The sequence below is a fragment of the Pseudomonadota bacterium genome, from assembly GCA_011049115.1.
Taxonomy (GTDB): Bacteria; Desulfobacterota; Anaeroferrophillalia; order Anaeroferrophillales; family Tharpellaceae; genus DSCM01.
The window spans coordinates 1-57,671 of sequence record DSCM01000080.1 but is presented as its reverse complement, the minus strand read 5'-3'; the positions used below and the strand labels follow the sequence as shown (position 1 = coordinate 57,671).

The window sequence follows — 57,671 nt, the reverse complement described above, 5'->3', positions numbered from 1 at the left end:
TCCTTCTTACCCGCAGCCAACGGCATCATTCAGTCACGCCCGCCTTCGGCGCCCCCGTAACAATATCCCGAAGACTCGCCGCACGGGGATTACGTTGACACTTCAAATACATGTCAATTTCAGGCAAGGGTAACGGCGCCAGGGAAGCAAGCGTGGATTTGCGCAGCAAAATTGCGGGATGATTTTCGTAAACATGAAAGCCATTTTCAAAAAGACCCATACGAACCGCGGTTGCCGTCGAATAAGTGGTCAACAGCAAATCCGGACTGGCCACGCGCCGGAGAGCGGAAAAATATTCCCTGGTCCAGAGAGAAGGATTGTGAACCGGACTGAAAGGGTCGTGAAAAACAACATCCACTTGCCCCGCAAAGTGCTCCAGGAAAACGCGGGCATCGCTTGCAATGACCTCCAAAGACAAACCCGGTCCGCTAAAACCCCCTTTCTCAACTACGGACTGAATAACCGGTGCCAGATCGGAAAATTCTGCAGGATAGACAAAAGAGCCCAACCCCGATAACAAAGCGGTATCGAGTTCAGGAGATAAAATTCGCAGCTTTCCCTGATAGCCCTGAGACTTCAGAAACCAGAGCAGGGTAAAAGTATTATAACCGAGACCGAAACAAACATCTAAAACGGTTATCCGGCGGCGACCCGATATGCGGTATTTCCAGGCCGGTAAAACAAATTTGTGGAGCGCCTCACTAAAAGCACCATCCTTGGTCGAGTGATAATGTTCCCCGGTTTTTCGGCAAAACATGGTCAGACTACCGTCACCGGTAAGTACCGGTAAATTTTTCACAGCCACAAGCTCTCCTTAAGAATACAGGTTAAAATCAATTATCATGTCATTTTGGCGGTTTATCGTTGCTTTGCAGGATGATTTCTGAGATACTCATTTTTATCTGGAAAACAATCTCGCTACCCACAGACCAAGAATCCCGAGCATATCAAAATTAACTCAATGTGGTAAATTTTAACGGGCGGCGTCAAGTCGGCATGAAGTCCACAGCCATACCAGACAAGCTCGCCTCCGGATCAAGCAACAACGAAAACAAACTAGTTCCTGGCATTATTTTTGTAAGTCCTCTCTCCATCAAGACATTAATCGATTAAGCCAAAGCAACAGGAAGGCAAGCTTACGTCTAATGCGGGAATAAGCCCCGCAACCCAAGGGGCCTCGTCGGCCCGCAAATAAGTGCTCTCATCAGTTCATGTTCTTGTTTTTTCAAACCGAAAATGAACGGTGAGGTACTAATATCAAGGAGAAAAACAAATGAAATTAAAACAGATCTCAATCTTTCTGGAAAATTCCCCCGGAAGGCTTTATGAAACCACCCGGGCCCTGGGGGACGCGGGAATTAATCTGCGCGCCCTCACCCTAAGTGACTCCGCGGATTACGGAGTGCTCAGGCTACTGGTCTCAAACCTCGGCAAAGCCAGACAAATCATGATGGAAAAACAATTTCCCGCCCGCGTTGACGAAGTGGTCGCGGTGGAAATTAAGGACCAGGCCGGAAGTCTGGCCGAAACCCTGCAACCTCTGATGGAGGAAAATATCAGTGTCCGCTACATGTATGCGTTCAGCGGCTTTGCTGATAATCGGGCGATTATGATCTTCAGCTTTTCCGATGTTGATCAAGCCATCGAAATCCTGCGCCAAAACGGTCAGAACCTGATTTCGGCGCAGGCTTTCGGCATGCTCGACAGCAATGACTAATAATCCGCCTGACCAAACTCGATAAAGGAGCCCAGCATATGAGTGAAAAAAAAGAATTCAAAAAATTTGCGGTTATCGGCGCCGGCCCCGTAGGTTGTATCGTCGCCGCGTATCTTGCCCGCGGCGGCTATGAAGTAACCCTCTGCGATGTCGTTCCGGAACTGGTCAGGGCCGCCGTTGATCCCGGCATCAGGATCGAAGGCACCGAGGAACTGGAGCAAAAAGTCAAACGCGGCATCACGCAGATTGATGAACTCGCCAATGATCCTCCGGATGTAATCATTATAACGGTCAAAGCCACGGTTCTGCATCTGATTGCCTCGGCCATCGAAGGTTTTTTTCACAAAGATATGTATATTGTGAGCTGGCAGAACGGTATCGATACGGAGTCGGTCATTGCCGAAACCCTGAGCCGCGGCAATATTATCCGCGCGGTGGTCAACTACGGCTGCGGCCTGGTCAAGCCCGGGCATGTCCATCTCGCTTTCCATCATCCCCCTCATCTTCTCCAGGAACTCGAGCCGAGCGGCAAAACCGCTGCCCTCGCAATTGCCCAGGCTCTAAGCGACAGCGGCCTGCCGACGGAAAGAACCGAAACCATCGTCGACATGGTCTGGCGCAAATCAATCATGAATGCCTGCATGAATCCGGTTTGCGCCGCAACCGGCCTGACCATGGCCGAGGTTATCCGCGACCCGATTGTTTTCCAGATAGTTGACAACTTGGTCAAAGAGAGTGTACAAGTAGCGCGGGCCAATGAGATTTCACTGGGCTGGGATTATTATCCTTACGCCATTGATTACATGAAGCATGCCGGCGACCATAAGCCATCGATGCTGGTTGATATTGAGAATAAACGTCACACCGAAGTCGATTTCATCAACGGCAAGATCGTTGAATACGGCCGGCAAGCCGGCATAGAAACCCCTTATAATCTGATGATTCGGGCTCTGGTCAAGGCTTTGGAGCCCAAATAGCTTAAACACACGCAAAAGGCAGAGGCCCGGAGCAATCCGGGCGTCCCCCCCATGTTATGAATCGCGAGTTTTATCTGAAATTTATTGACGCCTGCACCCGGGAACAGGATCATCTCACAACCCTGCAGAGCATCATTGAAAGCCACCTCAAGAGTCCGGTCGAAATCATGGTCCGGGTCAAAGAAGGCTGCGAGCTGCCGTTGATTACTGCACGCCTGCAGAAGGAAAGCGGCCTCATCCGCCCACAGGGCGGCCTGGCGACGATTCCGGCCTCCTTCGAGGATCAGGAGCTGCGCTTGGTGCCGGTTTTTATTCACGAAACTGAAAAAATTGAGATGCGTTATCTCGATTACGAAGCGGTCCATATTGAAGCGCTGCTGGATCGGACCGGCGAATACGCCAATTACCGAAAATATTTTCTCAATCCTCCTCAGACCAAAACCTCGGATGAAGAGAAACTCGATTATCTGAAGCACATTGCCCGGCGTATTTTAACCCACGATCAGATTGCTTTCCCGCATCTGCATCCCGGCAAAGAGAAAAAAACCATTCGTTCCCTGCTGCTCTATCAGCTCGGCGAACGCCTCGCCTGGTATATCGGCAAGCTTGAAATCGATGAAGATCTCGCGGTAGCCGAACTCAGCCGGACCCTGGATGACTTCGCGGCCCAAGACCCTTTCTACGAAGACTTCGATATCAGCGGCTATTTCAAGCAGACCCTGGTCGCCCTGACCCTGTTTAAATGAAGCACCACCCGTTGATCTCAATCATCGGCGGCGGACTGTCCGGCTGTGAGGCCGCCTGGCAGCTGGCCAGCCGTAATCTTCCGGTAACCCTTTACGAGATGAAACCGGAACGCTATTCTCCGGCCCATAAAAATCCGGATCTGGCCGAACTTGTCTGCTCCAATTCCCTGCGCGCGGAAAGGACCAGCAACGCCGCCGGCCTGCTCAAGGAAGAAATGCGCCGAATCGGCTCATTGATTATGAATGTGGCCGAAAAAACCCGGGTCCCGGCAGGCAATGCCCTGGCCGTCGACCGGGACGCCTTTTCGCGTGCCGTAACCTCAGAGATCGAATCCCACCCTTTAATCGAAATCGTCCGGAAAGAAGTTACCCAGTTACCGGAGAAAGGCATTATCATCATTGCCGGCGGCCCACTGAGCTCCGCCGCCTTGATTGAGGCCTTGACCCCATATGTCGGGGAAAAACTTTTTTTCTATGACGCCACCGCTCCGATTATCGCGGCCGAGAGCATCGATTACGAGCTGGCTTTTTTCGCCAATCGCTATGCCGATGAAGAAGAGGACGGGGATTATCTGAATTGCCCTCTGAATCAGGAGCAATATGAACAGTTGATTGCAACTATCGCGGAAGGAGACCAGGTAGTTTGTCGGGATTTTGAAGATCTCAAGGTTTTCGAGGGCTGCATGCCGATTGAAGCGATGGTCGCCAGAGGGCCTCTGACCCTGGCTTTCGGCCCGCTGAAACCCAAAGGCCTGAAAGATCCCCACACCGGCCGCGAAGCCTATGCCGTGGTTCAGCTGCGCCGGGAAAACCAGGCCGCGACCATGTACAACCTGGTCGGCTTTCAGACCCGTTTAACTTTCCCCTGGCAAGAAAAAGTTATTCGCTTGATCCCCGCTCTGCAAAAGGCGGAAATCCTGCGTTTCGGAACCATGCATCGCAATACATTTATCGACGCCCCCCGGATTATCAACCAATTTTTTCAGCACCGGCAGGAGGAGCGCCTCTTTTTCGCCGGCCAGATCAGCGGAGTAGAGGGCTACCCTGAATCAGTGGCTTCCGGCCTGATTGTCGGCCTTGAAGTCGCTGCCCTGCTTAATGATCTGGGTCTTTTCCGTTTTCCGCCCACCACGGCCCTGGGGGCCCTGAGCCGCCATATCAGCAATGACCAGAGCCCCGATTTTCAGCCGATGAATGTCAACTTCGGGCTTTTTCCTCCCCTCGAAGGAAAAAAATTGCGTAAACGGGAACGCCTTCAGGCCTACGCCGAGCGAGCTCTTCAGGATCTAGACATAACCTTTCAGGAATATCCTGAGCTCTTGGCAAAAGCCAGCCCATCAACCTGATTCAGCGGCAACCGCAGAGCGCCCTGCGCTCAGCAAAGCAAGCAGCCGTTTAAGTTCGGCTTCCGATTTAAACTCAAATTCAAGTCGGCCACGGCCGCCTCCAAGACGGCGAATACGCGTGGCCACGGCATAATCATTCTGCAGGCGCGACACATGCGCCTGATCCTGGCATCGCACCTTTTCCTGCAGCTGCACGTTTTCAGGGTTTTTTCCGGAAGCGTTTTCCTTCTCATCCTTATTTTTGAGTTTTCGGACCAGTCTTTCCAGCTCCCGAACCGATAGTTTTTTGGCCAAGGTTTCATCCAGGGCCCGATTCTGCAGCTCCCCCTCAGGCAGCGCCAGTAAAGCCCGTCCGTGCCCCATGGAAAGGGTTTCGTCGGCAAGACAATCTAAAGCCCTTGCGGGCAAATTCAGCAGGCGCAAGACATTGCTGACCGCGGCTCGACTCTTGCCCAGGAGACGGGCGATCTCGGCATGGGTCAGGGCAAACTCCTGCGCCAGGCGAGAATAACCCTGAGCTTCTTCAAGCGGGTTAAGATCCTCACGTTGCAGATTTTCAATCAAGGAAACCTGCAGACCCCGATTTTCATCCAGGGCCATGACAATCACTGGTACTTCATTTAAGCCAGCCCTCGCGGCGGCCCGCCAGCGGCGTTCTCCGGCAATCAGGATAAAATGGCCCGGCCGTTCCCCGGGACGCACCAGCAAGGGTTGCAAAACTCCATGCTCCCGAATGGAATCCGCCAGTTCTGCAAGGTTGTCGTCGACAAAGCGCTTGCGCGGTTGCTTGTCGTCGGGTTCGATCAGATCCAGACGACAATGCCGCAGCTGGCCTTTATCCACCGCCGCGACCTCCGGTAGTAAAGCTCCCAGACCACGACCAAGACCGCGTTTCAACAATGCTCCTTTTTTTATCTGATCATTCATAGCCACTCTAACGCCTCTGCCGAGCAAAAAATTCTTCAGTCAGACTGAAATAAGCCTGAGCTCCCTTGGAAGTGACATCGTACAGAGCGATCGGACGCCCGTGACTGGGGGCCTCACTAAGCCTGACATTACGCGGGATAACGGTTTGATAGACAATTTCGGGGAAATGAGCGCGGGCTTCAGCCTCGACTTGATGGGCCAACGTGGTACGACTGTCAACCATTGTCAGGAGAATTCCCTCCAGCTCAAGATTGGGATTTAGACCGTTTTTAACCCGCTCAATCGTACTGAGAAGCTGACCCAGCCCTTCGAGCGCGAAATATTCACTCTGCAAAGGAATAATAACCGAATCGGCGGCCGTCAATGCATTGATGGTCAATAGTCCCAAAGATGGAGAGCAGTCAATTATTATATAATTGTATTCGGAGATCAGCGGAGCAAGGCGGTGGGCAAGAAAAAACTCACGTTCAGCGCAGGCTAAAAGTTCAACCTCGGCCCCGATCAGATCAGGTGTCGCGGGCAGCAGAAACAGATACTCAAGACTTGTCGGCACAAGCGCTGCCTGCGCCTGACATTCCCCTAAAAGCCAACGGTAAACATCTGCATTATCCGCCGCGATACAACCGACTCCGCTGCTGGCGTTAGCCTGGGGGTCGAGATCGATGAGCAAGGTTTTCTTTTCCGCAATAGCCAGTGAAGCCGCCAGGTTAACCGCGGTCGTGGTCTTTCCGACCCCGCCTTTCTGATTCGCGATGGTAACTATCTTGCCCATAAACCTGAAAGTTTTCCTGAAATCATAAGCCGGCGGTCTTACGAGTATGCGGAACGTTTACGACGGTATAAATTGCGCCATAGATTATTCTTTTTATTCTTTTCGGATGGCTCCCAGAAACAAACTGGGGGCGCGGCCCGAGATCTGGGTGGGCGCCAAGCCCTCAAGCACAAGATCAGGCCAGTTTTTGAGTTCCAGCTCAAGTTCTTGACGATCCGGATGGGCATCAGTAAAAATCAACCGGCCACCGGAAACCAATAAAACTGAAGCCAACGGAATCAGTTCACGCCTAACCTTTACCGCCCGACTCACCAGAGCGGTAAAGCCCCGCGGAAATATCTCTCTAGCATTTCTCTGATCTAAATGCAAATGAAGGATCTCAACGTTTTTCAACCCCAGAAGACGGCTGACAACGGTAAGAAAAAGCGTCTTTTTTTGCCGGGCGTCAACCAGGACAAAGTTCTTTTCCGGAAAAATCAACGCCAGCGGCAAACCGGGAAAACCAGCTCCGCTACCCAGGTCCATAACCCTTGCAGCTGCCCCCAGAGCCGGTCCATAATTAAGAGAATCCAGAAAATGACACTTGACAATTTCATCAACCGCCGTGATTGTGGTTAAATTATAGCTTCGGTTCCAGCGTTGCAGCTCTTCCAGATAAACCGCAAATTGCTCCACCTGCGCATCATTTAAAAATATTCCTAGTTGAGACGCCTCACTTCTAAAACACTCCCGCCACATATCAACAAGCTCTCATTTACCGATACAGAATTGGGAAAAAACCAGCTCGAGCAGATCTTCCGACGCGCTCTCCACGTTTCGACCGGTTAAAGCCAGAAGCTGGGAACGAATCAAGTGTAATTCCTCCGCCAGCATATCCAACAACAATGGTTCACCGTCTTTAAATAAAGCTAAAGCCCGGTCAAGAGCCTGAGCGGCTTTGTTTAGATAATCAAAATGACGTTGCTGGGAGATCAACAACATATCTCCCGCGACATCCACCCGGGACTTGATAAAGTTACCTATCCCTTCAATAACCGCCTTGACATCAACGCGTCCACGGGCCGCGATACAACTCAGGAGAGGACCATTATATGAAAAATGACGGCACAAACCGGCAGAACTCAAGGCCGGGTTAAGATCCTGTTTGTTAAGTACAATCAAGTGCGGACGACCCTTGATCAGGCCATAAATCTCCTCGTCCTTGTCGTTTAAAGGCCGACTTTGATCCAGAATCAGCAGAATCAAGGCCGCCTGTTCAAGGCATTTACGGGTGCGTTCCATGCCCATCATCTCCAGCTCATCACGAGGTTGATCCAGACCGGCAGTGTCTGAGATTTCAACCTTTATCCCAGCGATTTCAAGCGGGGCGCTGATCACATCCCGGGTGGTGCCGGCAAATTCACTTACCAGAACGCGATCTTCATTCAGCAAGGCATTGAGCACACTTGACTTACCGACATTGGGACGACCTACGAGGGCTATTTTAAAAGAACTCTGCAGCAGGCGACCACGCTGATAGGAAGACAGAAGATCGGTGAGTTTAGTATGAAATTTCATGAGGGGGGGGAGCACAACCCCAGCATTCTTATAGTTAGCCCCTTCTTCGGAGGGAAAATCGATTTCGACCTCAAGCGCAGCCAGGAGCTGATTAACCAGATCAAGCTGCTCGTTGACAAAATCCGATAGCCCACCAGCCAGTTGTGAGGCGGCGGCTTTCATTGCCGCCTCACTTTCAGAGCTGATCAAGGCCGCAACGGCTTCGGCCTGAACCAGATCAAGACGACCGCTAAGATAGGCTTTTCTAGTAAATTCACCGGGCTGGGCTGGAAGTGCCCCCAAAGAAAAGAGCAGGGTAAGAATCTTGCGACTAATGTAAACCCCACCATGACAATGAATCTCCCCCATGTCCTCGCCGGTGTAGGAACGGCCGGAAGGCATCAGGGTGATCAGAACCTGGTCAAGACGCTGCCCGGTAACCGGATCACAGAGATATCCTAGATAGAGATGAAAATATTGAAGCTGAGCGGGCCAGGGATGAAAAAGGCGACGCAGCATTGCGTGCGCCGCTGGTCCGCTGACCCGGAGTATGGCAATCCCGCCGGATCCAGGCGGGGTTGAGAGAGCGGCGATGGTATCCGGCCGGCTTTCAACCATTTTAATTCCGTCTTGATTAGATGGCTTCAGCCGCCGCAGACTTGGCGCGCGGCCGACGACGCTGGCCGTTAGGATAAATTACGACTTTCTTAAATTCACCTTCACCTTTACTGCGCGACCGTAATTCCAGATCATTCTGCAAGGCCATATGCACCAGGCGACGATCATGCGCATTCAAAGAATTAATGGTAACCGGCTTTTGCAGACGTTTGGCTTTCTCCCCCAGGCGCAGGGCGAGACCGGCAATATCTTCTTCATGACGACTCCGGAAACCATTACAGTCAACAAATATCCGACATCCTTTAAGACCATGAATTTTATTGATGACAAACTGCAGGGCATCAAGAACCGCACCGCGTTTATTCGTCAGCAGCTCAAGATCATGGCCTTCAATCTTCAGATAAAGTTCCCTGTCCCGCTGTTCACCGTGAATACCGTTATGACTGATTCCCATCAGTTCGAGAATTCGGGATAAAGAAGCACTTATTGTGTCCTCTTCAAATAAGCGCGCCGGGACCTCCTCCCCAAGTTCGCCACATTCGCCTACCGGCGTTTTTTTTTCAGCAATTTTTCGCTCTTTAGGTAATAAATCGCTTGGGGGAGAACTCTTAACCCTTTCGTCAGTCAGCTCTTCATAGCTTGTGGAAAAGGTGGATTTAACTATATCCCGAACCAGTTGTTTACCGCTGGAATTATTTTTTATGACCCGGATCAGGGCGTTTTTACCCCCAATAAAACCAAAGAGTTTTTTGCTCGCCTGGCGAATAATTTCATATTTCAGATCAGCCTTATTCACCTGGTGGGCAAAACAGGCTTTTTCAATGGCTTCGCTGATATCTTTTCCTTCAAATTCAAGTTCTGTGGACATTTACCGTCACCTCTTCCTTACGATGCCGCCGACTGCCGCATCACCATGTACTGCTGTCCGATCGACAGCACGTTATTGACCAACCAGTAGAGAACCAGGCCTGAGGGGAAATTAAGAAACATGAAGGTAAAAATGACAGGCATAAAAAGCATCATTCGAGCCTGCATTGCATCTCCGGTTGTCGGGGTCATTTTTTGCTGTAAAAACATTGTCGCTCCCATAATCAAGGGGGTGACATAGTAAGGATCCTTCGCAGAAAGATCCATTATCCAGCCCAGAAATGGAGCATGTCGCAATTCTATTGCTACCATTAAAGCGCGATAAAGGGCAAAAAAGACAGGAATCTGTACTACTACCGGCAGGCAACCACTGAATGGATTGACTTTATGGGTACGGTAAAGATCCATCATCTCTTTATTGAGACGAGCTTTATCATCCTTGAACTTTTCCTTGAGTTTCGCCAGCTTGGGTTGAACTTCTTTCATTTTTCCCATTGACTTGTAACTCTTCTGGGAAAGAGGGTAAAAAGCCAGTTTGATCAGAATGGTCAGAATAATAATCGCCAGCCCGTAGTTATGGACATACTTATTAAAAAAGTGAAGCAGTTCCACCAATGGGCGGGCAATGACTCCGAACCAACCGTATTCAATCGAATCTTCTAGATTTAAGCCCTGCGCCTGCAGCAAAGTACCTTTCTTCGGCCCGAGATAGGCCTTAATTCGATCCGTCTGATTAACCTGCAGTCCGGCATTAACTTGACGGACATCAGCTCTTTCAATCACGCCGGTAGCCTGAGCGGCGGCCTCTGGTTGAGGCACCAGCAACGCGCAGATAAAATATTTACTCGTATAACCCAACCAGCTGACCGGTCCCATGAGTTCTTGGCGACTGATTTTATTTTCCTTTTTCGAGGGCTTGTAAAGTTCGCCCTCAATATATCCGAGCACCCCATTATAAACATATTCTTTTTTCTCTTGCGCAGCATTGGTATGCGACCAGAAGAGTCTGACTCCATCTATTGATCCGCGGTTTCCAGATTCATCGACAATCTCATACACAATTTCGATCAAGTAACTATTCGGAATGAAATTAAAGTTCTTAATCAAGGTCCAGCCATTAACCAGGGGGGCCTGCAACCGTAAAGTAGACCCGGATCCGGAAACCGTAATCCTATCGCCGTCATCCGGAGTCTCAAACAGCCGCTGTCGATCTTCGTACCACTGCCCCTTGATATTAACCGCACCGGAAAGGGGGTAAAGATTTGAGCCATTTACCGTCACCAGATTAAGATCAGGACTGTCAGCCGTGATATCTTCTCTGTATTCCTTGAGATAAAAAGCTTTCAGCTGTCCGCCTGCGGTATTGATTTCAGCCCGGTAGAGGGAACTCTGAACAACCAGAATTCGGCCTTCTGAAAACACGGCACCGGCCAAGGTTGTTGCTGCCGTCGTTGGGTCATCATCTTTCTCTGCAGCCTTTTCCGTCACTGGATTTCCTGAACTCTTTTCCGATCCTGCAACCGAAGTCGCATGAGGAGACGTAACCGTCTTTGGCTGAGGGATTTCGGAAACCGTTGGAAATAGATATTGAAAACCAAGCAGAACCGCCACAGAGAGGGCGATTGCCAGAATTGTTCTTTTTTCCATCACTAAAAACCTTTGTTGACTTTAAAAATAGTCGAATAAGCCTGGTCTGGTTGTCGAAGCCTCTGACCACTTGGAAGATGTAATCGTCAGAATAAAATGAGCCTGAATAATTTCCAGACCGATGAAGATAAGACCTTATTCATCCCTCTTTCCTGAATAAGATGGTCTTGCCAGAGAGCTGCCAGCCGGCAGAAACGTCAAGATTCAATGGATAAATCAAGCTTAAACCGCCTTTAAGCCGGATCATAGCCACCCGGAGATAAAGGACTGCAACGCATGATCCGCCAGAGACCTTTAAGAATCCCGCGCCGTAAACCATATTTTTCCAGAGCATCAAGCATGTATTGTGAACAGGAGGGGTAAAAACGACAGGAATGACCGAAATAGGGAGCCAGGAAAAACTGATATAGTTTAACTATTAATATGCAGATTTTTTTCAGCATTGGCCGAAACGACGACTACCTTTTTCGAGAAGAAGAGCCAGTTGGTCCTCGGCTTCTTCTCTTGATAAGCGACCGAAACTCTCCTTCACAACCAGCGAATAATTTATTCCCGTTGCAAAAACATTCTTATGCCGGCGATAATATTCTCTGATCAATCGTTTGACCCGGTTTCTGACTACCGCGCCGCCTACCCTTCGGCTAGCGGTAATACCTAATTTGGCTTGTTGCCCGCCATTAGCTCCGGTAAAAAGAATGAGATGCCTGGCATTGACTTTCTTGCCCCGATTAAACAGATCAAGATATTCTCGCCTTTTTTTCAATCTTTCACTTGGGGGCAGATTCTGTGAAACCACGGCTGATTCTACCCGTCGATCAGGCCGAGAGACGTTTTCTTCCTTTTTGTCTCCGTCTGTTCAATATCAGACGACCGGCGGCGCTGCTGCTACGGGCACGAAAACCATGTTTTCTTTTCATTTTCAAATTACTGGGCTGAAATGTTCTTTTCATAAGTCTTTCACTTGTACCAATTTAATTATAAGAATTTTATTTCCCCAACCCCAAGCATGGTAGTCCCAACGGGACTCGAACCCGTGTCTTCGCCGTGAGAGGGCGATATCCTAGGCCACTAGACGATGGGACCTTATAGTAAAAGGTCAGTACTTACGAGAAAACGTTGGCTGGCGCTAACCAAGCCAACAAAACTATAACCATAATGGCTGGGAGACCAGGATTCGAACCTGGATTGACGGAGTCAGAGTCCGTAGTCCTGCCGTTGGACGATCTCCCAGGATTTACGCTGCTTTACTTAAGAGCGGTGCCATCTAGCATTAAATTGATTTATTGTCAATAGCTGAGCGGTAAAAGCGCTATAAAAACCTGCATCAGACATCCAGATTAGCAACCTGAAGAGCGTTTTCTTCTATAAATGAACGCCTTGAAATAATATTATCTCCCATCAGCACCGTAAAAATATCATCGGCCTCGACGTCATCTTCTACCGTGACCTGAAGAAGTTTTCGCCGACAGGGATCCATCGTGGTCTCCCAGAGCTGCTCCGGATTCATTTCACCCAAACCTTTATAGCGTTGAATATTGATGCTGGTTTTCCCTTTTTCGAGAACGCGACCAAGAAGTTCTTCCTTGCTGGAGATATCTAACTTGCCATCCTTAATAACCAGGGAAAAAGGAGGATTTTCTAATTCTTTGAGAGCTCGACTTAATTTGTACAAAGCCTGATAGTCTCCACTTTTGATCAGACTATAATCAATTGCCATCGAGATATTATTTTCATCCGCCACAATCATCCGCTGGGTATCGCTGACTTCATCGGGAAGTAAAGCGGTAACTTTGAAAACAGTTTCCGTCAATCTCGAAGCCAGCTCCCGCCACTTGTCTTGATTAGAAAGATCAGATCTTTCCGCAAAACCGGACATAATTATTTTCTTCAGTAATAAAGCCGGATAACCTTTACCCTGAAGTCGATCAATGTGGTATTTATAGGAAATTAAACGTAACATAATCTCAATCAGGTGATCACCCTTCAAGGAAACTTTTTCTTTTTCCGCTATCACTTCCATTTCATGACTGTTATGTTTGATGATAAATTCATTCAATTCACGCTCAGTACTCAGGTATTCATGATATTTGCCCCGGGTAACCCTATACAATGGTGGCTGCGCGATATAAAGATGACCTCTCTTGATCAGTTCTCCCATCTGCCGGTAAAAAAAGGTCAGCAGCAGGGTTCTGATATGGGATCCGTCGATGTCGGCGTCGGTCATGATTATAATTCTGCCATAACGTAATTTAGAAAGATTAAAATCTTCCTGACCAATGCCGGTGCCAAGCGCGGTAATCAGAATTTTAATTTCCTCACTTCCCAGCATTTTATCAAAACGGGCCTTTTCAATATTGAGAATTTTACCTTTTAGCGGTAAAATCGCCTGATTCTTACGATTCCGTCCCTGCTTGGCTGAACCGCCTGCGGAATCCCCCTCAACAATAAAAATTTCCGCTTTAGATGGGTCCTTTTCCTGACAATCGGCCAGTTTTCCAGGCAGCATCGATCCTTCGAGATAACCTTTACGCCGCGTCAGATCCCGAGCTTTTCGAGCCGCCTCCCTGGCTTTGGCCGCTTCAACTATTTTGGCCACGATAGATAACGCGATTGACGGATTTTCTTCCAGGAAAATCGATAACTTTTCATTAACCAGTGATTCTACTAGGCCCTTTACTTCACTATTACCCAACTTGGTTTTAGTCTGTCCTTCGAACTGGGGATCAGGTATCTTGACACTGATAACCGCGACCATTCCTTCACGAATATCTTCTCCGGTCAAAGCAACCTTGTTACCTTTGAGAAGATTGTGCTGATTGATATAATTATTGACCGTACGGGTTAAAGCGGCTTTGAAGCCGATTAGATGGCTGCCGCCTTCATGGGTATTAATATTGTTGGCAAAGGTAAAAATCTGTTCTTTGTAAGCACTGTTGTATTGCAGGGCTATTTCAATATAGATATTGTTACGTTCTCCGGCGATAAAGATGGGTTTCTGATTTATCGGAGATTTATTGGAATTAAGGTATTCAACAAAAGAAACAATACCACCTTCGTAATAAAACTCCTTACGGCGACCCTCTTCCCGTTCGTCCTCAACGACAATTGTTATTCCGGAATTGAGAAAGGCCAGTTCCCGCAGGCGACTGCTGATCGTATCAAAATTGAAAGTGGTATTCTCAAAGATATCCGGGTCCGGCTGACAGCGAATAATCGTACCCGTGGTCTGAGTTTTGCCGATCACACTTAATTCCGTCAGTCTCACGCCCCGACTGTAGGTTTGTGTGTAAATCAATCCCTGCCGTCTTATTTCCACCTCCAGATGGCTGGTTAGGGCGTTGACTACCGACAAACCGACCCCATGCAATCCCCCGGAAACTTTATAAGCGGAATTTTCAAATTTACCGCCCGCATGTAATTTGGTCAGCACCAGCTCCGCCCCTGACAATCCGGTTTCCTGGTGAATATCCACTGGAATTCCGCGCCCGTCATCCTCGACGGTTATCGAATCTCCCAGACCGATTATTACTTTAATTTTCTGACAGTAACCCGCCAGAGCCTCATCAATGCTATTATCGACCAGTTCATAAACCAAATGGTGTAAACCGGCTACATCGGTGCTGCCAATGTACATGGAGGGACGCTTCCGCACCGCTTCCAGTCCTTCCAGTATCTTTATCTTATCAGCACCATATTCATTTGTCATAATCTTTAAACCCTCATAATAATAAGACCTATCTTAACTTATCGGCATAATTCCACACATAAATTCATCGTGCTCGTAACCTCTGATAAGACAGGGCTGTTTTTTATTGTTTATTTCGAGAACAATCTTTTCATCCGGGACAGCTTGAAGAAAATCCAACAGATAACTGATATTAAAACCTATTTCAAAGGGTTCCCCCTGATAATCAAGTTTAATATCCGTATGACCATGCCCCATTTCCGGGTTATCTATGGAAATTTTCAGACCGTTATCGCTTAGATTCAAAACCACCCCTTTATAGTGGTCATGAGCTAATAAATTCATTTGTTTAAGGGTGAAAAGAAAAGGTTCGCGGTCTATAACTAGCTTATTGCTGAAATGCTCAGGAATCATTTTGCGGTAATCTGGAAAATCACCCTGAAGCATGCGTAAAATCAAGACAAAAACATTTCCCCAGATCACTACCTCGTTATCGTCGAAGCCAAGTTTTAAATTTTCATTAGCATTGAAAACACTTTTTATCTCCTGCAGACTTTTACGGGAAAAAATTTTTCTTTCGCCCATCTTTATCCGACCGGATATCTGATCGGTACGGGCTACTGCCACCCGATGACCGTCGGTCGCAATCAGAGAAAACTGATGTGAACCTGGAGTTATATCATCAGCTTCAGAAAAAACCGCTTTAGCGAGGCCGTTGCTCGGCTCAATTTCAAGAAAGACACCCTGCAGGTTGTATCGGGGATCAGAAATTTTGGCAATTGAAAAGATCGTCAGATCAATCAATTGCACCAAGTTCCCATTTTCAATCGAGATACAATTTTGCGGGATATTGAAATTTATTTCAGGAAATTCATCGATGTCGGCACTGATTATTTTAAACGAACTGCGACTGTCTTCAATTGAAATCAGACTGTTGTCACTGTTTTTTAAGATTTTAACCTGATCATCATTTAAGCTTTTGACGAGGTCATAAATTTTTCTTCCATTCAGCGAAAGACTTCCATGCTGAATTATTTCCGCTGGAATGGTACCCATGCCGCTGCAATTTTGATCAAAGGCGATCACCTGAAGCTGACTTTCATGGGTTCTTAAAAGAATATTTTCTGAATTATTAAGTGAAGATGATTTTTCCAGAATGTATTGAATCTTCTGAAGGCAGCTACTTAATTGAATTCGGTCGGCGATGATTTCCATTTGTTCTCTCTAAATCTATTATTTATAAATAGAATTTAAATCTTTAGTAATAGTAATAGAACCTGTTAAGCTGTGAAAAAAACAGATAAGTACTCGTTCTTTTAAAGAAAATTATATCATTACAGATGTTGAATTTTATGTTGACAGTTCAGGTCTCTAAGTTGATAAATTTTAAGCTGTTGACTACTGGAGGTTACTTTACGGTTTATCAACATGATTTTTACAGTGACTTACATCTTGTTAACATCTTTGTTAAGGGGAAAGAATTTTTTCCTTCAGGCCTTCAATAAGAGTAGCTGTTTTGCGGTCAAGAGTAATTTCTTTTTCGATTTTTTTACAGGCATGCATCACGGTTGCATGGTCTTTTCCACCGAATTTGTTACCTATTTCAGGAAATGATTCCTGGGTGATGGTTCTTGCCAGGGACATGGCAATTTGTCTAGGAAAGACGATATTTTTGGTTTTCTTTTTTGAGAGAAGATCCTTGCTGCTTATCTTAAAGTGATCGGCAACCCTTTTAATAATTTCTTCGATACTCACATTAATTTCATTGAGTGATAATATATTTAGTTCCTCAAGGGTTTTTTTGGCAAAAGCGATGTCGATGATTTCCAGTTCCTTGAAGGAAGCATGCAGGGCAATTCGATTTAGAGTACCGATTATTCGCCGAATATCAAGATTGGAAAGATGTTCGGCGAGAAAGAAAGCTACATCTTTTTTGAGAGGAATATTTTCCTGTTTAGCCTTGGTAATGAGGATAGCGACCAGGGTTTCCTTATCCGGAGGCTGAATATCGGCAATCAGGCCCATTTGAAAACGGGAGCGTAAGCGGCTTTCCAGTTTAGGAATATCATTAGGCAGACGATCACTGGTCATGACTATCTGTTTCTGATTTTTTTCAAGTGTGTTGAAGGTGTGAAAAAACTCCTCCTCAGTACTTTCCTTGCCGCCGATAAACTGGATATCGTCTATCAATAGAACGTCTACCTGACGATATTTATTGCGAAAATCCGCCATTTTAGGTTTGCCGGCCAACAGGCAGTCAACCATTTCGTTGGTAAAATCTTCAGAGGTAATATAACAGATGTTGTAGTCGGGGGATTCTTTTTTGATAAAGTTGCCGATCGCATTGAGCAGATGCGTTTTGCCAAGTCCCGGGACACTGTAGATAAACAATGGATTATAGCTTATACCGGGCTGTTTGGCGACGGCCTGGGCGGCAGCATGTGAGAATTGATTCGGAGGGCCAACGACAAAATTTTCAAAAGTAAACTCCGGTTTAAGACAGTCCGGCAAGGAGGGTCTTATCGGAGCTACAACGTTATTCTTTTTGACGAAAGGTTTTTTTTTGTTACTGATGCTGTTTTTAACTGATAGTTTTGAGCCATTGAGCGCAGAAGCTACGCGAGAGAAGATATCACTGTGATTATCATTAATCCATTCTTTGGCGAATGAACTTGGAAATTCTATCAAGATATGAGTGTCGGATTTTTCCTTAAGTTCGATATCCTTGAAAAATGAAATGAAATCACGATCGCTGACTTCGTTCTGGATACGCCCAAGCACCTCTCTCCAGAACTCATTGTTATCCATAGGTTAATTTCCTTCGAATTGGAAGATTGATTAAGTTTTGTATCAAGTTTCAACGACGACATTGGCGGACAGAATTTGAGACGCATTCTGCGCTACCGCCCTTTAGTCTTTTGCCGTAAGGGGATGGTTTAAGAAATCGTGACTATAAACTTACAATGCCGGCAAGAGGGCGGGAGATGTCTGGATAACCATATATAAATCCGTGATTTTTACTTTTCAGCACGATCTTCACCAGCCCGTATTTATAACTGAAAGCAGGACTTTTGACAACTGTAAAGTTTTGCTGTAGAAGATGCAGCCTCACAATATCGTTTGGCGTCAATGGCGTAGCTGGGATTTCAGGAACAACTGAGATGAAATTGGTTTTAATAGTTGCAATCTGGGCGGATTTTATCTTCGCCGACAAAATTTTTGCTCGTTTTCATCCGGTGATCGGCATTGGTCATTTAATTTCCTGGCTGGAAAAAATTTTATATCCGACAAAAGAAAACCACCAGAAAGAACTTTGGGCCGGCTTTCTGCTGACGGGGATAGTGTTGGCTCTAACCTTCGCCGTGGTCTGGGGGTTGATCTATATCAGCCGGCTAGGTGGGTTTCCTGTCTATGTAACCGTGTCATGCTATCTGCTGTATGCCGGTCTGGCTTGTGGCGGCTTAGCGGCTGAAGCCGTTAAGGTAATCAAAGCTTTACAGGATCAGGGGATTTCAGAAGCAAGAATGGCATTGGCCCGCATTGTCGGACGGCAAACCCGACAACTATCGGAGGAGGATATTCAGCGGGCCGTGATCGAAACCGTGGCTGAAAACTTAAGCGACGGAGTGATTGCCCCGCTGTTTTATTTTTTTATAGGCGGTATTCCTTTAGTATGGATCTATAAGGCTATAAATACCCTGGATTCCATGGTAGGGTATAAAAATAGACGCTATCTATATTTTGGCCGGTTTGCGGCTCGGCTTGATGATGTCGCTAACTTTATTCCGGCTCGCATCAGCGCGATGCTGATCTTGCTGGCCGCTTTTATACAGGGACTGGACTGGCGAGCCGGCTGGCGAATTCTAATTCGCGATCATGGAGCCCATGCCAGTCCCAACAGCGCTTATCCGGAAGCCGCCATGGCCGGGGTTCTGGGTTTGCGCCTTGGCGGAGATAATTTTTATCACGGTCAGCTGGTAGTCAAACCTTTTATTGGCGACGATCGGGAAGTTGTATCTTTATTGCATGTCAGAAGAGCCATCGCCATTCTGTACCTGAGTTCAGCTCTTTTTGCCGCGATACTGTTTTTTGGGGTTTGATAGAGAAAACGATCGGGTAATCTAGGGCAACTTTCAGCTGATCCGGAAATCAGGTCATGTCCTCTGCTTTTCCGGATGCTCTTGTCGTGATACAAGCAGGAATCAACGACGCCGAAGAGTCGCGATTCAGGCTGATTTATATTGAAAGAATTCCTGGCTAAAATGGAGTTATAAAAAATCAAGTCCTTAAAGAAAAAGAATATGATTATGCCGGTTCACGGCGGCGAGGTTTTTCGTTTGGCGGCTGAGGCCGGACTGCAGCCTGAAGAAATAATTGATTTTTCCGCCAATATCAATCCTCTGGGTTTGCCGCCGGGGGTTCGAGAAAGTATGTTGAAAGCGCTTGACGGACTTGCCAACTATCCCGAGATCGGGGCCGAAAGCCTGCGCCAAGCCATAGCGCAGCGGCACCGCTTGCCGGCAGCTGATGTTATTGTCGGAAATGGTTCCACGGCTTTGATTTATTTACTGGCTCGCGCCCTCAGGCCGAAAAAAGTTCTGCTTTGGGCGCCGACCTTTACTGAGTATGAAAGAGCTTTTGCTCTGGCGCGCGGCCGGGTTTTTAATCTGCTCAGCTGGTCCGAGGGAGAGCCTCATACGTTGGACAAACTTCTGAAAAAAAGCCTGGAGTATAAGGCGGAGCTGATTTTTATCTGTAACCCCAATAATCCCACCGGAAGTCTCAGAACCCCGGAAGAACTTGAAAAGATAATTTCGGGGTTTGCAAAGGCTGGAACCATCTGCGTGATTGATGAGGCTTTTATTGATTTTGTCGGCGCTGATTGTTCCTTTGCAGAACGGGTTAAGGAATTTGATAATCTGCTGGTTTTGCGCTCTTTGACCAAAATTTATGCCTTGGCCGGATTGCGTTGTGGTTATCTGCTGGCCGGGGAGAAACTGGCGCGTGAAATTGGCGGCCTGCTTGAACCTTGGAGTTTGAATTCGATAGCGATGGCCGCCGCAACCACGGCTCTGAAAAACGACAAAAATTTCATGGCCGAGACGATTGCTCTGATCGAACAGCAGAGAAACTATCTGACTGCGGCCTTGTCCGCGCTGGACTGGTTAGAAATCTTTCCCTCCCGGGTTAATTACCTACTGGCCCGTCTGGCTCGGGCTATTGATATTGATGATTTGAAAAGATTTCTTTTTAGCCGGGAAAAAATTCTGGTGCGCTCATGCGCGGATTATTTTGGTCTAGGGCGCGAATACATGCGTTTTGCCGTCAAGGGTGAAATGGAGAATCTCCGGCTGATTAAGGCCTTGCAGGCCTATCGCTGAGTTTTCGTTCCCCTGTAACCTTCGTCACGGCGGCTGACTTTAATGGACGCCGCATCTTCCGGGTTGCGGGCGTCTCGCATCGGAGCTGCGACGGCTCCGTTCGGTTTTTTGCGATTTTCAAGAGCGATATCAGTACCTCACAGGTTATTTTCTTGTTTTTTTCAACCTTTTTTCAGCCAGCAAAACAAGAAAATGTTAAGTGCTTCACGGGTTATCCCCGAAGGGGATGTCCAAATGAAGAAACTTATCCAGCTCTGCTGGGCCTGATCAGAGTACTTATTTGTGACCAAAGGAAATACCTTTAGGTACGGGCCGTGAAAATCATTTGGGTTGCGGGATTATTCCCGTATTAGGACTTCAGCCAAATTTATTCGGCGGAATTCTTTTTGAAATGAAACTCAACCCGACGATTTTTAGCTCGATTTTCCGGACTGGTATTGGCCACCAGAGGGCGCGTGTCCGCATAGCCCACGGCCATCAATCTTTTTGCCGGCACGCGGTGTCTCTCAATCAGATGGCGGAGTACCGCCGTTGCCCGGGAAGAAGAAAGTTCCCAGTTGGAAGGATAAATATTGGATTTAATCGGGATATTGTCAGAGTGACCTTCAATGGCGAGAGGATAATCGTGTTCCTCGATGATTTTGGCGATTTCCCCGAGAAATTTAACCACTTCAGGTTTCAGCTCAGCTGAACCGCCGTCAAACATGAAGGTGCCATCCACCGTCAGGGTGACGCCGTCATCATTGACCTTGATTTCCGTTTTATCCTCAAGTTCATGTTCTTCAATGGTTTTTCTGAATTGTTCCCCCATTTGCATCATGTCGATGGTGCGATTCTCTTCATCGGAAAGCTGAATGGTTACCGGCAGTTCGGAACGTTCATCGTAATTTCCCGCCCTTTCGATTTGTGTCCCGAAGGCGTTCTTGACCGATCCCGTCATCATTCTGAATTTAACAATATCCAGGTTGGCAAAAGAGAGGAGCAGGACAAAGAAGGTCATCAGCAGGGTTGCCAGATCGGCGAAGGTTGCCATCCAGGCCGGCGCTCCAGCCTCGCCAGGGGGGCAGTCGCAGGTTTCGGGGGGCTGCTGAGTGTCTTGGGGGTCATCTGTCATAACGATCTTTTCCGGTCATCGATGTGAAAGTAACCAGCGTTTTAGTTGGGTACTCGAAGGTTACGTTTTTTAATTGTCAAGCGGTTGGCGCTGGCTCGGGGACAGAAAAGCCTCAAGTTTACTGCGCACCACGATCGGATTGTCGCCCTCAAGAATCGCCATGACCCCCTGAATGGTGACTTCCATCATCAATACTTCATCTCCGGATTTGCCGGCCAGTTTTTCCGCAATCGGCAAAGCAATGATATTGGCCAGCAAGGCGCCGTAGAAGGTTGTCAGCAAAGCAACTGCCATTGCCGGTCCGATTGAACTGGGATCATCCAGACTCTGCAGCATCTGCACCAGCCCGATCAAGGTGCCGATCATGCCGTAGGCCGGACCCATGGCCCCCAGAAATTTAAAGACCGCTTGGCCGGAAAAATGGCGTTGTTTCATGAAACCGATTTCGGTGCGTAGAATCGAGCTGACCAGACTGGGGGCTGTACCATCGACCACCAGGCGCACCCCCTTGGCCAGAAAAGGATCATCGATTTCTTCTTTTTCCAGGGCGATAATGCTTTCTTTGCGGGCCTTGATGGCAAGTTCAACCACCCGCTCAATAACCGCCTCTGGTGATTGCTTGGGACTGAAAAAAGCTTTCAAGGCAATCTTGATGGAACCGATAACCGTATTCAGGGGGAAAGCGATAAGTAGGGCGGCGATAGAGCCGCCGAGAACAATCAACACGGAAGGAATGTCGATAAAGGTTCTCAGTCCGCTGCCCATCATAATCGCGCCGAGGACCAACCCAAAACCAGAAAGTATACCCAGAATGGTAGCTATATCCATGATTTAATCATTTCATTTACAGGTCGTCTATTTCAGGCAACCTGAATTTTAAGGGGTTAATCTGTGCCGTTAAGGGCGGAGTTTACGATTATACCTCTTTTTTCCCGATAGGTTGCCGCCTTGGTTTCAGCTTCGACATGGTACCGGCATTCCTTAATGGTAAGATTGACGCCTCTGAAAACCTGATTGGTTACCGTAAGCGCGCTGTTATCATGAAGCTGTTCGTAAGCCTTGATTTTCCTTTGCAGATCCTGAAGCTGAAAAGTTATGGTTCGTTGTTTGTTTTCGATGAATTTCCTTTTGTTTTCAAGTAGTTCTCTTTCCTCTTGCAGTTGCCGGGGCTGCTCATCGGCCGCGGGGGCATCAAGCTGCATAAACAGGTTGATTTGCTCGATACGTTGATTTAGCTCTTGCAGTTCCTTTTCCAGTTTGTGCAGTTTATGTTGGATAAGGTGAGCTCTTTTTGCAAGAAAAGGTTCCCGACCCAGGATGAGTTCTGTCGGGGTTTCCCATTTGGCTCCGGAAACGCCGCAATAAATGGATCTGCCGGCTTCACATTGGCCCCCGACCAGGATCGCCGAGTTCTGACAAAGAACGATATCGCCTCCGGCTTTCATGTTGCTGTGCAGACTTGAGCGGGCGATAAAAATATTGTTTTTTACTTCAATCGTGGAGTTTTCAAGATATTTACACCAGAGGTTGGCGCCACAGAGTAACGGTTGATCTTGGCAGCCGACGATTCCGCCCCGGCAGATCAGGTTGCCCCGGGCCTTGACGGTCGCGTTTTCAATGCTGCCGTAAACGGTCAGATTTTCAGCCGTGACCTTAAAGCCGCTCATGATGGAGCCCTCAATCACCAGATCTCCGGGGCAGATCAGGTTGCCGGTGTGAAAATTAATATCGCCGGGGATGGTCAGGAAGGGAGAAACCACGATCTTTTCGCCGCTCAGAGCCGCAAAGCCGGTGCCTCGGCTGACGACGTAAGTCAGCGGTCCATCTTCACGGAGTTCAATTGTCGGATTTTCGATAACGGTTTGGTCTTTTATCGAAAAAAAATCAACCCCGGTGGGCATGTCTGAGGTTTCCGAAGATCCCGGCAGGGGCTCAAGCCGGGCCAGAATCTGACCGGTTTCAACCCGACTGATGCCATGTGGTCGATAATGGTTCACCGCCGCACCTTGATCGGATTGTTCCTCCGACGCTTTGCCGAAGAGCAAGGTTACTCGGTAGGGCATAAATTTCTTGACTTTTTATTGTATACTATATACTTAGGGTCCGGATTTTTTAAAGACGATTGATATAAACAGCCTATCTTTCGCAGATATCCCATATTTCTGAGATTTTATCCATAGTTTTTTTCGGTTTTGTATGAAAAGTATCTCGTCCGTAATTTCGGGGCATAAAACCCTGCGCGAGAAAATCGTTGAGGTTTTGCGGGAGGCGATCATCCGGCAAAAAATCAGGCCGGGCGAGCGCATAACCGAACTTGAGGTGGCCGAGCGTTTCGGCATCAGTCGAACTCCGATTCGTGAAGCTTTCAGGCAACTTGAATCGGAAGGCTTTTTAACGATCATTCCCCGCAAGGGGGCGATCGTTTCCGATATTGAAGAGAAGGACATCAGGGATTTTTACGAGATCAAGGGCATTCTGGAAGGTTATGCCGCCCGGCGTGCGGTTGAGCGCATGTCAGATAAGGATATCAGTCGCCTAGAGCAGTTCAATGCCGAGATCAGGGATTGCGCCGAACGCCAGGATGTTTCCGGAATGACCAAGGCCCATAATGCTTTTCATGAGTTAATTCTGGAATCATGCGGCAATCGCCGGATTCAGCAGGTGGTCGGTGGCCTGGTCCGGCAGTTTCTGCGTTTTCGTTTTTACGTGGCCTCCCTGGTTCATGTCGAGGATATCATGCGTGAACATGAGGCCATCGTCAAGGCCATACGAGAGCGTGACGGAGTCCAGGCCGAGGCCTGTATGAAGATCAATGCGCAGCTGGGGCTTGAAGTGCTGCTGAAAGAGTTTGCCGCCGGCTACAGCAAGCCTAAATAACCGCTTGAATTTTTTTCAGATGTTTAAATATGTTGTTAACGGGTAAGTTGTCGAAGGGTGAGTCGTTGAGGTGAGTGATGAAAATTAATACATTGGAAAGCAGTATCGCGGAGCATCAGCCTTTACCCGATAAAATTGCCAATTTTGTGCGGGAGGCGATTATTGTTGGGAAACTGAAACCGGGGGAAAAAATTTCTGAAGCCAAACTGGCGGACGAATTACATATCAGCCGGACGCCGATCCGGGAGGCCATCCGCATGCTGGAAAGCGAAGGTTTTGTCTCCATCATTCCACGGCGGGGCACCATCGTCAGCGAGTTTTCCCTGGAAGATCTTTATGAATATTTTCAGATCAAGGCCTGTCTTGAGGGTTTTGCGGCGTCCGGGGTGGTCGGGGCGTTGACGGAGCGGGATCTCAATAAGCTCAAAAAGCTGAATGAAGAGGAGATGGCCGCGATTGAATGCGGAGATTTTACCCATTACCTTCGCATTCATGATGATTTCCACCAGATTTTTTTGGCGCGTACCGTTAATCGTAAACTTTTTTCCCTGATTCAGCATATGGGGTTTCATATTCGCCGTCTGGAGAAAATTTTTAACGACCAACCCGATATTTTTGTGGCCTGTTCCAAGACCCATGCCAGCTTGATCAAAGCCTTTGAAAAACGTGATTCAGTCAAGGTCCGTGAAATCGTCGAGCGCAATATTCTGCATATTGCCGAAAACCTGAAACGTCATGGAACCGGTAATCGGGAGCATGGCGAAAATTGAGCTGCTGGTTCCGGCCGGTAATCGGGAAAAGCTGGAGGTCGCGGTTGCCTATGGAGCCGATGCGGTTTATTTCGGCAGTCCTTTTTTCAGCCTGCGGCGGCGAGCCGGAGGCTTTTCTTTGGCCGAAACCGCGGACGCGATAGGTTTCTGTCACGTCCGCGGAGTCAAGGCCTATCTGACCGTCAATTTTCTTCCGTCTAATTCCGATTTTAAAAATCTGGCTGTTTATCTCGATGGCCTGCGTTCTTGTCCCCCGGACGCCTTGATTGTCGGTGATCCGGGGGTTCTTTTTTTATGTCGGGAAAAACTTCCCGGGGTCCCCCTGCATCTTTCCACCCAGGCTAATACGGTTAATTATCTGAGCGCCGCTTTCTGGCGGAAAAACGGAGTCAGTCGGGTTAACCTGGCCCGTGAACTCTCCCTGGACGAGATCGCCGCCGTGGTGGCCGAGGTCCACGGTCTCGAGTGTGAGGTTTTTGTTCACGGGGCCATGTGCATGGCCTATTCAGGGCGCTGTCTGCTGAGCAGTGTCCTGACCGGGCGCCATGCCAATCGGGGCGATTGCGCTCAGCCCTGTCGCTGGAAATATTTTATCCAGGAAGAAAAGCGTCCCGGTGAGCTGATGCCTCTGGAAGAAGATCAGCGGGGCACATATCTTTTTAATGCCCGTGATCTTTGCCTGATTGCCCGGCTGCCCGAGTTACAGGCCGCCGGGGTGCATTCCCTGAAAATCGAGGGACGCATGAAAAGTGCTTATTATGTTGCGGCGGTTACTCGGGTATACAGACAGGCCCTTGATTATCTCAAAGCTTTTCCGGGCCGGTCTTTTCCGGCGGATCAGCTTGAGGTGTGGAAAAATGAATTGACCAGAGTCAGTCATCGACGCTATAGTGAGGGTTTTATTGACGCAGACCGAAACCGTTTGCTGACGCTGCAGTACCTATCCGATTCAGCCTATCTGCGTAGCTATCGCTTTTGCGCCTTGGTGATCGAGCTGATTGATTACGATGCGGCGGCGGATTCTTCTTGGGTACGATTGAGTATCAAGGACCGCCTGCGTTGTGGCGAAAGTTTCGAGGTGCTGGCCCCGAAGATGGATATTTTTTCAGTTATGGTACTGGAATTGCGAAATGAATGCGGGGAAGTTCTGGCCGAGGTGCATTCTGGAACCACAGCGTCGGCGCGCTGCCGGGGGCGTCTGGCGCCCCTGCAGATTCTGCGCCAGACGACAACCCCGGAGCCATTGGTGAGGGCCTGATTTGCGGCTTGTCCTTGATTTTTTTCTGCTTATATGGCAGCGTCGCTATCTGATTTGGGAGTTGGTCAAACGGGAAGTGGCGGCTCAGTATATTGGTTCCCGGCTGGGTTTTGTCTGGACAATTATCAACCCTCTGGCTTTGATTCTGATTTTCTGGTTTGTTTTCGGTTACGGCCTGAAAGCCCGTCCGTTGAACGATATTCCTTTTGTCATCTGGTTGACGGCCGGCATGGCGGCCTGGTTCAATTTCTCGGAAATCTGGGGCCGGGCCACCGGAATTGTGGCGGCGAATCCGCATCTGGTCAAAAAGGTGCGTTTCCCAACCTCGATTCTGCCGGTGGCGACAATCGGGGCGGCCCTGGTCAGTCATGCCGTTTTTCTGCTTCTGTTGCTGGTTTTACTCTGGGGGTATAAGATTTCCGTGACTTTCTGGATCCTGCAGATAGTCTATTATTATGTCGCCATGGTTATTCTGGTGCTGGGCTTGAGCTGGCTGACGGCTTCGATCAATGTTTTTTTTCGAGATACCGGACAGCTGGTGCAGCTTTGTCTGCAGATCGGTTTTTGGGGGACGCCCATCTTCTGGGATATCAATATCATGCCTTCCGCCGTACAGAGCCTGCTTAAATTAAATCCTATTTACTACATTGTCCAGGGTTACCGGAACTCGATTATTTACGGTGTGCCCTTCTGGCATAATTGGCGCTGGGGGCTTTATTTCTGGGCTGTGGCCGGCGTTTTTCTTTTGGTCGGGGCCTTGGTTTTTCGTCGCCTGCGACCGCATTTTGCGGATGTATTATAAACCGATGCACCAAAGTTCATTCTTGTACATGACCCGTTTTCGTGATCAATTTCTGGCTCAAGAGCAAGGGCGGCAATTGTTGGTCGCCGATCTGGGCAGTTATGATGTCAACGGTTCCTATCGCGTACTTTTCGACCACAAGCCCTGGCGTTATCTGGGCATCGATGTCAGTCCGGGGCCGAATGTCGATTTGGTTCTGGCCAACCCCTATCGCTGGCGTGAGCTTACCAGCGATTCGGTGGATGTTTTCGTTTCAGGGCAGGCCTTTGAGCATATTGAATTTTTCTGGCTCACGATCCTTGAGTTAAGCCGGGTTCTGAAGCCCGCCGGTCTGTGTTGTCTGATTGCTCCATCCGGCGGCCCGGAGCATCGTTTTCCGGTTGATTGCTGGCGTTTTTACAAGGATGGTATGCGGGCCCTGGTGCAATACGCGGGCCTGGAAATGCTCGATGTTTATACCGGTGAACCCCGAAGCGACTGGGGGGACGACAGTAACAGCTGGCAGGATAGCGTGGTTATCGCCAGGCAAGGACGGAAAAACCGACGGCGGCGTTTACGGGAGCTGTGTTATTATCATTGGGGGGTTCTGTTTCCTCTGGCCGCCAAAGCGGAAATGTCAGGGAAAAATAGCTGATGTTGCCTGATTATGCCATCTCCATGCAGGGCATTGAAAAGAGTTATCGTCTTTATCAATCGCCGCTGGCTCGTTTTAAAGAGGCTTTCGACCCGCGCAAACGAAGATATTATGATGATTTCCAGGCCTTGAAAGGCGTTGATCTGATGGTTCCCCAAGGGCAGACCTGGGGGGTCATCGGTCTTAACGGCAGTGGTAAGTCAACCCTGCTTAAGATCGTTTGCGGTGTCATTCAGCCCAGTCGCGGTACTTGTACGGTTAATGGCAGGATTGCGGCCTTACTGGAACTGGGCTCAGGTTTTAATCCGGAATATACCGGTCGGCAGAATGTGTTTTTTTCCGGTGCTTTGGCCGAGGTCGGCCGCGCGGAAATGGAAGAGCTTTTTCCCGAGATCGAGGCGTTTGCGGAAATCGGCGAATTCATCGATCAACCTGTGAAAAATTATTCCAGCGGCATGTTGATGCGGCTGGCTTTTGCGGTGGCCGTTCATGTCTCTCCCGATATTCTGGTGATTGATGAGGCCCTGGCCGTCGGCGATGCCCGTTTTCAGCATAAATGCATGAAAAAAATCAAGTCATTCAAAGACCGCAGTACGATGCTGCTGGTAACTCACGATATGAACGCGGTTCTTACCTTATGCGATCAGGTGGTTTGGCTGCATGACGGCCGGCTGGTGGAAATCGGGGGGCCGAAGAAAATCGTTGACAAATATACTCAAGCCTTTTACGAAGGCGGGCCGGCGGAGCCGGTGGCTTTGGAAACCCCCATTCCGGTGGTTGTCGCGGGCGACCAGGCTGGGGGTGGGGGCGCGGCGGTCGCGTTCGATAAAACCGAGGTGGGAGCCACATCTTTCGGCACGGGGGAGGTCACCATCAGCCAGGTGGCTCTGTTCTCTCAGGAGCGCGGGAAGGTTGAAGCGGTGTACGGCGGGGAAAACGTCACTTTCCATGTCTGGCTGGAGTCAAAAAGCGAAATCAAAAAGCCGATAGTCGGTTTTCTCGTGAAAAACAAGCTCGGCATTGAGATTTTCGGTTTCAATAATATCAGTCTTAATACTGAATTGCCGCCGCTTCGACCCAACGAAAGTTATCTCGTGAACTTTGAATTTATCTGGCCCTCGATCTCTTCGGATAGTTATGCCATCTCAATTGCCATCGCCGAGGGTGATCAGGAGATGCATGTCATGCATCACTGGATTCATGATGTTATAATCGTTGATGTTCTGCGTTTGTGTAAATATCAATTCGGTCTGGTTGAGGTTGAGCAAGCCACTATGGGCGTTAGACTGCTGGATGCCGGAATCAGTCTTATTAGTAATGGTAAAGTATGAACAGAAATTTACAGGAAACAGAAGTTGTCGATGTGGAATACAGCTGGTTAAACCGCACGAATCTGGCCGGATGGCTTGAGTATCATCAGAGGAAGGTGGTTTTCGACAAGGTCAGCTGGATGGGGGTTCCGATCCTGAAAAACGTGCTTGATCTCTGGATTTACCAGGAATTGATTGTCTCCCTGCGGCCGGATTTGATTATTGAAATGGGCTCCTTCAAGGGTGGCAGCACCCTTTATCTGGCCCATCTTCTGGACCAGCTCGGCCATGGTCGGGTGATTTCGGTGGATCTCGATCATTCCTCATTCATGGCCGAGCATCACAGAATTTCGACCCTGACCGGCTCAACGCAGGATCCGATGGTAATCGCCCGCTTGCGACAAGCCGCCGCCGGTCAGACGGTCATGCTTGTTCATGACGCCGATCACAGTTATGAGATGGTGCTGGCGGATCTCAGAATCTATGCCGATTTGGTTTCCAGGGATTCGTATTTTATTGTCGAAGACGGAGTGGTCGATCTTTTTTCCGAAGACTCCCGGCTCGGTTCAACCCTGGGAGGGCCCGGACCTTTACCCGCCGTCCGAGATTTTCTTTCCGAAGATAAGCGTTTTATCATCGATCGCGATTGTGAACGCTATCTGCTGACTTACAATCCCTGTGGTTACCTGAAAAAAATTGCTGATTAGAAAATGGACTACAATACCGATAAAATAGCCAATGGTTTGCTGGAGAACTATAAAACCCTCTTCAGCCCTTTGCAGTATCGTCAACTCAGTCTGCTTGAAATCGGGGTTCTCGAAGGTGGTTCCCTGCATTATTGGGATGACTATTTTCAACATCCGGAGACCTCGATCGTCGGGCTTGATCTGAATTTACCCCAGACCTCATCGTTCTCGCAGCGGGTTAAGGTGATTCAGTGCGATCAGAATGACGGCCCGGCTCTGGAGAGGGTGGCGCGGCAGTTCGGGCCTTTTGATATTGTGATCGATGACGGCAGCCATGCCCGTCGGGAAACCGAACATTGTTTTCGCGTCCTTTTTCCCGAGGTGGCGACCGGTGGCTATTATATCATTGAAGACTGGGCTGCGGGCTACTGGCGGGACCGACCGCATTATCAGGGTATGGTCGAGCTGATCAACGATATCATTGCCCGGATTCCGGAGTTGTCGATCTCGGAGTGCCGCATAATTCTCGAAAAAAACAAGGCGCTGGCTATTTTTCGCAAAGGAGCCGCCGGGTGGCGGGAATGACTCGGAAAGCGGAGCTCTGGCAAAGAGCGGTCGCCTGCCTGGCCGCCGGTGCAAAAGACCAGGCCGAGGCCCTTTTTCAGCAGGCGGTGCCGGCCGAAAAGGATTGTGTCGAGGCCCATCTCGCTTGGGCCCGGTCGCGTCTGCCGGGACCAGGTTACCGCGAAATCCTGGCCTGCCTACATGCCTTTTTACAACCGAAAAACTATATTGAGATTGGAGTTGAGTTCGGTCACACCCTGAAACTGGCCGGGCCCGAGACTCGGGTTTTCGGTATCGACCCCAGGCCTCAGGTCGATTTTCCCTTGCCCGAAAACGTCTCCCTCTGGGAAATGACCAGTGATGTTTTCTTTGTTGAAAATGATGTTCAAAGCTTGCTGGGGGGGACCTTTGATTTGGCTTTTATTGATGGTCTGCACATCTTTGAGCAGGTTTTGCAGGATATTGTCAACCTGGAAAGATATGCCGGTCCCTCATCTCTGATCGCGATTCATGACTGTCTGCCGCTTGACCGCCGGACGGCTTCCCGGCAGCGCACAACCCAGTTTTGGAGCGGCGATGTCTGGAAGATTGTTCCCTGTCTGAAACGAGAGCGTCCTGATTTAAGCCTGGTTACCATTCCCACTTATCCCACCGGTCTTTGTCTGATTGGCGGCTTGCAGTCTGAATCTGATTTTCTGTCGAGAAATTTCCCCCTCCTGGTCGAGCGATACGCAGGGCTTGATTACGAAGCCATTGGTGACAAAGAGACGTATTTTTCTCTGATCGCCAATGATTGGAGCCTGATTCGCAAGCTCCTGCCGCGGCTGCAAGATGAGTGAAACCCCACTGCTTACGGTTGTTGTCGTGTTTTTCAACATGCCTCGCGAGGCGGCCCGGACCCTGTGGACCCTGTCTCCCGATTATCAGCGGGAGGTGGCCGCTGAAGATTATCGGGTGGTGGTTATCGATCATGGCTCAAGCCGGCCTTTGGGGGCTGATTTTGTCGCCGGTTTCGGAAAAAATTTTGTTTATCGCTTTCATGAGACGAAGGCGGTATCACCGGTTCAGGCCCTCAACCAGGCGGTGGCGGAAAGTTTCAGCGAACTGGTGATGGTCATGATCGACGGGGCCCATATGCTGAGCCCCGGAGTTATCGCCAACGCCCTGCGGGCGGCCCGGGCCTGGACCGAGCCTTTCGTGACGGTTGTCGGTTTTCATCTGGGTCGGGAAAATCAGAATCGTTCCGTCAGTCATGGCTATGATCAGGTCGCCGAGGATGCGCTGCTGAACCGGGTTGCCTGGCGCGAGAATGGTTATCTTCTGTTTGAACTCGCTGGTGAGCTTGCCTATGACTGCGCCGGCTGGTTCGGCCCCCTGGCCGAATCCAATTGTTTCATGATGAAAAAAACCAGCTACGAGAGGCTCGGCGGTTTTGATTCCCGTTTCACGGAGGCCGGCGGCGGCCTGGCCATTCTTGATTTTTTTCGCCGGGCGTTGCTGGCGGAGGAACTTGATTATATTGTCCTGCTCGGTGAAGGCAGCTTTCATCAGTTTCACGGCGGGGTCGCCAGCAACGCGCCCTACGCCGAGCATCCCTGGGAGCGTTTCCATCGGCAGTATCGGGACATTCGCGGAGAAGCTTATCGGGTTGTCGCCCGCCGGCCCCATCTGCTGGGCCGGATTAATCCCGAGGTTGATGCCTGGACTCGCCTTTGCGCCCGCGTGGGACTGGAATGGTGGCTGGCGGAAACGCAACATCCCCATGATCTGGAAAACTTTTTTTGTCCGATCGGTTATGCCATGCTGGCGGCCAAGACCGATCCGCGTGAGGCCAGACGTTCGGCCCAACTGGAACGCGAGATCGTCGACTTAAAACAGCTCAATGATCAGTTAAGCCTTCAGGCGAAGCTTGCAGGCGAAAAAACTGCGGCAAAGGTAAAATTGCTGCCGCGGGCTTGGTCTGCCTTGAGCGGTATTATTAACAGAAAACGGCGTCTTTAATCTTGAAAACAAAACTTTCGAAGACCATGACTAAGCTGATGGCTTTTTATCTGCCGCAGTTTCACCGGATTCCCGAAAACGATCTCTGGTGGGGAGAGGGCTTTACCGAGTGGAGCAACGTGCGCGCCGGCCGACCGCAGTTTGCCGGCCATCGACAGCCGAAAATTCCTCTTGGGGAAAATTACTATGATCTGAGCCGTCCCCATGTGCTCTGCGAGCAGGCGGAGCTGGCCCGTCGATACGGAATTCACGGGTTTGTTTTTTATCACTACTGGTTCAAGGGGAAACGTTTGCTGGAGGGGCCCTTGCAGACGGTTCTTGAAAATCAAAGTTTTACCCTGCCTTTTTGTCTGTGCTGGGCCAACGAAAACTGGAGTAGACGTTGGGACGGACTTGAAAATGATGTTCTGATAGAGCAGCAGTATTCATGTGAAGACGATCTGGAACATATTCGAGCGCTTTTGCCGGTTTTAAAAGATTCGCGCTATTACCGGCATCTGGGCCGACCGGTGGTGCTTGTCTACCGCAGTGAAGCCTTGCCGAATGCCGCCGGTACCGCGGCGTTGTGGCGTGAGGAGGCGAAGCATGCGGGGTTGCCCGGTCTCTACCTGTTACGGGTTGAGGGCTTTCTGGCGGGGGTTGATCCGGCACAGCATGGATTTGACGCCGCGGTAGAGTTTGCTCCCGACTGGCGCTGCCTGACTAAACGCCATTATCTTGGTGCTGACGGGCAGTGGCGTTTGCCTCTGTCGCCGACCTTTTCTCCGGTGGCGGGAACTCTGGAGAATCAGGTTTTTATGTATGATGATGTGGTGCGCGCCATGCTCGCCAAGGAGCCGCCCACTTACCAGCGTTATCCTGGGGTGTTCCCGGCCTGGGACAATCACGCCCGGCGCCGGAAGGATGCCGGAGCAACCATCATTCATGACAGCTCACCTGAGAAATACGAGCGTTTTTTGACCGAGGTTATCAGCCGCGCCGAGCGCCTGGCCCCGGCCGAGCGCCTGGTCTTTATCAATGCCTGGAATGAATGGGGAGAGGGTTGTTATCTGGAGGCCGATCAGGAATATGGCCACGCTTATCTTGCGGCCACTGCCGCCGCGCTCAAGGCCGGACAGCGGAGGAAACTGGTTTTGCCCAAAGACCCCAAACCGGGATTGAAGTCGGAAGTCAAGAGAGAACGGGGCCCTTTTCCCGGTCCGCCGCCGTTGGTCTCGGTTATTATTCCGGCCTACAATCATGAGCGTTGGATTAAGGAGACCCTGGACAGTGTTCTGAACCAGAGTTTCAGAGAGCTTGAAGTCATTGTCATTGATGATGGCTCCACGGACAATACCGCGGCCTTGGTCGCGGCCTGCGAGGATCATCGCGTCTGTCTGCAGATTCAGAACAACCAGGGCACTGCCGCCGCGCTCAATCGGGGTCTGACCTGCAGCCGCGGGCGCTATCTCGCGATTCTTAATTCAGATGATCTTTTTCTGCCGGAGCGTTTAAGCCACTTTGTTGAGGTTCTGGAAGCCAACCCTCGCTTTGCCCTGGCGTTTTCCCAGGTCCGGCTGGTCGACAGCGACAGTTTGGCTCTGCAACAGGGCTTCGAGCTGGAATGGCTGAAGCACGCGGAAGGCGATTTTGCCCACAGTCAGGATCTGCTGTTAAGCTTGTTACGGGACAATTTTCTCTGTACTTCATCAAATTTTTTCTTTCGCCGCTCTTTGCTTTGCCGCATCGGGGCTTTTCGGCCCTTGCGTTATGTCAATGACCTTGATTTTTTGCTGCGCGCCCTGTTGCGCCATGAAGCTTATTTTTGTGAACGCGAGCTGCTGGCTTACCGGCTTCATTCGGGTAATACCCTGAAAGAGAAAGGCGCGGGCCGCCAGCTGGAGTTCCTTCTGGAACTTTCCTGGGTGCTGGCGCATGCCCTGGAAAACGGCGCTCTGATGCCACAATGGTCGTTTGCGGAACTCGCTCGTCTGTTGACCGGCTATTATCGAATCAATCTGGAAAGCCTGTTTCTGGCGATGCTTTATCTGCGGCGGCAAAAAGGGGTTTTTTTAGCGCCGGAGAGTCTGCCACCGGCGGTTCGTGACTGTCTGCATAAATGTTTGCGGCAGCGGCTCGACGAAAATGTCTATCGGGATAATCTGGTTTCCCAGGTAGCCGAGCAGAAGTCGTATATTAATGAGCAACTGGCTTATATCGAGAAACTGGAAGAGGGGCGGCGTTTTTTTCTTGGTCAGATAGAAGGCCTGGAAAAGGCGTTTACAGAATTACAAAAGCTGACCCAGTTCAGGGAAAAAGAATTCAGCCTGCGTCTGCAGCAGCAGGATCAGGAATTTTCCCGCTTACAACAGGTGCAGCAGGAGCTCTGGGACGCCTGCGAGTGGTATCGGCGGCAGCAGGAGGCCCTGCTCAGTTCCAGACGTTTTCGTCTGGTTGATAATTTACAGGCTCTGGCTCGCGGGCAAAATCCGCTCTACCATGCGCGGGAACTGCTGCGGATTTTATTGCCGCTTTCCTGGTTTGCCGGTTTGCGCTCCGCGCGTGATCGTTTGCGGCAAGCAGGGATGAACGGAAATTCATGGTGGCGTTGGGGGCGGCGTTGGCTTCGGCGGCTTTCGGCCTTACTGCCGGCGCGGGCCTGGCGACAGTCTTCGCACGCCGGGCCCCTGCTCTCGATTATTCTCCCCTGCTTTAACCACGGAGCTTTTCTGGATGATCTCAGCGCCAGTTTAAAGGCCCAGACTTTTACCGATTTTGAAGTGATTCTGATCGACGATGGTTCCAGTGATCCGGCAACCGTTTGCAAGATCGACGCGATTGAGCGTGAACAGCGGCCCGGCTGGAAGGTGATTCGCCAGCTGAACCGCGGCGTGATCGGGGCCCGGAACCGGGCTATCGGGGAGGCTCGGGGACGCTACATCTTTCCGCTGGATACCGATGATACGATCGCTCCGACCTTTCTGGAAAAAACCTTGTTTCTGCTTGAGACCCTGCCGGATCATTTTTTTGTTTATACCTGGACCAATGTTGTCGGCGATGAGCCCTATCTCTGGCGGACCGAAAACAGCGATCCGGAAAAGATTCTCAATGAAAATCGCATCGGCGTGGCGATTTTTCCGCGGCGCGCCTGGGAAACCGTCGGTGGCTATAACGAGATCATGCGGGATGGTTACGAAGACTGGGAGTTTTATGTCAACCTCGTCCGGCATGGTTATGTCGGCCGGGTGATTCCGGAGGCGCTTTATAACTATCGTATGTTGGCGGGCTCACGCAATGAACGGGCATCCGCGGCGTCTGCCGGATTACAGCGCCGAATCAGGGATCTGCATCTGGGCTATATCATGAATCATCTTCGAATTCTGCGGGGCCGGGTCCGGCAGCGCTGGCAGGTCATGAACGGACTGGTTAATCTCAATCGAGGTGATGGGGCAAAGCTTTCGGCTTTCCGGCTGGACTTGCGCGGGCTGAGTTTTTCCCCGGCAGAGATTTTTCCGCGCCTGCTGGCTTTTGCCGAAAGCGCGGACAAGCCTTTGCTGGTGACGGCCGACTCGCTCTGGCGTGATTTTTTTTATTTTAATCAGCTTCCCGGTCTTCGGGTTTATTTCCCCGAATACTATCATTCCGAGAGGGAGCCGCAGCTCTTGGTTCGCTACCTGGAAGGACATTATCGGATTGAAAAGATCGGGCTCGATGATTTGAGCAAAGTCGAAACCGGTGGGCTGATTGAGAGCGTACCCGTGAAAGGTCGGCAAAAACTGCGGATTCTTTACCTGGCTCCCTGGGTGATTACCGGCGGAGCCGATACCATGCTGGTGGACTGGTTTCGCCGGCTGGATGCCGGTTGGTGCGATAAATTTCTGGTGACCACCTTGCCACGTGAAAATCTCTGGCTGGCCAAGGTCGCCGGTCACGCCCGGGAAATCTACGATCTGCCCGCCCTGGGTTGCCGGGAACAGGCTGCGATCAATGGCTTTCTGCTGGATTTTATTGGCCGTCGTCGCATAGATATTATTCATATCATGAACAGCGAGGCCGGCTTTCAGGCCCTGCCGACACTTAAAAAACACTATCCGGCGCTTAAGGTCGTGGCTCAGTTTCATTGTTTTGATCATTTTCCCGATGGCCGGCGTACAGGCTATGCACTGGAGGTTCCCCGTCTGTACGATCAGCATATTGATCGCTATAATCTTGAATATGAGCATTTGGGAAAAGAGCTTCGGGGGCTTTATCCTTACCTGGCCGAGGATAAATTCACTGTGATTCATGGTCGGGTTGACGCGGCTTACTATGATCCCGCGCGGCGCGCGGCGCGGTCCGAGATTGCTCGTGAAAGGGTTGACGGAGTTTTGAATCTTTTGTATGTCGGACGCCTTGATCGCCAGAAACAGCCCTTGCGGCTGCTGGAAATTGCCGCAAGTTTGAAAAAGATGAAGAAGTCGTTTGTTCTGCATATCGTCGGTGACGGTAACCTGGAATCCCAAAAAAAAGAGCTGTTGGGCGGAATCCGGCAACAGCATTTAGAGCGGGAGGTGCGCTGGCATGGAGAGCAACCCTTGAGCTCGGTCTATGATTGGTACAAAATCGCCGATCTGTTGTTGCTGACTTCCGACTGGGAGGGGGTGCCGATGGTACTTTATCAGGCGATGGCGATGGCGGTGGTGCCGGTAGTGGCCGAGGTCGGAGGCTGTGCCGAGCTGGTTACCCCCGAATGTGGTTTTCTGATCAGGGAACGGGAACGACCCGAGGCCTATGTCGCCGCGATCAGCAAGCTGGCCGATCCGCACCGGCGCCAAAGAATGGCGGCGGCCGCTCGCCGGCGGATGTGCGAAGATTTTTCTTTGGCCGGGCTTGACCGCGAGTATCAATCCTTTTACTTTTCTTTAAAGCCATGAACTGTCTGGTCTTGGGCGGGGCCGGTTTTATCGGTTCGCACGCGGTTGAAGCGCTGCTTGCGGCGGGGCACCAGGTTCGAATCCTGGAAAGGCCCGCCTGTTCCCTGGTCAATATCGCCGCCGTTCGGGATCGGGTCGAGGTTTTTTTCGGTGATTTTACCGTGCGCCGAGAGCTGACGGCGGCGCTTTCCGGAATTGATCTGGTGTTGCATATGGCCGGTACGGTATTGCCGGCTTCCTCCAATCTTGACCCTCTTTTTGATATTCAGAGCAATCTTATGGGAACCGTGACCCTGCTTGAGGAGGCCGTCAGGAATGGGGTGAAGAAGGTAGTTTTCGCGTCTTCCGGTGGGACCGTGTATGGGGTCGCCGGAAGCTTGCCGTTGGTCGAAGAGGCGCCGACCGAGCCGCTCTCATCCTATGGGATTGTCAAACTTGCCACGGAGAAATATCTCAAGCTTTTTCAGCACCTGTATGGTCTGGATTATACGATTCTGCGCATTGCCAACCCCTATGGCGAGCGCCAGAGGATCGACGGCGCTCAAGGGGCGGTAGCGGTTTTCCTGGGCCGCCTGAAGCGGCGGCAGGCGATTGAAATCTGGGGTGACGGTGAAATCGCGCGCGACTATCTTTATATTTCCGACCTGAGTGCGGCCATTCTGAAGGCCTGTGAAAAAAACATCTCTAAAGGTTTGTTTAATATTGGTGGCGGCCGTCCCTGGACACTGAACGAAGTGCTGGCTGAACTTGAAATTGTCAGTGGTCGCCGGGCTGAGGTGATCTATAAACCGTCCCGTGCCTGTGACACGCCCCTCAATTGGCTCGATTGCACGCGGGCCCGGCAGGAATTGGACTGGGAGGCGCAGGTGGATTTTCGCGAAGGTCTGCGACGCACCTGGGAGTGGGTTTCCCGGCAATGAAAAGTTTAACGGGCCACCTTGCCGTGGCGGCAGAACGCCCGTTTTCGGTCCTGGCGGAGCCGGCGTTGGTCACCGTGATCATTCCCTGTTATCAGGCCGGGGCCACGATCGGTCGGGCCCTGGCTTCGGTCGCGGCTCAGACTTTGCGGCCGGCGGAGGTTATCATTGTCGATGACGGCAGCGATGCCGAAACCCGGGCCGTGCTTGGCGGTCTGCTCGCGAGCTATGGGGACGGCTGGCTGAAACTTTTTTTTCTGGAAACAAACCAGGGTCCGGCAGCGGCCCGTAATTATGCCTGGGATCGGGCCACGCAACCCCTGCTGGCCTTTCTTGACGCCGACGACAGCTGGCATCCGGAAAAAATCGCGATTCAGTACGCTTTCATGAAGGAGCATCCCGAGTTTGCCTTGAGTGGGCATTTTTGTGACGGCGTACGTCCAGAAGCCGCCCTCAAAACGGGCGCTTACCGGATTACAGAGGTTCGGTTGGCGGAGCTTTTGTATCGTAATCGGTTGCGAACTCCAAGCGTAATGCTGCGCCGTCGGCTGCCGGATCGTTTTCCGGAAAACTTTCGTTACGGAGAGGATTTTTCCCTGTGGCTGCAACTGCTGGCCGCTTCCGAGCGGGCGGCGCTGATCGGCTTGTCCCTGGCGCAAACCCACAAGGCCGCTTTTGGCGCGACGGGTCAGAGCGCCGCGCTGTGGGCGATGGAAAAGGGTGAACTCCAAGCCCTGTACCGCATGCGCCGCGCGCCCGGAATCTCGGGCCCGCGCCTGGCCGGAGCCTGCTTCTGGTCGCTGCTGAAATTCTGTCGCCGTTTTCTGCTGACCGCCGGGCGCCGCCTGTCGGTCCCAGAGGAAAGGCGGCCGGGTCCACCGACGATTCTTTTTCTGGTTACGGATGACTGGTTTTTTCTGCTTCATCGCCGGGCTTTGGCCCTGGCCGCGCAACAAGCGGGTTGCAGGGTGCTGGTGGCCACGGCCCCCGGTCCGCGGGTGGCGGAAATCAAAAGCCTGGGTTTTCCCCATTTTCCTCTTAAGCTGCGCCGTTCCAGCCGTAATCCTCTGCGGGAGCTGCTTGCCTGTTGGGATATTGCCGGGCTCTATCGCCGGCAGCGGCCGGACCTGGTGCATCAGGTTTCGATCAAGCCGATTATTTACGGCTCGCTGGCGGCCCGCCTGACCGGTATCGGGGCGGTGGTCAACGCCGTGACCGGGCTGGGGTTTGTTTTTATCACCGGCGGCGCGGGGAAAAACTATCTGCGCCGGCTGGTCGAGGCTGCTTATCGCCTGGCCGGCGGTGGTCGCAGGGTCCGTTTTCTTTTTGAAAATCCGGATGACCGGCGGCATTTTCTCGATCGGAAAATCGTGGGCCCGGAAAAAACCCGGCTGATTCTGGGGTCCGGGGTAGACCTGGAACGCTTTTCGGCAAGCTTCTCGAGCCCGTCTGACCCGGCGGCGGCCCCGGTGGTGCTGCTGGCGGCCCGGATGCTCTGGCATAAAGGCATTCGCGAGTACGTGGAGGCGGCCCGGCTTTTGCTCCAAGAGGGACTGAACGCCGAGTTCTGGCTGGCCGGCATGCCGGATACCAGCAATCCGGCGGCGGTTTCGATAGCGCGCCTGCTCTACTGGCATGGCCAGGGCGTGGTTCGCTGGCTGGGCTACCAGAAAGACATGCCGGCCCTTTATCGGCAGGTGGACATCGTCTGTCTGCCGACCCGTTATCGCGAAGGTATTCCCGTCACCCTGCTGGAAGCCGCGGCCTGCGGCAAATCTCTGGTGGCCACCGACATGCCGGGTTGTCGGGAGATCGTCAGATCCGGGGAGAATGGTTTTCTCGTGCCGCCGGGCTCGGTTTCCGAGCTGGCCGCGGCGCTGAAAACCCTGCTTCTTGATCCTGCCTTAAGGCGGCGTTTCGGTCTTCGCGGCCGGCAACTGGTGGCTCAAGAGTTCAGTGACAAAAAAGTAATTGCCGCTACCTTTTCGGTATACCATGAACTATTGGGAACGCGATGGGAAGCTCTGGAAAAATCCTGATTACCGGCGCCGCCGGTTTTGTCGGGGCGGCGCTGTGCCGTCATCTGGCGCAGAAAAAGATTCCGTTAAGAGCGGTTGTGCGCCGGGGCGGAACGCCTTTGCCGGCTGACCTGAAGGCGCTTCTTGACGACGTGGTCGCCGTGTCCGAAGTAACCCGGCCGGAAGCCTGGTCTAAGTTGCTGACCGAAATCGAGGTGGTGGTCCATCTGGCGGCCCGGGCCCACTGCCTGGTTTCGGACCGTCGTTCGGAAGAGCGGTTTTTTTCCGACAACCTGGAAATGAGCCGGGCCCTTGCTCAAGGAGCGGTCAAGGCCGGGGTCCGGCGCTTGATTTTTCTCAGTACGATCAAGGTTAACGGAGAAGGTGTGCTCGCGCCCGGTGCCTGTGTCTATGGTCCCGGGGACAGACCTCGTCCCCGGGGCGCCTACGCGGTCAGTAAGTGGCGAGCGGAACAGGAGCTCAACCGGCTTTGCGTTCCTGAACAGGGTCCTGAGCTGGTTATTATCAGGTCGCCGTTGGTTTATGGGCCGGGGGTCAAAGGTAATTTCGCCGCCCTGCTGGCCTGGCTTGATCGGGGCCGGCCGTTGCCGGTGGCGCGAACCGATAATCAACGTAGTTTCATAAGTCTTGATAATTTGGTTGACTTTCTAGAATTTTCTTGTTTTCATCCTCAAGCCGGAGGGCGCCTGCTGTTCCCGGCGGACGAGCGGGACTGCTCGTCCCGGGAGCTGGCGCACCTGTTGGCGCGGGCCCTGGAGCGCCCCTTTCGTTCATGCTCGCTTCCCATCGGTCTGATGAAATTCAGCGCGGCCCTGCTGGGACAAAGCGCCGCGCTGGTCAAGCTGATGGGTAATTTACAGCTTGATAGAAGTTCGGTTGCTGAATTGGGTTGGCGGGCGCCCGAGCGAGTGGAAACGGGACTGACGAAAACCGCAAACTGGTGGCGGCAGGTTGGCAAAAAGCGCAGCGCATAGAAGTTCTATGAAGAACGTCGGCCTGACGGCGGGAAAAAAGCCTTGGTTTTTTCCGGGCGCCGTCATGTTGTTAGGGCTCGGCGTTCTGGCTATCTACTGGCAGACCTCGGATTTCGCCTTTGTCAGTTTTGATGACCCCGATTATGTGCTTGAGAATGAAATTGTCATACGGGGACTGAGCTGGGACGGCCTGCGTTGGGCCTTTACCTCGTTTCATGCGGCTAACTGGCATCCCTTGACCTGGCTTTCCCACATGCTTGATAGCTCCTGGTTTGGGCTCGATGCGGGCGCCCATCACCTGGCGGCCATGTTCTGGCATCTCGCCAACACCGTTCTTCTTTTAGTGGTCTTGTGGCGCCTGACCGGGGCTCTGGGCCGCAGCGTCTTGGTCGCGGCCTTTTTCGCCTGGCATCCCTTGCGGGTTGAATCCGTGGCCTGGATCGCGGAGCGCAAGGATCTGCTATGTGTTTTCTTCTGGTTGCTGAGCCTTTTAAGTTATCATTATTACAGCCTTCGTCCGGGTTATAAGCGCTATCTGCCGGTCTTGATCAGCGCCCTGCTGGCGCTGTTGGCCAAGCCGATGGCGGTAACCCTGCCCTTTCTTTTGCTGGTACTTGATTTCTGGCCTCTTCGGCGTCATCTTCACAGCTCCTGGCTGCGCCTCGGACTGGAAAAACTGCCCTTGCTGGGCTTGGCGGCGGGAGCGGCGGTCATGACCTTTATGGCCCAGAAACAGGCCGGAGCCCTGGCGACGCTCGAGGCCTTTGGTTACGGCCGGCGTTTGCTCAATGCGCTGCTTGCATATTTTAAGTATCTGGAGCTTGCTCTTTGGCCTCGGAAACTGGCGGTGTTTTATCGCTATCAGGGCCTGCCGTCGGCCTTGACGGTTGTCGGAGTCCTGTTGTTGTTTAGCCTGCTGAGCTATTGGTTTTTCAGGCAAAGGGACAAGTCCCCTTTTCTTCTGGTGGGCTGGTTGTGGTTTCTCGGCACCCTGGTGCCGGTGATCGGCTTGATTCAGGTCGGAGGGCAGGCTCTGGCCGATCGCTATACCTATTTTCCGAGTATCGGTCTCGGCCTGCTTCTGGTTTGGGGAGGGGCGCAATGGGGGTCGTCAATCCCGGCGGCGAGATTGTGGGCCGCCGCATGCCTGTTGTTGTTGCTGTTGCTTCCCGTAAGCCGGCGGCAAACTGCTTTTTGGCAAAACAGCACGACCTTGTTTTCTCGGGCGGTGGCGGTTGATCCGCTGAACTACCATGCCTATTCGGATTTGGGGGTTGCCCTGCAGGCGGAGGGCAGGCGGTCTGAGGCGTTTCGGGCCTTTACCAGAGCGGTAGAGCTTAAACCTGACTATCTTGAGGGCTGGCTGAATCTGGGGGCCGCTTGGCAAAAAGACGGGCGCCACGATGAGGCCGAAAAGGCTTTTTCCCAAGCCCGGCAAGTCAATCCCGAATCGGTTAAAGCCCTTCTCGGCCTGGCAGACTGTAAAGCCAGACAGGGAGAGTTGCCGGCAGCCGGCGCCCTTCTGGACCAAGCGCTGAAACTGGCTCCCGAGCACCCCGAGGTTTATTACCAACTGGGCCTGCTGCAGCTGAATAACAATCAGCCGCAGCAGGCGCGTGCGTTTCTGAGGCGCGCGTTGCAGACGCAACCTGAAAATCTCAAGGCCCGGGTCAATCTGGGCGTGGCTGAGGCGTGTCTGGGTCACTATGAGGCGGCCAGGAACGAGTTTCGCCGGGTTCTGCGGCAAGAGCCCGACCAGCGGGAGGCGCTTTATAATCTGCGGCAGTTGGAACGATTACACCCCTGAGCGGCGTAATCCTGGGGCTTCCGGCGCTGGAAAAAATGACGCAAGCGCTCAACTCGTTGCGTACACTCCGGGGTCCCCTTGACGTTGTCAAGCGGCTGCGTGAGTACATAATCTTAAGGCTTTGAGTTCGATGTGGAGTGAATCCGGTGTATAGGAATCAGAAAATTGTGGTGGTCATGCCGGCCTACAATGCCGAGTCGACCCTGCTGCGCACTTATCATGAGGTTATGGCGCAGGGCGTGGTTGATCATGTCGTGATTGTCGACGACTGCAGTTCCGATGCCACCGCGCGGATCGCCGCTGGTCTGCCGGCTTCGGAATTGGTTCGGCATCAGCGTAATCTGGGTTATGGCGCCAATCAGAAAAGCTGTTATCGGCGGGCGCTGCGGGCGGGCGCCGATATCGTGATCATGGTGCACCCGGATTATCAATATACGCCGCGTCTGATTCCGGTGATGGCCGCCATGATCGGCAGCGGGCTTTATGACTGTGTTCTCGCCTCCCGCATTCTCGGCGGCCGGGCCCGAGAGGGGGGGATGCCGGGGTGGAAATATGCCGCTAATCGCATTCTGACCTTGCTGGAAAACCTTTTGCTGGGGACTAAGCTCTCCGAATTTCATACCGGGTATCGGGCCTTTTCCGCCTCTTTGCTGAAACGTCTGCCGTTACACCGTAATTCCGATGATTTTGTTTTCGATAACCAGATTCTGGCGCAGATTCATGCTTTGGGGTATCTTATCGGCGAGGTTAGCTGTCCGACGAAATATTTTCCCGAGGCCTCTTCCATTAATTTCTGGCGCAGCCTTCAATACGGTCTGGGTTGTTTGCTGACCGCCGCCAGGTTTCGTCTGCATCGCTGGCGCCTGTTGCGTTCCTGGTTATTTACTTATGACGCGTAAAGGGTGGCTGCTTGCGGCGGGACTTTTTTTTCTGGTTTTTCTGGCGGTTGCCTGGTTCGGCTGGCACAGCCTGGCCCGCTCTCTGGCCATGACCCGACTCAAAGCCGATTTCGCGGCCGCCGAACAGGCCCTTGGTTCCAGGCAACCAAGGCTTGCCGCGCGGGCCTGTGCGGCGGGAATAATGGCCTATCAGCGCGGCCTGGAGCACCGGGTTTATTATCCGGAAATCAGCAGTGAGTATCTGACGGCGGGAAATTGTTACCGGCAGCTGAATCAACCTCGGGCCGCCCTGCAATGCTATGAAGAGGGTTTGCGTTACGATCCTTGGTCGATCAGTCTGCTGACCAGTCTGGGGAGCTGTCGCTTTGCTCTGGGGGAACCGCGGCAGGCCCTGGCCGCCCTGGAAAAAAGCCAGGCGATCTATCCGGTGAAAAAGGAACTGCAACCGCTTCTGCGACGGTTGCGAGCCGCCTTTCAGGGAGAAACTCGATGAAAGGACGTTCTCTCCGCAGGCCCTTGACCGAGCGGGCCAAAGAGCGCTCGCGAGCCCTTGCCGGCCGGTCGGTTTTGAGGGGCTGGCCGAGCTTGCTCTTTCTTTTTTTTCTGAGCACGCCGCTGTTCGTGGTTTCCGGATATGCTCCCGACGGGGCGCTTTTCTGCACCCTTTATGATTTGCCGAAAGGCTGTTTGATCGCCGCCGCCGGCCCGCTGTTCTGCGGCCTCTTCTGTGTGGCGCTGGCGCGCAATCCGGAAGCCGCCGCTCAGGCGGGGGCGTTTTTTCGGCGGGCGTTGGGATTTAAACTGTTGTTTTTGCTGTTGATCCTGATGGCGCTGGCCGGTTTGGCGGCGCCGGTAAAGGCCGCCGCCGGTTTTACTTTCGGCAACTTTTTTTTACTGACTTTATTGGGCCTGGTGCTGGCCGGCTTATTTCGGCGGGTGGCGTTGCGCTGGGCCGCGGTATACGGTTTATTAGCGGCGTTGGTTATTTTTTCCGTTTTTGGAATCGTGCAGTTTGCGGGCTACAGGATTCCTTTTCTGATGCCCATTCTGGGTCCGGCGTCAACCCTGGGTTATCGGAATCCGGCGGCTGATTTCATCGCCCTGGTTCTGCCGTTTGTGTTTTTTGCCGCCTGGCGCCAGTGGCGGCGCCGGCGGGCCGACCGTGGTAGAGGTGCTCTGCTTTTGGTCGGCGCGCTGTTGCTTGCGGCCGGAGCGGCCCTGGCCCTGCTTTTTATGAACTATTCCCGGGCGGCGATACTGGCCCTGCTGGTTGAGGCCCTGGTGTTGTCGGTTTGGCTGTTTTGGCGAAAGGCGGAGGGTCCTGATCCCGGCTGGCGGCGGCGAGGGCTGCGGGCTTTGCTCGCGGCGCTGCTGTTGACGGGGTTGATGCTGGTTCTGGTCATGTCGTTCACGCAAAGCCGACGGCGGGTCATGGCGAGTTTTGAGAATTTGCGGCGGGGCGGCGTTGCCCGGTTGCTGGAGTTTCGTTATTATCATTGGGGCAATACCCTGATGATGATCAAGGAAAATCCGGTTCTGGGGGTGGGGCCCGGCAACTGGCGTTTTACTTATCCGCTTTACTACCAAAGTTTCGCCAAGGATCCTTTGTTCAACTATAAGATGCAGGTGCGGCGGGCCCATAATGACTATTTGCAACTGGCGGCCGAATGTGGTATCCCGGCCTTGCTGGTTTTTTTATGGCTCTGGGGACGGCAGTTTTATCTTTTGCGTTACCCGGAGCCGACCGGCGACGAAGCCGACTGGCGGCTGCCGTTGCTGGCTTCACTTTCCGCTTTTTCGGTGATCATGTTTTTTTCTTTTCCCCTGCAGATGGCCTACAGCCGTATGTTCTGTTTTTTCCTGTTGGCGTTGGGCGAGGCGCGGGTATGGCCGGAATTATCGAAATAATGGTCGAGCGGGGCCTGCTCTCCGCTTCCGACCTGAAAAAGATCAAACCCAGCGGTCGCGAGCGTGAGGCCCTGCATCGCCTGGCCATCAGGACCGGACTGGTTTCCGAAGAGGATTTTCTGGCTCTGGCGGCCGAGGTGCTGCGGCTGCGGCAAATCAGTGAACTGCCGTCTGACTACGATGTCACTCCTTTTGCCGAGCTCTCCCCCCTTTTTCTCGAAGAACACCGCTGTTTCCCCTTGGGGGGCGAAGAGGCCCTGGTGGTCGTGGTCAATGATCCTTTCGACGCTCTGGCGGCGGAAACCTTTCGGCAACTTTTTCCGACTCGTCGCATTGAACTGCGCCTGGCCCGCGAGGAGAAGATCGCGGCCTGGATTCGCGAGTATTTTCTGCCGGCCGGGGAGGGCGACTCCGGGAGTAAGGAGGCGGCCGGCGGCGGCATCGAGCTGGGCGATGATGTCGATCATCTGCGAGATTTGGCTTCCGAGGCGCCGATCATCAAGCTGGTCAACCAATTTCTCACCCGAGCGGTGGAGGAGGGGGCCAGCGATATTCATATTGAGCCGATGGCTGAAAGCCTGCAGGTTCGTTTTCGGGTTGACGGAGTGTTGCGGGAACATGCCTCGCCCGCCAAGAACCTGCAATCCTCGGTGATTTCGCGGGTCAAGATCATGGCCCGGCTTGATATCTCCGAGCGGCGTCTGCCCCAGGACGGCCGCATTCGCATCAAGATCGCGGGCAAGGATATCGACCTGCGGGTTTCCTGCTTGCCGACGGTCTACGGTGAGAGCGTGGTCATGCGCATTCTCGATCGCTCGAACATTTCCTTCAGCCTTGACAGCCTGGGTTTTCCTGAAGTCCCGCGCAAGTGTTTCGAGGAGATGATCAGCCAGCCTTACGGCATCATTCTGGTTACCGGCCCGACCGGCAGCGGGAAGACCACCACTCTCTACGCGGCGCTCAATACCATCAACTCGATCGACAAGAAGATTATCACGATCGAGGATCCGGTGGAGTACGAGCTCAACGGCATTAATCAGGTGCAGGTCAACAGCAAGGCCGGACTCGGTTTCGCCAACGGCTTGCGCTCGATTGTCCGACAGGACCCCGATGTTATCCTGATCGGAGAAATTCGGGATCGCGAAACCGCCGATATCGCGATTCAGTCGGCCCTGACCGGGCATCTGGTGTTTTCCACTCTGCATACCAACGACGCCGCCGGCGCCGTGACCCGACTGGTCGAAATCGGGGTCGAGGATTATCTGCTTTCCTCTTCCCTGATCGGGATCATGGCCCAGCGTTTGGTGCGGGTTCTCTGCCCGGCCTGTAAGGAGCCCTTCGTGCCGGAGCCGGCCCTGGTCGAGCGTCTGCGCTTGCCGTTTGCCCCCAGCCTGGAGAATCCGATTTTTCGGCCGCGGGGCTGCAAGGAGTGTTCCTTCAGCGGTTTTCGCGGCCGGGTCGGCATTTTCGAATTGTTGCCGGTGACTGATCCGGTCAGGGCCTTGATTCTGGAGAACCAGAGCTCTCTGGTTTTACGTGAGTACGCGGTCAAAAACGGTATGAGCTTGTTGCGCGAAGACGGCTGGCGCAAGGTGCGGGCCGGAATCACCTCGCTGGAAGAGGTGGTTCGGGTCAGTGGGGCCTGAGATGGCGAGCAGCATGCCGGAGTTTTCCTATAAGGCGGCCAATGCCGGGGGTGAAATCAGCTCCGGCCGGCTGCGCGCCGCCGATCAGCGCCAGGCGGTCGTCATGCTGCAGCGCCAGGGTCTGGTGCCCTTGCAGATTACGGCTCTGGGAGACGGGGCGGCGAATGCCGGAGCTGCGGCCCACGTCGATAATCGCGGCCGACGGATGGTTTCCCGTAGCCCGTCCCGTAAGTGGACCGTCTCCCTGCAAAACTGGACGGAAAATTTGCCTTGGCGTCGGCCCGGAGTTAAAGAGCTGGCCGGTTTCGCCGAGGATTTAGGGCTGTTGCTGAAGGCCGGGGTGCCGCTGAACCGGGCTTTGGTGATTCTGGTCGAGCTGGTTGAAAAGCCGGTTTTCGCCCGGGTGATGGCCAATCTTCGGGAGCAGGTCAAGGAAGGTAGCACCTTCTGGGGGGCCTTGCAGGGTCATCCGCAGATTTTCCCTCCGGTTTTTGTCGGCATGGTGCGCGCCGGCGAGAGCGGCGGCATCCTGGATGCGGTTCTCGACCGTCTCGCGCTCTATCTGAACAGCATTCGCGAACTGAAAGAATTTCTTTTCGGGGCCATGATCTATCCCCTGATCCTGACCCTGACCACCGGGGCCTCGATTATTCTGCTGCTGACCTTTGTCCTGCCCAAGTTCGCCTCAATCTTTGCCGATATGGGCGTGGCCTTGCCCACGGCGACCCGGATCATGCTGGCCGGCGGCAACTTTATGCAGAACTGGTGGTGGGCCCTGCTGCTCTGGGTCTGGGTCCTGTTTTATTCCGGCCGGCGCTTTTACCGGAGTCCGCGTGGACGCCTGCTGGTCGACCGTCTGGTGTTGCGTTTACCGGGCGCGGGTAAGATTTTTGTCAAGATGGATCTCGCCCGTTTTTTTCGCACCCTGGGAGCGATGTTGGCCAGCGGTGTGCCGATTCTGGAAGCCCTGCAGGTGGTCAGTGGGGTGATCAGTAATCGGATTCTGCAGGAAAAGGTCGCCCGTCTGCGCGAGGAACTCAAGCAGGGAGCGGTGATTTCCCAGGTTCTGGCCGCCGATCCACTGTTTCCGTCCCTGACCGTGCATATGATCGGAGTGGGTGAGGAAACCGGTCATCTGGATGGTATGCTGGACAAGCTGGCCGAGATGTACGATCGGGAACTGAAGGTGACCATCAAGGCCCTGACCTCGCTTTTTGAACCCCTGGTAATTCTGTTCATGGGCCTGGTGATCGGCGCGATCGTGGTCTCGATGTTGATGGCGATTTTCAGTGTTAACGAGCTGGGCGGCTGAGCGGGCCTTTCAGCTGAAATATGAAAAAAAGGAGCGACAATGATTTTCTTGCCGACGAAGAAACGCAAGGCCAAATGCGGCTCCCGGGGTTTTACCCTGATCGAGCTTCTGATTGTCATGGTGATCATCGGTCTGCTGGCTTCCCTGGTGGCTCCGAACATGTTCAAGAAGGTCGGGGGCGCCAAACGCAAAACCGCCCGGGCCCAGATTGAATTGCTGGGCACGGCGCTGGATTCCTATCGGCTTGACAACGATGTCTACCCGAGCTCGGAACAGGGCCTGCAGGCTTTGCGGACCCAGCCGGACGGAGCCAAGAACTGGGATGGTCCCTATCTGCCCAAGGATATTCCCAAGGACCCCTGGGGTAATGACTATGTCTATAAAAGTCCGGGAGATCACGGGGATTACGATCTTTCCTCCTATGGGGTCGATGGCCAGCCTGGGGGTGAAGGTGATAACGCCGATATTAACAGCTGGGAAAATTAGGGCCGCGCCGGCCGGGGCCGCCACGCGGCGCGGCGCGCGAACTTCCGCTTTCACCCTGGTCGAGATGATCGTCGTGGTGGCCATCATGACCCTGGGGTTGAGTCTCTTTCTGGGGCTTAATCATCGTCAGCGGGAAAGCCTGGTCTGGCGAACAAAACTGCGTGAACTGCAGGTTTTTTTCAAGGCCGCCCGCAGCCATGCGATTCTTCAGCGTAAAACTAACGACTGTCTGTTTAATCCGGAGTCCGGAGGGCTGCGTGAGCAACTGGACCGGCGGCGAGTGCTTCTGGGGCCAGGGGTCGAGATCGAGCTGAATGCGGCCCAACAGGCTCTCCTGGCTGCGGCGGCCGGCTGCGGCGCCGCGCCGGCCGCCGCGATTCAGGCGGAAGTGTCGTTGTTGACCTTTTACGCCGACGGCGGCGCGGCCGGCGGTCCTCTGCGGGTCTTCGGCCAGCGGAGTCAGGCCGAGTTCACGGTCAACCCTCTGACCGGAGGGATTACCTTTACGGAGCGGCTCAAAGATGACGGCGCGGGTCGATGAGCGGGGTTTTACCCTGCTGGAGATGATGGTCGCGGTCCTGATCGTCGGCCTGGTGGTGACCACCTTCATGCAGCTCTTCGGGGCCAGCCTGCGTCTTGAGCAAAAGGCGCGCGGCTTCGACGAAATTGTCGTTCGCGGTCGTCAGACCTTTGCCTGGCTGCTGGCCTGCGATCCGCGCGCGGATGACTTTCCCTGGAGCGGCACCACCGATAATTTTACCTGGAGACTTCGCCTGGAAGCGGTCGAGGTTCGCCCCGGGCCGGAGGCCGCGACCCAAAGCGACGAAGAAGCCGTCACGCTGCGTTGGACGAGTGAGCTTTATCGTCTGGTTCTCTTTTTGCAGGATGCTCAAAATCCCGGCCGGCATTTACGGCTGGTCGCCTATCGTCAGGTGAGCCCCGGTTATTTTACTGATGAATTTAAAGAAAAACACCTCTGATCAAGGGTTTACCCTGATTGAGATGGTGATTGCCATGACTATCCTGGCCCTGGTGGTTGTCGTGCTTTACCTGGCTTTTTCCAGTGCCGGGCGCATCTGGACGCGTCAGCAGCTGCGGAGTGGGGAGGGCGAACGCGAGGCGGCTCTGGTCAGGTTGTTGAGTGATGATCTTGAAAAGCTGGTGCCCTACAGTTATAGCTGGGAGAAAGGGCAGGGCTTTTTCTTCGCTCTGGGTTCCCGGGCGCTGTTTTACGCCACGACCTCGGGTTTCGGATCCCGACAGCGGGGGGCCCAGGGGATCTATTTCGCCTGTTGCTATCTTGAGAAGGATGCGGCGGGCGAGGGTGACGCTCTTTATTTAATCAAAACCTGGGGACCAAATATCCGGCTGCTGGACGCCCTGGCGGAGTTTTCCCGCAATCCCGCCGGCAGCCTCGATCTGGATGAGCAACTACGGGAATCCGCTCTGCTGGTTCTGGATGGTCTCGGGGAAGCGGGTTTTGCGGTGATCGCGCAACCGGAAAAGCTGGATTTGTCGGGCGGGGCGCAGGCCGGCGGGGCCCTGGTCGAGGACGAGGCTCTGCCCCGGAACTGGAGCCACAAGCTTTTGCCGGGAGCCGTTTTTTTCAGTTATTCCAATCGTGAGGGGGTGCCGCGCCGTTTTCTGCTGCCGCTGATGGTCCCCCCGGAACCGCTGCACCAAGGTCGGCATTCAACATGACGGAAAACGGGCCGGTTTACGCTCACAATGAACAAGGGTTTGCCCTGATCGCGGTTTTCTGGGTTTCCCTGCTGCTCAGCCTGCTGGCCCTGAACTACGCGACCACGGCTCGGCTCAATGCCGAGGCGGCTCGTAACCGCCGTTTGGGCGCCGAGTATGATTATCTGCTGGGGTCGGCGGTCAACAAGGGTTACCATGAATATCTCAAGTACCGGGCCAACCGCGCCCTGCTGGCGCAGAAGGCAGAGATTGAAGCGCTATGCGGCCGGCCTCTGGAACTCTGGTATCCGCGCTTTGAGCCCTGGCTTTGTGAACTGGAAGGCTTGCGGGTCGCAATTCGAATCAGTGGTGAGGCGGGCAAATTTCAGTTACGTAATCTGAGACCGGAGCTCTGGCGCCGGATCATCGAGGTCTGCGGCGTGACCGATGATGCCGCCCGGGATACGGTCGTCGATGCGATTCTGGATTGGATCGATGGCGACAGCCTGCAGCGTCTCAATGGCGCGGAGACCGATTATTACAAAGCTCAGGGTCTGGAATATGGTTGCAAGAACCGGGATATTGATGTTATAGACGAGCTTCTGTTGATCAAAGGCGTGGATTCAGGGCTCTTTTATGGAGAGGGAAAGCGTCCCGGTCTGGTTGATCTGCTTTCTCCCTACGGTCGCGCCGATAAAATCGATATCAACAGTTGCGCTCCGGCGGCCCTGGCCTTGGTCGAGGACTTGCCGGCGGAGGTGATTGACGCGATCGTCGCTTTCCGCGGCGGCGCGCCGATCACGAAGATGGCGGATCTGAGTGAAATCGTGCCGCCGGAATATTTCAGTCAGTTGCAGCGTTATTTCACGATCGCCGATTCCGAATACATCAGTGTCAGCGCGACCGAGTCAGGAGCCGGGGCCGAAGGCTTCGGCTGGTACCGGCGGATTTTTGCCGTCAATGAAAAAAAACCGTAGAGAGAATTCATGAATCTGCCCTGGCTGCCGGAAACCAAACTGCTTCTGTTTGAAGAGCGGCGCCTGCTTTATCTGCGGCTGCAGCGCGGTCTTGGGGGGCGGGTCCGGGTTTTGCAGCGTCTGGAATATGCGCTGGATCGTCCCGAGGCTCTGGAAACGGTGCTCGCCGCCTGGAAGAGCGCCTGTCGACCGCGTCAGGATGACCTTCTGCTTCTCGGGTTGCCGCTGGATCTTTTTACGATTGTGCATTTCAGCCTGCCCCTGGCCGCCGCGGAAAATCTGGACGATGCCGTCGGTTTTGAACTCATGCGGCATGTTCCTTTCGACCTGGGCGGTCTCAGCTGGCGTTACCGGGCCCACGAAGAAGAGGGGCGTTTGGCGATCTGCGCGATCCTGGCGGCCCGTTCCCGGGTGGAATTCTATCACACCATTTTCGCGCGCCAGGGACTGAACCTGTCCGCGATTTTTCCGGTGCTTTTTCTGGTGGCCTGGTTGTTGCGTGAGCCCGGTCTTTATCTGAGTGCAAGCGCTGGTTCTTTTGAGATGCTGCTTTTTGACGGTCGGGCGGCCTTGTTTCAGGCCTGGGAAAAAAATCAGGGGGATGAGGCCGGTCCGACCGCTTTTCTGTCCCGCAATCTGCCGCTGGCGGAAAACCGCGGCCAGGCTTTCGCAAAGGCCTATCTCTGGGCGGAGGCGGAAGCTCTGGCTTTAGGTCTGGAGGCGGCCCGGCCGGCCCTGACCCGGGTCGGGATCGGGGAGCTGCCGGAAACCCTGTGCCTTGATTGGGCCGAGTTTCCTTACAGCATCGACCTGATTTCTCCTCAGGTCATGCGGCGGCGGCGACTCTGGTTCAAGCTGGAGCTCGGGGCCGCGCTTTTTCTGGTGCTGGCCCTTACCGGCCAGCCCCTGGCGGTGCTGGCCGGTAAGCAGCGGCGGCTTGAGAAGCTGGAAAAGAAACTTGCCGTGGTGCAGCGCGAAGCCGATAAACTGGGCGGCCTGCGTCAGCAGAATCAGGAAAAGATCAACGCGATCGAGGCCCTGGCCGGGCTGGTGCGGGAGCAGGCGGTGAGCATCGTTTTATTGAAGGAGCTGACCGAGGTGATTCCGCTCGACGGCTGGCTCAGTGCGTTGGAAATCAGGGGACGCAAAATCAATCTGCAGGGGACGTCGGCCTCGGCCACCGCCGTGCTCAAGGCACTGGAAGACTCGCCGTTGTTTAAAGAGGTGCATTTTGATTCTCCCGTGGTCAAAAAAGGCAGCAGCGAAACCTTTAAGATCGTGGCGGAGCTGGAGTAGGCCGATGAAGGATTTAAGCTGGGTCGGGAATCTGATCAAACGGCGGGAGTTTCTGCTGGCCCTGGCCGCGGTCCTGTTTTTTCTGGTGATCGCGAAAGCCGGCTACGGTGTTTATCAGGCCCGGAGTCGGGCTCTGGACGATGAACTTGCCCTGAAACAGCTGCAGTACGAGAAACTCGCTCGCCTGGTGGCCCGGCAGCAGGAGTTTGTCGAATTGGATCAGGCGTTAAGCGGATTTTATCAACAGGTCAAGGAACGCCATCTGGTGCGGGGGGAGACCGCGACCCTAACGGATGTCCAGTTTCAGAATCTTCTTCAGACCCTGGCGCGGGAGAGCGCGATTGATGTGCGCTCTACCAAGGTCATGCCGGAGATCAGAAAAGATGGGGTCCGACTGCTGCGGCTACGGCTTAACTGTCGCGCCGAGATCGGAGCGATCAAGGATTTTCTGATTCGAATCAACAATGACGACAAGTTTATCTTTCTTCAGGCGTTTGAGATCAAAAACATCAGCAGCCGGGAAAAACGTTTTTACTACTTCAACGCGGAGATCACGGCGTTGACGGTGTAGGCCGGCAAGGCGCGGCGCGGTAGGCGCGCGGATGCCGCAAGGCTACCGGTCAAGCGGGTCGTTTTTTTTTGTGACAACCGACGGGGGTTGCGGGGCAATGATAAAATGGGTTCCATCGCGAGCCGGACTGACCTTGATCTTTCTCGGGCTGGGTTTGCTGGTACTGGTCTATGATCGCGCGACCTACAAGCAATATTCTTCCGGCGAGCCGGCTTTTGTGGCTCGGGACGGGGTTACCGGGGCGGCTTCGGCGGTGCAGACAACCCTGAAGGAGCTGGCTTCGAAGCTCGACAAAGTCAAGGTCGCGCCCGCCGATTATGAAGTTGTCGGCGAGAAAAACCTTTTTGAGCCCAAGCGCCAGGCCTGGCGCCCACCGGTCCCGGCCCCGGTGAGCGCGGACGAGAAACCTGAGCCCGCCGCCCCGGTCCCGGCGCCGGAGCGGCGGGATGTGATTCTCTACGGCACCTATCTGGCCGGCGCGAACCGGCAGGCCTTGCTGCATTTCAAGCGTTTTCGCGCCGGTAAAAGATTGCTGGCCGAGGGCCGGGAGGCCCGGGATGAAAAGGCCGGTCGCAGCCCGGCGCCGGCCTATACCCTGCTCAAGGTCGAGGCCCGCAAGGTGGTTTTGAAGGATGAGCGGGGCGCGGAGTTCGAGGTGGGGCTGTACGACAACAAACAGCGGCGACCGCTGACCACGGCGAATCAGGCCAATATTCAGGTCGAGGCCGCCGAGGTTGCGCCGGTCGCGGTATCGGCGGCGGGTGGCGCCGTTTCCGGGGCCGGGGCCGCTTCACGGCCGGTCCTGAGCGCCGGGGATATTCGGAAGCTGTCGATCGAGGAAAAGGACGCTCTGGTCAAGCAGGGCGAGCTTATCAAGCACAGTACCCCCTTTGGTCCGGTTTACAAAAAACCGGCCCGTAAATAGGGAAAGGGGTTTTTGTCAAGACATGGGCTTGTTCTTTTCAAACCGAAAATGAAGCCTGATCTCTAAAAAATGGTGGCTTTGATCAATCCCGGCGGATGCGGGATGGAGTGGGAACGGATGGAGATTGTTAAACGGAAAGGTTGGTTGCGAACCCTATTGCTGCTGGGTTGCGCGTTGTGGCTGGCTTCATGTACGATGTGGCGGTCGTCCGTGCGGGACGAAGCCCTGCCTCCGGGAGGCTTGTTGCAGGGGCGTCCGTCCCCGGGCCAGGCCGGCCAGACGGAAGCCTTTACTCTGGAGTCCGAGGTGCTTCCGGCGTCGGATGACGCCGCGGCCCTGTTGCAAAAACTCGAAGCCGAAGAGCTTGAACTCAACCGTCGCCTGAAGCGCTTTTCCGGCGTGGCGGCGGTCAGAACCACTTCCGGGGACGGCGGGCTCCCGGCCCAGGTTCAGGGCCGGGAGCCGGTCAGTCTTAATTTCGACGACGCCGATCTGGTTGAGGTTCTGCGTCTGTTCATGGAGATTCTGGGCGAAAACTACACCATCTACCAGGGGGTCGGCGGCAAGGTCACGCTGGAGGTGGCGGCCGAACTCAACCGCGAGGAGATTTTTGAGTTGTTGCGTGGGGTTCTGCGCATGAACGGGGCGGTCATGGCCCGGCGCGGACCGCTCTGGGAGGTGATGCCCCAGGCCGCCCTGCCGGCCGCGGCCGAGGCCGGGGAACTGCTGCTGCCCGGCGATTCGGAAAATGCTCGGGGCAAGGCGATTCGCGCCTTTCGGCTCAATTACCTGCCCGGAGCCCAGTTCGTCAATATCATCAAGCCCTATCTCAGCAAGGGGGCTCAGGTTTACGTTCATGATCCGAGCGGGGTCATACTGGTCTGTGATTACGATCATGTCCTGAGCAAGGTTGCGCGGCTGTTGTCCCTGTTTGATGTCAGCGTGCTGGCCGGGCTTGAACAGAAGGTTTATCTGCTGAAATATGTCGGCGCCGAGGATCTGATCAAGGAGCTTGAAACCCTGGCCGGCGCATACGGCCTGGCGGGGGGCAAGGAAAGCAATGTCAACGCCTCGGTGAGTTTTATCGCCCTGCCCCGAATTAACCTGATTCTGGCCTTGAGTCGGGACGCCGAATCCCTGGCCCTGGTCGATGAATGGGTGGCCGAACTCGATCGTGAGGTGCCGGTCCTAGCCCAGGATGCGACGAGCGAGGATATCTTCGTTCATTATATTCAGAACGGCGTGGCCGAGAATATCGTCGAGGTGCTCAAGGGGCTGTTTACCAAGAACGGGACGAAGAGTGCGACCGACCTGGATAAAAGCAAGGATAAGCCGCAGCCGCTCGGCAAGACCCTGCTCGATAATCAGCGCCAGAATGAGGAGCGGGCACAGAAGTTGCAAACAACTTCACCCGGGGCGATTAGCGGCAGTCTCGAAGGGGAGGTGACCTTTGTGGTGGATAAAACCACCAACTCGATCCTGGTCAAGGCGACCGGCGGCGATTATCGTAAAATTAAGCCGGTTATCGAAAAGCTCGATATCTATCCGAAGCAGGTGCTGATCGAGGTGACGATCGCCGAGGTCAAGCTCGATGAAACCAATAAATTGGGTATTGAGTGGAGCTACCTGATGAAGGGCTTGACCGGGGCCAAGGCCACCGGAAATCTGGGGATTGATTCCGGGCTGGGCCTGGTCAGCGGCAGCGGTGACACCCTGATCGGTTCGGGCTTGAGCTTTCTGGTGGAAAATTCCGGTCGTTTCAAGGCCATTGTTCGGGCGCTGGCCGACGACAACCGGGTCAATATCCTTTCGGCCCCGCAGATTCTGGCATCCGACGGCGAGACCGCCAGGATCGATGTCGGCGAGGACGTGCCGACCGTGACCTCGAGCTATCGCACCACCGATTCCGGCTCCACGGCCCAGACCACCGATACCACCATTCAGTATCGCAACGTCGGCATCATCCTGACCGTGACCCCGCATATCAACGACAACGGCATGGTGCGCATGGAGATTAACCAGGAGGTCAGCCAGCTTTCAACCAAGACCATCGAGGGCATCAATTCCCCGATCTTTTCCCAGCGGGTGGCCGAAAGCATTCTCTCCGTGGCCGACGGTCAGACCGTGGTCATCGCCGGCCTGATTCAGCAGAGTCGCAGCGATAATTACAGCGGCCTGCCCTGGCTGGCCCGGGTGCCCGGACTGCGCTACCTGGTCGGCTATAAAGGCAGGGAGTTTCACAGTGTCGAACTGATGTTTTTCATCACGCCGCATGTCATTCTGCAGGAAGAGGACTCGGTTTTTGTCAGTCGGCCCTTTCTTCGGCGCCTGGAAGAGGTCAAGAAAAACTTTCGTTAACAGGGCCTGGCGGTAAATAAACCCGGCTTCAGAGCAAGTTTTTTGTTTAGCTTAAGGATTCCTAATAAATTCGGGAAAAATAGCTTGACAAATAAATTGCAGGTCGTATAGTATAACGTTCTATAATCGTTCAATAGTCGGTAGCAGGGTGATGCCAAACGGCCCGCTGGCTGACCCGAAGACCCTCCGAGCCGTTAACTTAAGTTTTTCGAGGATGCGTAGCTTGGGGAAAGACGAAAGGAGGTGGGGTTAAAGTTAGGATAATCTGAAGGTTGGTGTCGCGGGGTCAAAGATCACCCCTGAAACGTTTTGGTAATTTTATAGGTTCTATTTTTATTTCAAAGGATTTGCCGCAAGCTGGGTGAATCAACAACTAACAATGGAGGAAGCAAATGAGGAAGAGTAGTTTGATTTTGTTGCTGGCCATGGCCTTCGTGCTGACGACCGTGGTTTCAGGTTTCAGCTCGAGCGTCATCGATGGGCCTTGCAAGGAGCTCTGCACCAAGCACTGGGGCTATAATCTCTATATCGATAGTAAATATGAATGTGGTGTTCCGACCCAGGATGATCCGGGAAATATCGGTTGTCCCGAGTGTCCGCTGTTCGACTACGAGTCGTCCGAGGGCTACTGCACCAGTGAATACACTGGCTCCTATTATAATGCCGCCGGGATCGTTTTCAAGGTCTGTGACTGCCCCGACGTCACCTTTTCAACCACCAAGAGCTACGGCATCAAGCTGGAGATCATG

The 57,671-nt window shown here is 53.1% G+C and carries 52 protein-coding genes and 2 tRNA genes; 36 read left to right on the top strand and 18 right to left on the bottom strand.

Translation table 11 applies throughout. The annotated features are described in order from the left end of the window. Window positions 1–25: 25 nt before the first annotated feature. Window positions 26–799 (bottom strand): hypothetical protein, encoded by a 774-nt coding sequence (locus tag ENN66_06660; GenBank protein ID HDS16282.1) that lies wholly within the window; start codon window positions 797–799, stop codon window positions 26–28. 474 nt (window positions 800–1,273) lie between these two features. On the opposite strand from ENN66_06660, the gene ENN66_06655 reads away from it, so the two are divergent. Genes ENN66_06655 through ENN66_06640 form a run of 4 tightly spaced genes read left to right on the top strand, consistent with a single transcriptional unit; the run spans window position 1,274 to window position 4,786 of the window. Then, window positions 1,274–1,717, top strand: a complete 444-nt coding sequence (locus tag ENN66_06655; protein ID HDS16281.1) for an amino acid-binding protein — start codon at window positions 1,274–1,276, stop codon at window positions 1,715–1,717. Between the two features lie 38 nt (window positions 1,718–1,755). Then, window positions 1,756–2,694: a 2-dehydropantoate 2-reductase gene (locus ENN66_06650; GenBank protein ID HDS16280.1), complete on the top strand. Its 939-nt coding sequence runs from the start codon at window positions 1,756–1,758 to the stop codon at window positions 2,692–2,694. 56 nt (window positions 2,695–2,750) lie between these two features. Then, window positions 2,751–3,440, top strand: a complete 690-nt coding sequence (locus ENN66_06645; GenBank protein HDS16279.1) for a hypothetical protein — start codon at window positions 2,751–2,753, stop codon at window positions 3,438–3,440. Next, window positions 3,437–4,786: a methylenetetrahydrofolate--tRNA-(uracil(54)-C(5))-methyltransferase (FADH(2)-oxidizing) TrmFO gene (locus ENN66_06640; GenBank protein ID HDS16278.1), complete on the top strand. Its 1,350-nt coding sequence runs from the start codon at window positions 3,437–3,439 to the stop codon at window positions 4,784–4,786. The genes ENN66_06645 and ENN66_06640 overlap by 4 nt, the downstream gene beginning before the upstream one ends. Here the strand turns inward: ENN66_06640 and ENN66_06635 are convergent. From ENN66_06635 to dnaA, 14 genes are all read right to left on the bottom strand, one after another. Then, a complete protein-coding gene (locus ENN66_06635) occupies window positions 4,778–5,713 on the bottom strand; it encodes a ParB/RepB/Spo0J family partition protein (GenBank protein ID HDS16277.1) in 936 nt (311 codons plus the stop codon). The genes ENN66_06640 and ENN66_06635 overlap by 9 nt on opposite strands. Before the next feature lie 7 nt (window positions 5,714–5,720). Next, a complete protein-coding gene (locus tag ENN66_06630; protein HDS16276.1) occupies window positions 5,721–6,485 on the bottom strand; it encodes a ParA family protein in 765 nt (254 codons plus the stop codon). Between the two features lie 93 nt (window positions 6,486–6,578). After that, window positions 6,579–7,223, bottom strand: a complete 645-nt coding sequence (gene rsmG, locus ENN66_06625) for a 16S rRNA (guanine(527)-N(7))-methyltransferase RsmG (protein HDS16275.1) — start codon at window positions 7,221–7,223, stop codon at window positions 6,579–6,581. Between the two features lie 12 nt (window positions 7,224–7,235). Continuing rightward, window positions 7,236–8,639: a tRNA uridine-5-carboxymethylaminomethyl(34) synthesis GTPase MnmE gene (gene mnmE / locus ENN66_06620; GenBank protein ID HDS16274.1), complete on the bottom strand. Its 1,404-nt coding sequence runs from the start codon at window positions 8,637–8,639 to the stop codon at window positions 7,236–7,238. 16 nt (window positions 8,640–8,655) lie between these two features. Next, a complete protein-coding gene (locus tag ENN66_06615; protein HDS16273.1) occupies window positions 8,656–9,507 on the bottom strand; it encodes a hypothetical protein in 852 nt (283 codons plus the stop codon). Between the two features lie 17 nt (window positions 9,508–9,524). Further along, complete coding sequence (gene yidC, locus ENN66_06610) at window positions 9,525–11,153, bottom strand: membrane protein insertase YidC (GenBank protein HDS16272.1); 1,629 nt, start codon at window positions 11,151–11,153, stop codon at window positions 9,525–9,527. A gap of 233 nt (window positions 11,154–11,386) precedes the next feature. Continuing rightward, window positions 11,387–11,593, bottom strand: coding sequence for a membrane protein insertion efficiency factor YidD (gene yidD, locus ENN66_06605; protein ID HDS16271.1), 207 nt, complete (start codon window positions 11,591–11,593; stop codon window positions 11,387–11,389). Then, window positions 11,590–11,949, bottom strand: a complete 360-nt coding sequence (gene rnpA / locus ENN66_06600) for a ribonuclease P protein component (protein ID HDS16270.1) — start codon at window positions 11,947–11,949, stop codon at window positions 11,590–11,592. Before rnpA ends, yidD begins: the two co-directional genes overlap by 4 nt. 19 nt (window positions 11,950–11,968) lie before the next feature. Beyond that, window positions 11,969–12,103 carry a 50S ribosomal protein L34 gene (locus ENN66_06595; GenBank protein HDS16269.1) on the bottom strand — a complete coding sequence of 45 codons (135 nt, stop codon included), beginning with the start codon at window positions 12,101–12,103 and terminating at the stop codon, window positions 11,969–11,971. Window positions 12,104–12,160: 57 nt separating this feature from the next. Beyond that, window positions 12,161–12,236 (bottom strand) — tRNA-Glu (locus tag ENN66_06590). A 73-nt stretch (window positions 12,237–12,309) separates the two neighbouring features. Then, window positions 12,310–12,383 (bottom strand) — tRNA-Gln (locus tag ENN66_06585). Window positions 12,384–12,477: 94 nt separating this feature from the next. After that, on the bottom strand, window positions 12,478–14,859 hold the full coding sequence (gene gyrB / locus ENN66_06580) for a DNA topoisomerase (ATP-hydrolyzing) subunit B (protein ID HDS16268.1): 2,382 nt from the start codon (window positions 14,857–14,859) through the stop codon (window positions 12,478–12,480). A gap of 33 nt (window positions 14,860–14,892) precedes the next feature. After that, window positions 14,893–16,053, bottom strand: coding sequence for a DNA polymerase III subunit beta (locus ENN66_06575; GenBank protein HDS16267.1), 1,161 nt, complete (start codon window positions 16,051–16,053; stop codon window positions 14,893–14,895). Window positions 16,054–16,305: 252 nt separating this feature from the next. Further along, entirely contained in the window at window positions 16,306–17,646 is a 1,341-nt protein-coding gene (dnaA, locus tag ENN66_06570; protein HDS16266.1) for a chromosomal replication initiator protein DnaA, read from the bottom strand. Between the two features lie 353 nt (window positions 17,647–17,999). On the opposite strand from dnaA, the gene cobD reads away from it, so the two are divergent. After that, window positions 18,000–18,938: a cobalamin biosynthesis protein CobD gene (gene cobD, locus ENN66_06565; protein HDS16265.1), complete on the top strand. Its 939-nt coding sequence runs from the start codon at window positions 18,000–18,002 to the stop codon at window positions 18,936–18,938. A 201-nt stretch (window positions 18,939–19,139) separates the two neighbouring features. Continuing rightward, on the top strand, window positions 19,140–20,219 hold the full coding sequence (locus ENN66_06560; GenBank protein ID HDS16264.1) for a threonine-phosphate decarboxylase: 1,080 nt from the start codon (window positions 19,140–19,142) through the stop codon (window positions 20,217–20,219). Between the two features lie 367 nt (window positions 20,220–20,586). Here the strand turns inward: ENN66_06560 and ENN66_06555 are convergent, their stop codons facing one another. From ENN66_06555 to ENN66_06545, 3 genes are all read right to left on the bottom strand, one after another. Next, the gene (locus ENN66_06555) at window positions 20,587–21,333 is read right to left on the bottom strand and encodes a flagellar motor protein MotB (protein ID HDS16263.1); all 747 of its coding nucleotides are present in this window, start codon (window positions 21,331–21,333) and stop codon (window positions 20,587–20,589) included. A gap of 69 nt (window positions 21,334–21,402) precedes the next feature. Next, window positions 21,403–22,161: a motility protein A gene (locus ENN66_06550; GenBank protein ID HDS16262.1), complete on the bottom strand. Its 759-nt coding sequence runs from the start codon at window positions 22,159–22,161 to the stop codon at window positions 21,403–21,405. Window positions 22,162–22,217: 56 nt separating this feature from the next. Further along, window positions 22,218–23,396: a DUF342 domain-containing protein gene (locus tag ENN66_06545; GenBank protein HDS16261.1), complete on the bottom strand. Its 1,179-nt coding sequence runs from the start codon at window positions 23,394–23,396 to the stop codon at window positions 22,218–22,220. A gap of 133 nt (window positions 23,397–23,529) precedes the next feature. Here ENN66_06545 and ENN66_06540 point away from each other — a divergent pair, with 133 nt between their 5' ends. From ENN66_06540 to ENN66_06395, 30 genes are all read left to right on the top strand, one after another. Beyond that, entirely contained in the window at window positions 23,530–24,210 is a 681-nt protein-coding gene (locus tag ENN66_06540; protein ID HDS16260.1) for a GntR family transcriptional regulator, read from the top strand. Between the two features lie 77 nt (window positions 24,211–24,287). Further along, a complete protein-coding gene (locus ENN66_06535) occupies window positions 24,288–24,980 on the top strand; it encodes a GntR family transcriptional regulator (GenBank protein HDS16259.1) in 693 nt (230 codons plus the stop codon). Continuing rightward, window positions 24,946–26,238: a U32 family peptidase gene (locus ENN66_06530; protein ID HDS16258.1), complete on the top strand. Its 1,293-nt coding sequence runs from the start codon at window positions 24,946–24,948 to the stop codon at window positions 26,236–26,238. Before ENN66_06535 ends, ENN66_06530 begins: the two co-directional genes overlap by 35 nt. A 1-nt stretch (window position 26,239) precedes the next feature. Beyond that, window positions 26,240–27,040 carry an ABC transporter permease gene (locus ENN66_06525; protein HDS16257.1) on the top strand — a complete coding sequence of 267 codons (801 nt, stop codon included), beginning with the start codon at window positions 26,240–26,242 and terminating at the stop codon, window positions 27,038–27,040. A gap of 4 nt (window positions 27,041–27,044) precedes the next feature. Further along, window positions 27,045–27,674, top strand: coding sequence for a methyltransferase domain-containing protein (locus ENN66_06520; GenBank protein HDS16256.1), 630 nt, complete (start codon window positions 27,045–27,047; stop codon window positions 27,672–27,674). Continuing rightward, window positions 27,674–29,005 carry an ABC transporter ATP-binding protein gene (locus tag ENN66_06515; protein ID HDS16255.1) on the top strand — a complete coding sequence of 444 codons (1,332 nt, stop codon included), beginning with the start codon at window positions 27,674–27,676 and terminating at the stop codon, window positions 29,003–29,005. Before ENN66_06520 ends, ENN66_06515 begins: the two co-directional genes overlap by 1 nt. Continuing rightward, window positions 29,002–29,691, top strand: coding sequence for a cephalosporin hydroxylase (locus tag ENN66_06510; protein ID HDS16254.1), 690 nt, complete (start codon window positions 29,002–29,004; stop codon window positions 29,689–29,691). The genes ENN66_06515 and ENN66_06510 overlap by 4 nt, the downstream gene beginning before the upstream one ends. Window positions 29,692–29,694: 3 nt before the next feature. After that, window positions 29,695–30,255 (top strand): class I SAM-dependent methyltransferase, encoded by a 561-nt coding sequence (locus ENN66_06505; protein ID HDS16253.1) that lies wholly within the window; start codon window positions 29,695–29,697, stop codon window positions 30,253–30,255. After that, a complete protein-coding gene (locus ENN66_06500; protein HDS16252.1) occupies window positions 30,252–31,073 on the top strand; it encodes a class I SAM-dependent methyltransferase in 822 nt (273 codons plus the stop codon). The genes ENN66_06505 and ENN66_06500 overlap by 4 nt, the downstream gene beginning before the upstream one ends. After that, entirely contained in the window at window positions 31,066–32,235 is a 1,170-nt protein-coding gene (locus tag ENN66_06495) for a glycosyltransferase family 2 protein (GenBank protein HDS16251.1), read from the top strand. The genes ENN66_06500 and ENN66_06495 overlap by 8 nt, the downstream gene beginning before the upstream one ends. Window positions 32,236–32,237: 2 nt before the next feature. Beyond that, a complete protein-coding gene (locus ENN66_06490) occupies window positions 32,238–37,127 on the top strand; it encodes a glycosyltransferase (GenBank protein ID HDS16250.1) in 4,890 nt (1,629 codons plus the stop codon). Beyond that, on the top strand, window positions 37,124–38,047 hold the full coding sequence (locus ENN66_06485) for an NAD-dependent epimerase/dehydratase family protein (GenBank protein ID HDS16249.1): 924 nt from the start codon (window positions 37,124–37,126) through the stop codon (window positions 38,045–38,047). Before ENN66_06490 ends, ENN66_06485 begins: the two co-directional genes overlap by 4 nt. Continuing rightward, the gene (locus tag ENN66_06480) at window positions 38,044–40,083 is read left to right on the top strand and encodes a glycosyltransferase (protein HDS16248.1); all 2,040 of its coding nucleotides are present in this window, start codon (window positions 38,044–38,046) and stop codon (window positions 40,081–40,083) included. Before ENN66_06485 ends, ENN66_06480 begins: the two co-directional genes overlap by 4 nt. Further along, window positions 40,059–41,057 (top strand): NAD-dependent epimerase/dehydratase family protein, encoded by a 999-nt coding sequence (locus ENN66_06475; GenBank protein ID HDS16247.1) that lies wholly within the window; start codon window positions 40,059–40,061, stop codon window positions 41,055–41,057. Before ENN66_06480 ends, ENN66_06475 begins: the two co-directional genes overlap by 25 nt. Before the next feature lie 7 nt (window positions 41,058–41,064). After that, window positions 41,065–42,864, top strand: a complete 1,800-nt coding sequence (locus ENN66_06470; GenBank protein ID HDS16246.1) for a tetratricopeptide repeat protein — start codon at window positions 41,065–41,067, stop codon at window positions 42,862–42,864. A 146-nt stretch (window positions 42,865–43,010) separates the two neighbouring features. Beyond that, a complete protein-coding gene (locus tag ENN66_06465) occupies window positions 43,011–43,763 on the top strand; it encodes a glycosyltransferase family 2 protein (protein ID HDS16245.1) in 753 nt (250 codons plus the stop codon). Further along, complete coding sequence (locus ENN66_06460; GenBank protein ID HDS16244.1) at window positions 43,753–44,256, top strand: tetratricopeptide repeat protein; 504 nt, start codon at window positions 43,753–43,755, stop codon at window positions 44,254–44,256. The genes ENN66_06465 and ENN66_06460 overlap by 11 nt, the downstream gene beginning before the upstream one ends. Continuing rightward, on the top strand, window positions 44,253–45,671 hold the full coding sequence (locus ENN66_06455) for an O-antigen ligase family protein (GenBank protein ID HDS16243.1): 1,419 nt from the start codon (window positions 44,253–44,255) through the stop codon (window positions 45,669–45,671). The genes ENN66_06460 and ENN66_06455 overlap by 4 nt, the downstream gene beginning before the upstream one ends. Continuing rightward, window positions 45,650–47,317, top strand: coding sequence for a type II/IV secretion system protein (locus tag ENN66_06450; protein HDS16242.1), 1,668 nt, complete (start codon window positions 45,650–45,652; stop codon window positions 47,315–47,317). Before ENN66_06455 ends, ENN66_06450 begins: the two co-directional genes overlap by 22 nt. A 1-nt stretch (window position 47,318) precedes the next feature. Next, window positions 47,319–48,629: a type II secretion system F family protein gene (locus ENN66_06445; GenBank protein ID HDS16241.1), complete on the top strand. Its 1,311-nt coding sequence runs from the start codon at window positions 47,319–47,321 to the stop codon at window positions 48,627–48,629. Window positions 48,630–48,668: 39 nt separating this feature from the next. Further along, window positions 48,669–49,115, top strand: coding sequence for a type II secretion system protein GspG (gspG, locus tag ENN66_06440; protein ID HDS16240.1), 447 nt, complete (start codon window positions 48,669–48,671; stop codon window positions 49,113–49,115). After that, window positions 49,081–49,656, top strand: coding sequence for a prepilin-type N-terminal cleavage/methylation domain-containing protein (locus ENN66_06435; GenBank protein ID HDS16239.1), 576 nt, complete (start codon window positions 49,081–49,083; stop codon window positions 49,654–49,656). Before gspG ends, ENN66_06435 begins: the two co-directional genes overlap by 35 nt. Further along, window positions 49,637–50,095, top strand: coding sequence for a type II secretion system protein (locus ENN66_06430; protein HDS16238.1), 459 nt, complete (start codon window positions 49,637–49,639; stop codon window positions 50,093–50,095). The genes ENN66_06435 and ENN66_06430 overlap by 20 nt, the downstream gene beginning before the upstream one ends. Then, entirely contained in the window at window positions 50,070–50,816 is a 747-nt protein-coding gene (locus ENN66_06425) for a prepilin-type N-terminal cleavage/methylation domain-containing protein (protein ID HDS16237.1), read from the top strand. Before ENN66_06430 ends, ENN66_06425 begins: the two co-directional genes overlap by 26 nt. Next, a complete protein-coding gene (locus ENN66_06420) occupies window positions 50,813–51,772 on the top strand; it encodes a type II secretory pathway, component PulK (protein HDS16236.1) in 960 nt (319 codons plus the stop codon). The genes ENN66_06425 and ENN66_06420 overlap by 4 nt, the downstream gene beginning before the upstream one ends. Before the next feature lie 9 nt (window positions 51,773–51,781). Beyond that, on the top strand, window positions 51,782–53,068 hold the full coding sequence (locus ENN66_06415; protein ID HDS16235.1) for a hypothetical protein: 1,287 nt from the start codon (window positions 51,782–51,784) through the stop codon (window positions 53,066–53,068). Between the two features lie 4 nt (window positions 53,069–53,072). After that, entirely contained in the window at window positions 53,073–53,639 is a 567-nt protein-coding gene (locus ENN66_06410) for a hypothetical protein (protein ID HDS16234.1), read from the top strand. Between the two features lie 97 nt (window positions 53,640–53,736). After that, a complete protein-coding gene (locus ENN66_06405) occupies window positions 53,737–54,564 on the top strand; it encodes a hypothetical protein (protein HDS16233.1) in 828 nt (275 codons plus the stop codon). A gap of 69 nt (window positions 54,565–54,633) precedes the next feature. Continuing rightward, window positions 54,634–56,922: a type II secretion system protein GspD gene (gene gspD / locus ENN66_06400; GenBank protein HDS16232.1), complete on the top strand. Its 2,289-nt coding sequence runs from the start codon at window positions 54,634–54,636 to the stop codon at window positions 56,920–56,922. Between the two features lie 392 nt (window positions 56,923–57,314). Continuing rightward, window positions 57,315–57,671 (top strand): hypothetical protein (locus ENN66_06395; GenBank protein ID HDS16231.1); only part of this gene is annotated, 357 nt, incomplete at its 3' end.

Excerpts from the sequence above, each read along its gene's own strand:
- gspG (HDS16240.1), top strand. The coding sequence starts at position 48,669 with ATGATTTTCTTGCCGACGAAGAAACGCAAGGCCAAATGCGGCTCCCGG.
- ENN66_06655 (HDS16281.1), top strand. The coding sequence starts at position 1,274 with ATGAAATTAAAACAGATCTCAATCTTTCTGGAAAATTCCCCCGGAAGG.
- ENN66_06595 (HDS16269.1), bottom strand. The coding sequence starts at position 12,103 with ATGAAAAGAACATTTCAGCCCAGTAATTTGAAAATGAAAAGAAAACAT.
- ENN66_06520 (HDS16256.1), top strand. The coding sequence starts at position 27,045 with ATGCACCAAAGTTCATTCTTGTACATGACCCGTTTTCGTGATCAATTT.
- ENN66_06410 (HDS16234.1), top strand. The coding sequence starts at position 53,073 with ATGAAGGATTTAAGCTGGGTCGGGAATCTGATCAAACGGCGGGAGTTT.
- ENN66_06535 (HDS16259.1), top strand. The coding sequence starts at position 24,288 with ATGAAAATTAATACATTGGAAAGCAGTATCGCGGAGCATCAGCCTTTA.
- gyrB (HDS16268.1), bottom strand. The coding sequence starts at position 14,859 with ATGACAAATGAATATGGTGCTGATAAGATAAAGATACTGGAAGGACTG.
- ENN66_06470 (HDS16246.1), top strand. The coding sequence starts at position 41,065 with ATGAAGAACGTCGGCCTGACGGCGGGAAAAAAGCCTTGGTTTTTTCCG.
- ENN66_06550 (HDS16262.1), bottom strand. The coding sequence starts at position 22,161 with ATGGATATAGCTACCATTCTGGGTATACTTTCTGGTTTTGGGTTGGTC.
- ENN66_06540 (HDS16260.1), top strand. The coding sequence starts at position 23,530 with ATGAAAAGTATCTCGTCCGTAATTTCGGGGCATAAAACCCTGCGCGAG.
- ENN66_06480 (HDS16248.1), top strand. The coding sequence starts at position 38,044 with ATGAAAAGTTTAACGGGCCACCTTGCCGTGGCGGCAGAACGCCCGTTT.
- ENN66_06455 (HDS16243.1), top strand. The coding sequence starts at position 44,253 with ATGAAAGGACGTTCTCTCCGCAGGCCCTTGACCGAGCGGGCCAAAGAG.
- ENN66_06405 (HDS16233.1), top strand. The coding sequence starts at position 53,737 with ATGATAAAATGGGTTCCATCGCGAGCCGGACTGACCTTGATCTTTCTC.
- ENN66_06575 (HDS16267.1), bottom strand. The coding sequence starts at position 16,053 with ATGGAAATCATCGCCGACCGAATTCAATTAAGTAGCTGCCTTCAGAAG.
- ENN66_06555 (HDS16263.1), bottom strand. The coding sequence starts at position 21,333 with ATGACAGATGACCCCCAAGACACTCAGCAGCCCCCCGAAACCTGCGAC.
- ENN66_06445 (HDS16241.1), top strand. The coding sequence starts at position 47,319 with ATGGCGAGCAGCATGCCGGAGTTTTCCTATAAGGCGGCCAATGCCGGG.
- ENN66_06635 (HDS16277.1), bottom strand. The coding sequence starts at position 5,713 with ATGAATGATCAGATAAAAAAAGGAGCATTGTTGAAACGCGGTCTTGGT.
- ENN66_06475 (HDS16247.1), top strand. The coding sequence starts at position 40,059 with ATGGGAAGCTCTGGAAAAATCCTGATTACCGGCGCCGCCGGTTTTGTC.
- ENN66_06545 (HDS16261.1), bottom strand. The coding sequence starts at position 23,396 with ATGCCCTACCGAGTAACCTTGCTCTTCGGCAAAGCGTCGGAGGAACAA.
- ENN66_06630 (HDS16276.1), bottom strand. The coding sequence starts at position 6,485 with ATGGGCAAGATAGTTACCATCGCGAATCAGAAAGGCGGGGTCGGAAAG.
- ENN66_06650 (HDS16280.1), top strand. The coding sequence starts at position 1,756 with ATGAGTGAAAAAAAAGAATTCAAAAAATTTGCGGTTATCGGCGCCGGC.
- ENN66_06450 (HDS16242.1), top strand. The coding sequence starts at position 45,650 with ATGGCCGGAATTATCGAAATAATGGTCGAGCGGGGCCTGCTCTCCGCT.
- gspD (HDS16232.1), top strand. The coding sequence starts at position 54,634 with ATGGTGGCTTTGATCAATCCCGGCGGATGCGGGATGGAGTGGGAACGG.
- ENN66_06640 (HDS16278.1), top strand. The coding sequence starts at position 3,437 with ATGAAGCACCACCCGTTGATCTCAATCATCGGCGGCGGACTGTCCGGC.
- ENN66_06430 (HDS16238.1), top strand. The coding sequence starts at position 49,637 with ATGACGGCGCGGGTCGATGAGCGGGGTTTTACCCTGCTGGAGATGATG.
- ENN66_06425 (HDS16237.1), top strand. The coding sequence starts at position 50,070 with ATGAATTTAAAGAAAAACACCTCTGATCAAGGGTTTACCCTGATTGAG.
- ENN66_06485 (HDS16249.1), top strand. The coding sequence starts at position 37,124 with ATGAACTGTCTGGTCTTGGGCGGGGCCGGTTTTATCGGTTCGCACGCG.
- yidC (HDS16272.1), bottom strand. The coding sequence starts at position 11,153 with ATGGAAAAAAGAACAATTCTGGCAATCGCCCTCTCTGTGGCGGTTCTG.
- ENN66_06505 (HDS16253.1), top strand. The coding sequence starts at position 29,695 with ATGGACTACAATACCGATAAAATAGCCAATGGTTTGCTGGAGAACTAT.
- ENN66_06560 (HDS16264.1), top strand. The coding sequence starts at position 19,140 with ATGATTATGCCGGTTCACGGCGGCGAGGTTTTTCGTTTGGCGGCTGAG.
- ENN66_06530 (HDS16258.1), top strand. The coding sequence starts at position 24,946 with ATGGAACCGGTAATCGGGAGCATGGCGAAAATTGAGCTGCTGGTTCCG.
- ENN66_06515 (HDS16255.1), top strand. The coding sequence starts at position 27,674 with ATGTTGCCTGATTATGCCATCTCCATGCAGGGCATTGAAAAGAGTTAT.
- mnmE (HDS16274.1), bottom strand. The coding sequence starts at position 8,639 with ATGGTTGAAAGCCGGCCGGATACCATCGCCGCTCTCTCAACCCCGCCT.
- ENN66_06460 (HDS16244.1), top strand. The coding sequence starts at position 43,753 with ATGACGCGTAAAGGGTGGCTGCTTGCGGCGGGACTTTTTTTTCTGGTT.
- ENN66_06645 (HDS16279.1), top strand. The coding sequence starts at position 2,751 with ATGAATCGCGAGTTTTATCTGAAATTTATTGACGCCTGCACCCGGGAA.
- dnaA (HDS16266.1), bottom strand. The coding sequence starts at position 17,646 with ATGGATAACAATGAGTTCTGGAGAGAGGTGCTTGGGCGTATCCAGAAC.
- ENN66_06495 (HDS16251.1), top strand. The coding sequence starts at position 31,066 with ATGAGTGAAACCCCACTGCTTACGGTTGTTGTCGTGTTTTTCAACATG.
- cobD (HDS16265.1), top strand. The coding sequence starts at position 18,000 with ATGAAATTGGTTTTAATAGTTGCAATCTGGGCGGATTTTATCTTCGCC.
- ENN66_06500 (HDS16252.1), top strand. The coding sequence starts at position 30,252 with ATGACTCGGAAAGCGGAGCTCTGGCAAAGAGCGGTCGCCTGCCTGGCC.
- rsmG (HDS16275.1), bottom strand. The coding sequence starts at position 7,223 with ATGTGGCGGGAGTGTTTTAGAAGTGAGGCGTCTCAACTAGGAATATTT.
- ENN66_06420 (HDS16236.1), top strand. The coding sequence starts at position 50,813 with ATGACGGAAAACGGGCCGGTTTACGCTCACAATGAACAAGGGTTTGCC.
- ENN66_06510 (HDS16254.1), top strand. The coding sequence starts at position 29,002 with ATGAACAGAAATTTACAGGAAACAGAAGTTGTCGATGTGGAATACAGC.
- ENN66_06415 (HDS16235.1), top strand. The coding sequence starts at position 51,782 with ATGAATCTGCCCTGGCTGCCGGAAACCAAACTGCTTCTGTTTGAAGAG.
- ENN66_06615 (HDS16273.1), bottom strand. The coding sequence starts at position 9,507 with ATGTCCACAGAACTTGAATTTGAAGGAAAAGATATCAGCGAAGCCATT.